43 protein-coding genes (2 of these 43 cut by a window edge) are annotated in these 57,671 nt (G+C 62.8%); 26 read left to right on the top strand and 17 right to left on the bottom strand.

The genetic code is table 11. The annotated features are described in order from the left end of the window. The 5 genes in view from Q1Y33_RS04300 to Q1Y33_RS04280 are tightly spaced (at most 20 nt apart) and all read left to right on the top strand, a layout consistent with a single transcriptional unit that may run on beyond the window. On the top strand, positions 1-387 hold the 3' portion of the coding sequence (locus tag Q1Y33_RS04300) for an SDR family NAD(P)-dependent oxidoreductase (protein ID WP_300798512.1). 372 nt of this gene lie to the left of the window's left edge; only the last 387 of its 759 coding nucleotides appear in the window; its start codon lies beyond the left edge, outside the window; the stop codon is at positions 385-387. 6 nt (positions 388-393) lie between these two features. Then, positions 394-1,161: a zinc metallopeptidase gene (locus tag Q1Y33_RS04295; protein ID WP_300798511.1), complete on the top strand. Its 768-nt coding sequence runs from the start codon at positions 394-396 to the stop codon at positions 1,159-1,161. A gap of 7 nt (positions 1,162-1,168) precedes the next feature. Further along, positions 1,169-2,770 (top strand): hypothetical protein, encoded by a 1,602-nt coding sequence (locus tag Q1Y33_RS04290; RefSeq protein WP_300798510.1) that lies wholly within the window; start codon positions 1,169-1,171, stop codon positions 2,768-2,770. Next, entirely contained in the window at positions 2,767-4,269 is a 1,503-nt protein-coding gene (locus Q1Y33_RS04285) for an MBOAT family O-acyltransferase (RefSeq protein WP_300798509.1), read from the top strand. The genes Q1Y33_RS04290 and Q1Y33_RS04285 overlap by 4 nt, the downstream gene beginning before the upstream one ends. Before the next feature lie 20 nt (positions 4,270-4,289). Beyond that, the gene (locus tag Q1Y33_RS04280) at positions 4,290-4,964 is read left to right on the top strand and encodes a phosphatase PAP2 family protein (RefSeq protein ID WP_300798508.1); all 675 of its coding nucleotides are present in this window, start codon (positions 4,290-4,292) and stop codon (positions 4,962-4,964) included. Positions 4,965-5,002: 38 nt separating this feature from the next. Here Q1Y33_RS04280 and Q1Y33_RS04275 read toward each other — a convergent pair whose 3' ends face one another. Then, complete coding sequence (locus Q1Y33_RS04275; protein ID WP_300798507.1) at positions 5,003-5,221, bottom strand: hypothetical protein; 219 nt, start codon at positions 5,219-5,221, stop codon at positions 5,003-5,005. 179 nt (positions 5,222-5,400) lie between these two features. Here Q1Y33_RS04275 and lysS point away from each other — a divergent pair, with 179 nt between their 5' ends. Together lysS and tpiA are read left to right on the top strand one after the other, a co-directional pair. Then, entirely contained in the window at positions 5,401-7,125 is a 1,725-nt protein-coding gene (lysS, locus tag Q1Y33_RS04270) for a lysine--tRNA ligase (RefSeq protein ID WP_300798506.1), read from the top strand. A gap of 367 nt (positions 7,126-7,492) precedes the next feature. Then, positions 7,493-8,251, top strand: a complete 759-nt coding sequence (gene tpiA / locus Q1Y33_RS04265) for a triose-phosphate isomerase (protein ID WP_300798526.1) — start codon at positions 7,493-7,495, stop codon at positions 8,249-8,251. A gap of 123 nt (positions 8,252-8,374) precedes the next feature. Here the strand turns inward: tpiA and Q1Y33_RS04260 are convergent, their stop codons facing one another. Beyond that, positions 8,375-8,812, bottom strand: coding sequence for a PepSY-like domain-containing protein (locus tag Q1Y33_RS04260; RefSeq protein WP_300798505.1), 438 nt, complete (start codon positions 8,810-8,812; stop codon positions 8,375-8,377). A 272-nt stretch (positions 8,813-9,084) separates the two neighbouring features. Here Q1Y33_RS04260 and Q1Y33_RS04255 point away from each other — a divergent pair, with 272 nt between their 5' ends. Continuing rightward, positions 9,085-10,395 (top strand): beta-mannosidase, encoded by a 1,311-nt coding sequence (locus Q1Y33_RS04255; RefSeq protein WP_300798504.1) that lies wholly within the window; start codon positions 9,085-9,087, stop codon positions 10,393-10,395. A gap of 177 nt (positions 10,396-10,572) precedes the next feature. Here Q1Y33_RS04255 and Q1Y33_RS04250 read toward each other — a convergent pair whose 3' ends face one another. Both Q1Y33_RS04250 and pckA read right to left on the bottom strand, forming a co-directional pair. Further along, positions 10,573-12,651: an alpha-L-fucosidase gene (locus Q1Y33_RS04250; RefSeq protein WP_300798503.1), complete on the bottom strand. Its 2,079-nt coding sequence runs from the start codon at positions 12,649-12,651 to the stop codon at positions 10,573-10,575. Between the two features lie 536 nt (positions 12,652-13,187). Continuing rightward, positions 13,188-14,792 carry a phosphoenolpyruvate carboxykinase (ATP) gene (pckA, locus tag Q1Y33_RS04245; protein WP_300798502.1) on the bottom strand — a complete coding sequence of 535 codons (1,605 nt, stop codon included), beginning with the start codon at positions 14,790-14,792 and terminating at the stop codon, positions 13,188-13,190. Positions 14,793-15,095: 303 nt separating this feature from the next. Between pckA and Q1Y33_RS04240 the strand changes: the two genes are divergently transcribed. The 7 genes from Q1Y33_RS04240 (at position 15,096) to Q1Y33_RS04210 (ending at position 27,866) form a co-directional block, all read left to right on the top strand. Next, positions 15,096-15,371, top strand: a complete 276-nt coding sequence (locus Q1Y33_RS04240; RefSeq protein WP_300798501.1) for a hypothetical protein — start codon at positions 15,096-15,098, stop codon at positions 15,369-15,371. A gap of 65 nt (positions 15,372-15,436) precedes the next feature. Next, the gene (gene hemW, locus Q1Y33_RS04235; protein WP_300798500.1) at positions 15,437-16,549 is read left to right on the top strand and encodes a radical SAM family heme chaperone HemW; all 1,113 of its coding nucleotides are present in this window, start codon (positions 15,437-15,439) and stop codon (positions 16,547-16,549) included. Positions 16,550-16,696: 147 nt separating this feature from the next. Then, the gene (gene glgP, locus Q1Y33_RS04230) at positions 16,697-20,947 is read left to right on the top strand and encodes an alpha-glucan family phosphorylase (RefSeq protein ID WP_300798499.1); all 4,251 of its coding nucleotides are present in this window, start codon (positions 16,697-16,699) and stop codon (positions 20,945-20,947) included. A gap of 122 nt (positions 20,948-21,069) precedes the next feature. Then, positions 21,070-23,106 (top strand): glycogen debranching enzyme N-terminal domain-containing protein, encoded by a 2,037-nt coding sequence (locus Q1Y33_RS04225; protein ID WP_300798498.1) that lies wholly within the window; start codon positions 21,070-21,072, stop codon positions 23,104-23,106. A gap of 169 nt (positions 23,107-23,275) precedes the next feature. Then, positions 23,276-24,595 carry a glycosyltransferase family 4 protein gene (locus Q1Y33_RS04220; protein WP_363322791.1) on the top strand — a complete coding sequence of 440 codons (1,320 nt, stop codon included), beginning with the start codon at positions 23,276-23,278 and terminating at the stop codon, positions 24,593-24,595. Between the two features lie 9 nt (positions 24,596-24,604). Next, the gene (locus Q1Y33_RS04215; protein WP_300798497.1) at positions 24,605-25,816 is read left to right on the top strand and encodes a glycoside hydrolase family 57 protein; all 1,212 of its coding nucleotides are present in this window, start codon (positions 24,605-24,607) and stop codon (positions 25,814-25,816) included. Between the two features lie 538 nt (positions 25,817-26,354). Then, positions 26,355-27,866, top strand: coding sequence for a DUF3667 domain-containing protein (locus Q1Y33_RS04210; RefSeq protein ID WP_300798496.1), 1,512 nt, complete (start codon positions 26,355-26,357; stop codon positions 27,864-27,866). A gap of 106 nt (positions 27,867-27,972) precedes the next feature. On the opposite strand, the gene Q1Y33_RS04205 is transcribed toward Q1Y33_RS04210, so the two are convergent. From Q1Y33_RS04205 to Q1Y33_RS04195, 3 genes are all read right to left on the bottom strand, one after another. After that, positions 27,973-28,893: a helix-turn-helix transcriptional regulator gene (locus tag Q1Y33_RS04205; RefSeq protein ID WP_300798495.1), complete on the bottom strand. Its 921-nt coding sequence runs from the start codon at positions 28,891-28,893 to the stop codon at positions 27,973-27,975. An 81-nt stretch (positions 28,894-28,974) separates the two neighbouring features. Continuing rightward, positions 28,975-29,844: a YegS/Rv2252/BmrU family lipid kinase gene (locus Q1Y33_RS04200; protein ID WP_300798494.1), complete on the bottom strand. Its 870-nt coding sequence runs from the start codon at positions 29,842-29,844 to the stop codon at positions 28,975-28,977. 67 nt (positions 29,845-29,911) lie between these two features. Next, positions 29,912-30,919 carry an FAD:protein FMN transferase gene (locus tag Q1Y33_RS04195; RefSeq protein WP_300798493.1) on the bottom strand — a complete coding sequence of 336 codons (1,008 nt, stop codon included), beginning with the start codon at positions 30,917-30,919 and terminating at the stop codon, positions 29,912-29,914. Positions 30,920-31,117: 198 nt separating this feature from the next. On the opposite strand from Q1Y33_RS04195, the gene rpsO reads away from it, so the two are divergent. The 5 genes from rpsO (at position 31,118) to Q1Y33_RS04170 (ending at position 38,667) form a co-directional block, all read left to right on the top strand. Then, positions 31,118-31,390, top strand: coding sequence for a 30S ribosomal protein S15 (gene rpsO / locus Q1Y33_RS04190; RefSeq protein ID WP_300798492.1), 273 nt, complete (start codon positions 31,118-31,120; stop codon positions 31,388-31,390). A 94-nt stretch (positions 31,391-31,484) separates the two neighbouring features. Next, positions 31,485-33,719 (top strand): polyribonucleotide nucleotidyltransferase, encoded by a 2,235-nt coding sequence (gene pnp, locus Q1Y33_RS04185; protein WP_300798491.1) that lies wholly within the window; start codon positions 31,485-31,487, stop codon positions 33,717-33,719. A 208-nt stretch (positions 33,720-33,927) separates the two neighbouring features. After that, on the top strand, positions 33,928-35,649 hold the full coding sequence (locus Q1Y33_RS04180) for a hypothetical protein (RefSeq protein WP_300798524.1): 1,722 nt from the start codon (positions 33,928-33,930) through the stop codon (positions 35,647-35,649). 139 nt (positions 35,650-35,788) lie between these two features. Then, the gene (deoC, locus tag Q1Y33_RS04175; protein WP_300798490.1) at positions 35,789-36,670 is read left to right on the top strand and encodes a deoxyribose-phosphate aldolase; all 882 of its coding nucleotides are present in this window, start codon (positions 35,789-35,791) and stop codon (positions 36,668-36,670) included. Between the two features lie 824 nt (positions 36,671-37,494). Further along, positions 37,495-38,667, top strand: coding sequence for a BACON domain-containing carbohydrate-binding protein (locus tag Q1Y33_RS04170; protein ID WP_300798489.1), 1,173 nt, complete (start codon positions 37,495-37,497; stop codon positions 38,665-38,667). A 231-nt stretch (positions 38,668-38,898) separates the two neighbouring features. Here Q1Y33_RS04170 and Q1Y33_RS04165 read toward each other — a convergent pair whose 3' ends face one another. The 3 genes from Q1Y33_RS04165 to Q1Y33_RS04155 are packed head-to-tail and all read right to left on the bottom strand — an operon-like array spanning position 38,899 to position 41,985. Beyond that, positions 38,899-39,171: a hypothetical protein gene (locus tag Q1Y33_RS04165; RefSeq protein WP_300798488.1), complete on the bottom strand. Its 273-nt coding sequence runs from the start codon at positions 39,169-39,171 to the stop codon at positions 38,899-38,901. Beyond that, entirely contained in the window at positions 39,164-40,798 is a 1,635-nt protein-coding gene (locus Q1Y33_RS04160) for a S41 family peptidase (RefSeq protein ID WP_300798523.1), read from the bottom strand. The genes Q1Y33_RS04165 and Q1Y33_RS04160 overlap by 8 nt, the downstream gene beginning before the upstream one ends. Next, complete coding sequence (locus tag Q1Y33_RS04155) at positions 40,798-41,985, bottom strand: DUF3078 domain-containing protein (RefSeq protein WP_300798487.1); 1,188 nt, start codon at positions 41,983-41,985, stop codon at positions 40,798-40,800. Before Q1Y33_RS04155 ends, Q1Y33_RS04160 begins: the two co-directional genes overlap by 1 nt. 104 nt (positions 41,986-42,089) lie before the next feature. Here Q1Y33_RS04155 and nfo point away from each other — a divergent pair, with 104 nt between their 5' ends. Both nfo and Q1Y33_RS04145 read left to right on the top strand, forming a co-directional pair. After that, complete coding sequence (gene nfo, locus Q1Y33_RS04150; protein WP_300798486.1) at positions 42,090-42,938, top strand: deoxyribonuclease IV; 849 nt, start codon at positions 42,090-42,092, stop codon at positions 42,936-42,938. Positions 42,939-42,947: 9 nt separating this feature from the next. Beyond that, entirely contained in the window at positions 42,948-43,586 is a 639-nt protein-coding gene (locus Q1Y33_RS04145) for an N-acetyltransferase (RefSeq protein ID WP_300798485.1), read from the top strand. 15 nt (positions 43,587-43,601) lie between these two features. Here the strand turns inward: Q1Y33_RS04145 and Q1Y33_RS04140 are convergent, their stop codons facing one another. From Q1Y33_RS04140 to Q1Y33_RS04120, 5 genes are all read right to left on the bottom strand, one after another. Then, the gene (locus Q1Y33_RS04140; protein WP_300798484.1) at positions 43,602-44,801 is read right to left on the bottom strand and encodes an aspartate aminotransferase family protein; all 1,200 of its coding nucleotides are present in this window, start codon (positions 44,799-44,801) and stop codon (positions 43,602-43,604) included. A gap of 10 nt (positions 44,802-44,811) precedes the next feature. Continuing rightward, positions 44,812-45,498: an RNA methyltransferase gene (locus Q1Y33_RS04135; protein WP_300798483.1), complete on the bottom strand. Its 687-nt coding sequence runs from the start codon at positions 45,496-45,498 to the stop codon at positions 44,812-44,814. After that, entirely contained in the window at positions 45,479-46,399 is a 921-nt protein-coding gene (gene rsgA / locus Q1Y33_RS04130; RefSeq protein WP_300798482.1) for a ribosome small subunit-dependent GTPase A, read from the bottom strand. The genes Q1Y33_RS04135 and rsgA overlap by 20 nt, the downstream gene beginning before the upstream one ends. A 3-nt stretch (positions 46,400-46,402) precedes the next feature. Continuing rightward, positions 46,403-47,011, bottom strand: a complete 609-nt coding sequence (locus tag Q1Y33_RS04125; protein ID WP_300798481.1) for a CvpA family protein — start codon at positions 47,009-47,011, stop codon at positions 46,403-46,405. A 117-nt stretch (positions 47,012-47,128) separates the two neighbouring features. Further along, positions 47,129-47,341 carry a helix-turn-helix transcriptional regulator gene (locus Q1Y33_RS04120; RefSeq protein ID WP_296115113.1) on the bottom strand — a complete coding sequence of 71 codons (213 nt, stop codon included), beginning with the start codon at positions 47,339-47,341 and terminating at the stop codon, positions 47,129-47,131. Positions 47,342-47,501: 160 nt separating this feature from the next. Between Q1Y33_RS04120 and Q1Y33_RS04115 the strand changes: the two genes are divergently transcribed. Both Q1Y33_RS04115 and Q1Y33_RS04110 read left to right on the top strand, forming a co-directional pair. Beyond that, positions 47,502-50,885, top strand: coding sequence for a hypothetical protein (locus Q1Y33_RS04115; protein ID WP_300798480.1), 3,384 nt, complete (start codon positions 47,502-47,504; stop codon positions 50,883-50,885). A gap of 189 nt (positions 50,886-51,074) precedes the next feature. Further along, complete coding sequence (locus tag Q1Y33_RS04110; RefSeq protein ID WP_300798479.1) at positions 51,075-53,105, top strand: glycoside hydrolase family 2 TIM barrel-domain containing protein; 2,031 nt, start codon at positions 51,075-51,077, stop codon at positions 53,103-53,105. Here the strand turns inward: Q1Y33_RS04110 and Q1Y33_RS04105 are convergent. Beyond that, positions 53,023-53,628 carry a WbqC family protein gene (locus Q1Y33_RS04105; RefSeq protein ID WP_295906731.1) on the bottom strand — a complete coding sequence of 202 codons (606 nt, stop codon included), beginning with the start codon at positions 53,626-53,628 and terminating at the stop codon, positions 53,023-53,025. The genes Q1Y33_RS04110 and Q1Y33_RS04105 overlap by 83 nt on opposite strands. A 12-nt stretch (positions 53,629-53,640) precedes the next feature. Beyond that, positions 53,641-55,134 carry a (E)-4-hydroxy-3-methylbut-2-enyl-diphosphate synthase gene (gene ispG / locus Q1Y33_RS04100; RefSeq protein WP_300798478.1) on the bottom strand — a complete coding sequence of 498 codons (1,494 nt, stop codon included), beginning with the start codon at positions 55,132-55,134 and terminating at the stop codon, positions 53,641-53,643. A 68-nt stretch (positions 55,135-55,202) separates the two neighbouring features. Here ispG and Q1Y33_RS04095 point away from each other — a divergent pair, with 68 nt between their 5' ends. Together Q1Y33_RS04095 and recG are read left to right on the top strand one after the other, a co-directional pair. Further along, positions 55,203-55,520, top strand: coding sequence for a radical SAM-associated putative lipoprotein (locus Q1Y33_RS04095; protein WP_300798477.1), 318 nt, complete (start codon positions 55,203-55,205; stop codon positions 55,518-55,520). A gap of 44 nt (positions 55,521-55,564) precedes the next feature. Next, a protein-coding gene (gene recG / locus Q1Y33_RS04090; RefSeq protein ID WP_300798476.1) for an ATP-dependent DNA helicase RecG crosses the window boundary here: on the top strand, positions 55,565-57,671 show its 5' portion. 2 nt of this gene lie beyond the right edge of the window; only the first 2,107 of its 2,109 coding nucleotides appear in the window; it begins with the start codon at positions 55,565-55,567; its stop codon straddles the right edge of the window (only 1 of its three bases is visible, at position 57,671).

Below are 57,671 nucleotides of genomic sequence, written 5' to 3'. Positions count from 1 at the left end.
GCAGGCGGCGGGCACATCTTCAACATCGGGTCGATCGCCGGCACGGAGCCCTACGAGAACGGCGCCGTCTACTGCGCCTCGAAGCACGCCGTGCACGCCATCTCGCAGGCCATGCGCGCCGACCTGCTCGCGGCGGGCGTCAAGGTGACCGAAATCCGCCCCGGCATGGTCGAGACGGAGTTTTCGCTCGTGCGCTTCCACGGCGACGAGCTCCGTGCCGACAAGGTCTACGAGGGGGTCGAGGCGCTGACCGGCGAGGATATTGCCGAAGCAATCGCATGGTGCGCACAATTACCGGCGCACATGAACGTTAATGATATGGTGCTGATGCCCGCGCAGCAGGCGGGGGCCTACTACACCTGTCGCAAACAAACCGAAAAAAAGTAAAAAAACATGACATTACCGCTTATCGCCCTGCTCCAGGCAGGATATTACACCACCACCCAGTCGCAGGCCGCACACTACTCCGCCGCCACGATGGGCATGTTCGTGCTGATGATCGTCATCGGCATCGCGGGATACATCGTGCAGGCCCGCCTGCAGTCGGTCTTCCGCAAATACTCGCGCGTGCAGTTCCCCGGCGGGCTCACGGGCGCCGAGGTCGCCGAGAAGATGCTGCGCGACAACAACATCCACAACGTGAAGGTCACGCACGTCTCGGGGCATCTCACCGACCACTTCAACCCGCAGACGATGACCGTCAACCTCAGCGATTCGGTCTACTCGTCAAACAGCGTCGCCGCCGCGGCCGTCGCCGCGCACGAGTGCGGCCACGCCGTGCAGCACGCCCGCGGCTACGCGCCGCTGGTGCTGCGCTCGCAGCTCGTGCCCGTCGTGCAGTTCGCCTCGACGGCCGCCACGTGGGTCATCATCCTCGGACTGGTGATCCTGGCCACGACGCGCAACGAACTGCTCTGCTGGATCGGCGTGGGGCTGATCGCCATGTCGGCGCTCTTCTCGCTGGTGACGCTGCCTGTCGAGTACAACGCCTCGGCCCGGGCCCTCGAATGGCTCCAGACCAGCCGCACGATGCAGGGCGCACAGCTCGTACAGGCACGCGAGGCCCTCTCGTGGGCGGCCCGCACCTACCTCGTCGCGGCGTTGAGCGCCATCGCGTCGGTACTCTATTACGTCTTCATGATCCTCGGACGGCGCGAGTAGACGTGCGATGAACTCCCCGGAAAAGAACTACATCCACAAAAGCTGGCAGGCGGTCGCGGCACTCATCGCAGTGCTCGCGGCCGTGAGTTTCATCCCCCCGCAGAGCATCGGGGGCGTGAAGCTGCGCCGGGCCAACATCCTCTCGGACCTGCTCGTCTTCGACGACGCGCAGGCCGCGGCGGAGGAGGCCGAGCCGCAGCTCTTCGACGAGGAGGAGTTCCGGGTCGACATCTCGGAGGTCGCCGAACGCATCGTCGCCGACACGACGGCCCGCGAGGTGCAGACCTCGTTCCTGTGGGACCTCGCACAACCCGACACGGACGGCGTGCCGCGGCACGTCGTGCCCGACACCGTGCGGTGGAGCACGGCGCTGACCCCCGTCGAGGAGGCCGATACGGTCGCCGCGCCCTCGTTCCGCAGCTTCTGCGACACGCTGCTCGCGGCGCGCCGCCCGGTGCGCATCGCCGTGCTGGGCGACTCGTTCGTCGAGGGCGACATTCTGACGGCCGACCTGCGCGAACGGCTGCAGGAGTGCTACGGAGGCGGCGGCCCCGGCTTCGCACCGATGGCCTCGCCCCTGACGGCCTTCCGCCGCACGGTCAAGACCCAGTCGAAGGGGTGGACCACCTACAACATCATGCAGCGCCGCACGGCTCCCGAGGCCCTGCGCGCCAATTTCTACGTCTCGGGCTGGGTGAGCCACCCGGCAGCCGGGGCCTCGACCCGCTGGGAGATGACCGACTACCGGCGGCACCTGGAGGAGTGCACGTCGGCCCGCGTGCTCTTCCTCTCGCCCGCCGCAAGCCGCGTCGAGGTGGCGCTCAACGACACGCTGCGCCGCGAATTCGCCATCCCGGCCGCCGCGGCCGTGCGGCAGATCGAGGTCCGCGCCCCGCGGATCCGCTCGCTCGCCTTCCGCGTCGTCTCGGGCACCGAGGGCTTCATCGGCTACGGCGCGATCTTCGAGGGCGGCGGCGTCACGGTGGACAACTACTCGGTGCGCAGCAACAACGGGCAGGCGATGTTCTGGACCAACCCGGCGGTCAACGCCCAGATCGACGCCTTCGCGCACTACGACCTGGTAATCCTCCAGTACGGGCTCAACATCATGCAGTCGGGCATCACGAACTACCGCGCCTACTCGGCACAGATCGAGAAGATGATCGCCTACGTCAGGGAGTGCTTCCCGCGCGCCGCGGTCCTCGTGCTGGGTGTCAGCGACCGCTCGGTCCGCACCGACGCGGGCTTCGAGCCCATGGACGCCATCCCCTACATGCTCGACTGGCAGCGGCAGGCGGCCCGCAACGCCGGGGCGGCCTTCTGGCCGACGTGCGACGCCATGCGCGCCGAGGGCGGCATGGAGGCCTTCGTGCAGAACGGCTGGGCCGGCAAGGACTTCACGCACATCAACTACGCCGGCGGGCAGAGCGTCGCCCGGGCGCTCTGCGACGCCGTGAATGCCGAGACGCAGCGCATCCACGCCGCACGCGAAGCCGCCGCGCTGCGCCGCCGTCAGGAGGCGCTGCTCGACTCGGCGCGCCGGGCCGAAATCGACCGGCAGCTGCTCCCCGCCGCGACCACCCAACCCCTTAACGCCCCGCTCGAATGACACTGCCCACGGCGGAGGGCCTGGCCGGCAAGCTCCAGGCCCTGCTGACATACGACGCCACGCAGCCGCTGATCTTCAGCAGCGGGCTTTTCCTGTTCCTCTTCGCGGGGTTCCTGCTCGTATACAGCGCCGTGCGCCGCGCCACGATGGCACGCATCGTCTACGTCATCCTCTTCTCGCTCTACTTCTACTACAAGTCGAGCGGCATCTACTTCCTGCTGCTTGTCTTCGCGGCGACGAGCGACTTCCTGATCGCGCAGGCGATCGCCCGCAGCAAGGGGCGCACGGCGCGCCGCTGGCTCGTGGCGTTGAGCGTCGCGGTCAACCTCGGGATGCTCGGCTACTTCAAGTACACGAACTTCCTGGTCGACATCGCCAACCAGCTCTTCGGGCAGGGATTCCTCCAGTTCCAGAACATCTTTCTGCCGGTCGGCATCTCGTTCTTCGTCTTCCAGTCGATGAGCTACACGATCGACGTCTACCGCGGGCAGCTCCAACCCCTGCGCAACTGGCTGGACTACCTCTTCTACCTCTCGTTCTTCCCGCAGCTGGTCGCCGGACCCATCGTCCGGGCCCGGGACTTCATTCCGCAGATCCGCCGCAAGCCGTTCGTCTCGCGCGAGATGTTCGGCACGGGGGTCTTCCTCATCCTCACGGGCCTGTTCAAGAAGGCCGTCATCTCGGACTACATCTCGCTGAACTTCGTGGACCGCGTCTTCGACGAGCCGCTGCTCTACACCGGATTCGAGTGTCTGGCGGGCATCTACGGCTATGCGCTGCAGATCTACTGCGACTTCTCGGGCTACTCCGACATGGCCATCGGCATCGCCCTGCTGCTCGGCTTCCGCTTCCCCAAAAACTTCGACGCCCCCTACAAGTCGGCGACGATCACCGAATTCTGGCGGCGCTGGCACATCTCGCTCTCGTCGTGGCTGCGCGACTACCTCTACATCTCGCTGGGCGGCAACCGCAAGGGGCGCCTGCGCACCTACGGGAACCTGCTGCTGACGATGCTGCTGGGCGGGCTGTGGCACGGCGCCGCCGTGCGCTTCATCCTCTGGGGCGGGCTGCACGGCGTGGCGCTGGCCCTGCACAAGCTGTGGCTCGCCTGCGTGCCGGGGGCCAGGGTCCGTGGCTGCGAGATGCACTGGTGGAGCCGCGCCGCGGGCATATTCCTCACCTTCAACCTCGTATCGCTGGGCTGGCTGATGTTCCGCGCCGAGTCGATGCAGACCGTCACGCTCATGCTGCACCAGATCGTCGAGAACTTCAACGCCCCGATGATCCCGCAGGTGCTCGCGGGCTATGCCGGGGTCTTCGCCCTGATCGGCGCGGGCTACGTGCTGCACCTGCTGCCCGGCACGGTCGACGCGCTGGCGCGGCGCATCGTCGTGAACGCCCCGCTCGTGCTGCAGGTCGTGATGGCCGCGGCGATGATCTGGTGCGTCATGCAGATCAAGTCGAGCGACATCCAGCCCTTCATCTACTTCCAGTTCTGAACACGTAAACCCGCACACAGGTGACACATTTCGACCACAGCCTCTTCCTCGCGCTCAACTTCGACGGCGGCCCCTGCTGGGACCGCGTGATGCTCACGCTCTCCGGCACGGCGGTCTGGATACCGCTCTACCTGCTGATCGCCTGGCTGGTGCTGCGCCGCACGGGCTGGCGCGGGCTGCTGCTCTTCCTCGTGCTGATGGCCGCAGCCGTGGGGCTGGCGGACATCACGGCCGGCATCTTCAAGCACAACGGACTGCTGGGCAACCTGCTGCCGGGGCTGGAGCCCCGCTGGCGGCCGATGTTCACCCCCTCGCTCGAGGGGCTCGACATCGCCCCCGACTCGCTGCGCACGCTGCGCCGCCTGACGCCCGAAGCGCTGCACGCCGCGGGATATTCCGGGCAATGGGCCGTCCACGTCCCCGTCGAGGCGGTGAGCGGCCGCTTCGGCACCGTCTCGGCGCATGCCGCGACGATCACGGCCCTTGCCGTCCTCTCGGCCGCCGTGATCCGCCGCCGGTGGTTCACCCTGCTCGTGACGCTCGCGGCCGCCGCGGTCTGCTACTCGCGCATCTACCTCGGCAAGCACTTCCCGATGGACCTCGTGTGGGGCGCACTGGTCGGCGCGGTGATCGGATACGCCGCCTGGCGGATTTTCCGCCGCTTCGCCATGAAACACAACGGGGCGCTGCAATGACGCAGCACCCCGTTTTCGTTCATCGCCGCCGTGCGGGATCAGCACCCGCTCCCGGACGGGGCGGACACGGCGTCACCGGCAAGGGAGTATCCGGAAGAGGCCGTGCCGCAGCGGCTGCCGTCCGAAGCACCGTCCGTACAGGCTATGGCGAGCACGGAGACGAGCAGCAGGACGACGACAGCCGTCAACAGCAGTGCGGCGACACGCAACGTGCCGCGTTGCGGCAGGGCGAAAGGATGGTGCAGCGTCTGTTTCATGGGCTGATTGCTTATGGTGTGCTGCAAAGGTAGGCGCACCGTCCTGCCGTCGTTTTTCAGATCGTACATATTCTTTTGCAAACGGTATATAAGCGATTCGCCGCAGCCGCGGGGACGAAAATCCCCGGAAAATTATTACCTTTGCACGGATCAATACGAAATATCAAAAAAGAGACTATATGGCTATCGAACTCAGTGAACAGGAACAGTTGCGCAGACGGTCGCTCCAGGCCCTGCGCGATCTGGGCATAAACCCCTACCCCGCAGCACGTTACGACGTAACGGCCACAGCCCGTGAAATCGCCGAAAACTACGACGAGGCGAAGGGCAACTACCAGCAGGTGCGCATCGCCGGCCGCATCATGTCGCGCCGCATCATGGGCAGCGCCTCGTTCTTCGAGCTGCAGGACCACACGGGCCGCATCCAGGTCTACGTCCGCCGCGACGACATCTGCCCCGAAGGCGACCCGACGCTCTACAACACGGTCTTCAAGAAGCTGCTCGACATCGGCGACTTCGTGGGCGTCGAGGGCTTCGCCTTCCATACGAACACCGGCGAGCTGTCGGTGCACTGCCGTGCGCTGACCGTGCTCTCGAAGTCGATCCGCCCGCTGCCCGTCGTCAAGGAGAAGGACGGACAGACCTTCGACGCCTTCACCGACCCGGAGGTGCGCTACCGCCAGCGCTACGTCGACCTGGTGGTCAACCCGCAGGTCAAGGAGGTCTTCATTAAGCGCGCCCGCATCCTCTCGACCATGCGCGAGTTCTTCAACGAGCGGGGCTACGTCGAGGTCGAGACCCCGATCCTGCAGCCCATTCCGGGCGGCGCGTCGGCGCGTCCCTTCATCACGCACCACAACGCCCTGGACATCGACTTCTACATGCGCATCGCCACGGAGCTCTACCTCAAGCGGCTGATCGTCGGCGGTTTCGAGGGCGTCTACGAGTTCGGCAAGAACTTCCGCAACGAAGGCATGGACCGCACGCACAACCCCGAGTTCACCTGCATGGAGATCTATGTCGCCTACAAGGACTACCTCTGGATGATGGAGTTCACCGAGCAGCTGCTCGAGCGCGTGGCCATAGCCGTGAACGGCACGACGGAGCTGACCATCGGCGGCCGGCAGATTTCGTTCAAGGCGCCGTTCCGCCGCCTGACGATGACCGACGCCATCCGCGAGAAGACCGGCTACGACATCACGGGCCAGAGCGAGGAGCAGCTGCGCGAGGCCTGCAAGCGGCTCAACGTCGAGACCGACGAGACGATGGGCAAGGGCAAGCTCATCGACGCCATCTTCGGGCAGTACTGCGAGGAGGAGCTCGTCCAGCCGACGTTCGTCTGCGACTACCCCATCGAGATGTCGCCGCTGTGCAAGCGCCACCGCGCGAACCCCGACCTGACGGAGCGCTTCGAGCTCTTCGTCAACGGCAAGGAGCTCTGCAACGCCTACTCGGAGCTGAACGACCCGATCGACCAGCTGGAGCGCTTCCAGGAGCAGCTGCGCCTCTCGGAAAAGGGCGACGACGAGGCGATGTTCATCGACATGGACTTCGTGCGCGCGCTCGAATACGGCATGCCTACCTGCTCGGGCATGGGCATGGGCATCGACCGGCTGACGATGTTCATGCTCGACCAGCCCTCAATCCAGGACGTGCTCTTCTTCCCGACGATGCGCCCCGAAAAGAAGGTCGTGGCCGATGCCGCGGAGAAGTACACCGCCATCGGCGTACCCGAGGAGTGGGTGCCGGTGATCCAGAAGATGGGCTACATCACCGTCGAGTCGCTGCGCAAGCTCGCGCCGGGCAAGTTCTTCAACGACCTGTGCGGCTTCAACAAGAAGAACAAGCTCGGGCTGAAGGCCCCCTCGATGGAGGAGGTCAAGGCGTGGTGCGCCGGGGAGTAAATACGGCAGGAGGATGGCACCCGGAAGAGAAGGCAAACTGCTGCATGCGGCGCTCATCGCCGCGGCCGTTGCACTGAACGTGCTGACGCTTGCGGGCGTCGTGCAGGCCCCCGTCTGGCGCTGGATCGCCGCACTGGGCTGCGGCGCGGCATGGGGCTATGTCGCCCTCGGCGTCGCGAAGCGCATGACACGGAACGCGCAGGCCGCGTTCACGGTGCTCTGTTACCTGGTCTTCCTCGCCATGCCCCTCATCGGGCGCACGGAGACGACCCGCACGGGACATCTGCTCACTACGCTGCAGGTGGTGTTTCTCTGGGCGCTGATCGTTGCAGTTTTTTATGACATCTTTTATAAAAACAAACCGAACATGAGAAAGAAAATCGTAGCCGGCAACTGGAAGATGAATACGCTTCCCGCCGAAGGAGTCGAACTCGCCAAAGGAGTCGTGGCAGGCCGTCAGGAGGTTTGCTCGTGCGTGAACTTCATCGTATGCCCGCCGTTCACCCACTTCGCCCTGGTGGCCGAGGCGCTGAAGGGCTCGGACATCGAGCTCGGAGCACAGAACTGCGCCGCCGAGGCCAAGGGTGCCTACACGGGTGAGGTCGCCGCGTCGATGATCGCCGCCCTGGGCTGCAAGTACGTGATCCTCGGCCACTCGGAGCGCCGCCAGTACTACGGCGAGACCTCCGAGACGCTCAACAAGAAGATGGAGCAGGCCTATGCCAACCACCTGACGCCGATCTACTGCGTGGGCGAGAACCTCGCCGAGCGCGAGGCCGGCAAGCACTTCGACGTGGTGAAGGCCCAGATCGAGGAGGTGGTCTACCACCTCACGGAGGAGCAGTTCAAGAACCTCGTGATCGCCTACGAGCCCGTATGGGCCATCGGTACGGGCAAGACCGCCACGGCCGACCAGGCACAGGAGATTCACGCCTACATCCGCCAGGTGCTGGCCGCCAAGTTCGGCGCCGCAGCTGCCGAGTGCCCGATCCTCTACGGCGGTTCGTGCAAGCCGTCGAACGCAGCCGAAATCTTCGCCAAGGAGGATGTCGACGGCGGTCTGATCGGCGGTGCCGCCCTCAAGGCCGAGGATTTCCTCGCCATCGGCAAGGGCTTCGCGAAGTAGTCCGCACCCGACACAGCGGTCCGGCGGGTTGTACGTGCAGCTCCGCAAAGGACCGTCCGGATACAAAAATCCCGGATTTCCACTGCTGGAAATCCGGGATTTCGTTTTGTCGGCGCCGGGGCGTCAGTCGTCGATGTCCGTCACGTTGAACTGCTTGTCGAACTCAATCTCCAGTCCGTTCGAGAGCTCGATCTCCCACGAGTAGCGCTTGCGCTCGATCTTGCAGACGGTCTGGTTCGGGAAGGTCTTGGCGACATAACCCTTGATCTGCTCCGGCACGATGTCCGCGGGCACGGCCGCATACTTGCGCTCCACGGAGGTCCAGGCCCCGTCCGAATCGAACTCCACCTCGGTGCGGTCCGTATAGGTCACCTCGTACTCCGAACCGATGAACTGCGGGTCCTCGACGGCATAGGCGAAGGTCAGCTCCGCAAAGTGGCTCTTCAGGAAGGTCTGCGCCGCGGCGGGCAGGCGGTCCAGCGAGATGGGACGGTCGTTTCCGGCAAAGGCGGTCGAAATTCCGGCAAGCAGCAGGGCTGCGGCGATAATGGTCTTTTTCATGGTCGTGTTGTTTTTTGAGTTTGTATTTGTCGTTTTCGTTCTTGTCACAGTGCAAAGGTCGGGCATAATTCTGAAAGGAATCTAAAATCCGGCATCCGGTCCGCATTTTTTTTATCCGACCGCCTTTCCGAGCCGGAAAAGAGGGACCGGAAGGGCATCCGAACCACCGGAAATGCAAAAAAGGCATGCCGGGCGGAGCGGAACGGCAAATTTTTCCTATCTTTATCGGGTCCGCGCCGCATCCGCGGACGCAGAACCCAAATCCGAATGCAATGAGACACCTGACCGCCGAACTCGCAAGCCCCCTGCTCGGGCTCTTCGCCTGCTGCGCCATGCTGACCTCCTGCGGCTCCGCCGCATCCCCCTCCCCCGCCGACTTCGTGCGGGTCGAAGAGGGGCGCTTCGTGCTCGGGAACGAGCCCTGCTACTTCGTCGGCACCAACTTCTGGTACGGACCGATCCTCGGCTCCGAAGGGCCCGGCGGCGACCGCGCCCGCCTCGGGCGCGAGCTGGACACGCTGGCTGCCTGCGGCCTGAAGAACCTGCGCGTACTGGTCGGCGCCGAGGGCCCCGGAGGCGTTCCTTCCAAAATAGCCCCGATCCTCCAGCCCGCACCCGGGGAGTACGACGACGCGCTGCTCGACGGGCTCGACTACTTCATGCAGCAGCTGGCGCTGCGCGGCATGAAGGCGGTGCTCTACCTGACCAACTCGTGGGAGTGGTCGGGCGGCTACTCGCAATACCTCGCCTGGGCCGGGGCGGGCGAGGCGGCCATCCCGGCCGTCGACGGCTACCGCGCCTACGTGGAGTATGTCTCGCAGTTCATCCCCAACGCCCGGGCCCGGGCGCTCTATGCCGACCACGTGCGTTTCATCGTGGGGCGCACGAACCGCTACACGGGTGTCCGCTACGTCGACGACCCGGCGATCTTCTCGTGGCAGATCTGCAACGAGCCGCGCCCCTTCGGGGAAGAGAACCACGAAGCCTTCGCCGAGTGGATCGGGGAAACGGCCCGGCTGATCCGTTCGCTCGACCCCAACCACCTGATCTCCACGGGATCGGAGGGCATCGTCGGCTGCGAGGGCAACGAAGCACTCACCGAGCGCATCCACGCCTTCCCGGAGATCGGCTACCTCAACCTCCACATCTGGCCGAGCAACTGGCAGTGGGTCGACAAGGAGCATCTGGCCGAGGGGATGGACAACGCCCTCGCGGAGACCGACCGTTACATCGACCGGCACCTGGCCATCGCCGAACGGCTCCGCAAGCCCGTGGTGATCGAGGAGTTCGGCTTCCCGCGCGACGACTGCCGCTTCGGGCGGGGCACGCCGACGACGCTGCGCGACCGCTACTACGCCGCCCTGCTCGACCGGCTGCAGGCCTCGGCGACGGAGGGCGGGCTGCTGGCCGGTGTCAACTGCTGGGCCTGGGGCGGCGAGGCGCAGCCCGCACACCGCGACTGGCAGCCGGGCGATCCCTGCTGCGGCGACCCGGCGCAGGAGCCGCAGGGGCTCTACTCGGTCTTCAACGACGACACGACGGTCGCCTTGCTGCGCGACGCCGCACGGCGCCTGCCGCACTGATCCGCCGACCCGAACGGCATACGCAAACGGGAGCCTGCCGGTTTCGGCAGGCTCCCGTCACAAAAAACGCAGGGAACCTGAAAGGGAGGCGGCGCAACCGATTCCATCGGTTCTGCACCTTCACAACCCCCATCGGAGAAGGTCCGGCCGCAATCCGGGCAGACGGCCAACGCGGCATCACTCTTCCGCCGAGACGTAAGGGATGCGGCTGCGGTCGGTCAGCACGCCGAACTCACCCACGCCATATTCCTCGCCGGACTGCGTGCGGCGAGGCACAAGCCGCACGTAGCGTGCCCCGACCGTCCGGCCGAATCCGACGGTGCGGCGGATCGGATTGTTGACGATGTTGTCGAAGGAGGCGTTCTCCCGCAGCGTCGTCCAATGTTTCGCATCGGTGCTGACGGCCAGATCATAGGCAATCAGGCAGCCGCCACGCCCCGCGAGCAGGGGTTCGTAGAAGAATCCCGTGAGCGGCAGCGTGCGGCCCAGGTCGACCGTGAGCGTCTCGCCCCCGGCGAGCCGGGCGCCGCGGCTGCAGGTCTCGTCGCCGTTGTCCGGAAGGCCGTCGACTGCTCCGGCGGCCGAAGCGGGCTCCACGACACGGAAGCCGCGCGGTGCAAGGTCCCAGTCCCAGCGTGCCGGGGCGCTCGTGCGCCCTTCGGAGACGACGATGGCGGCCAGGCGGCACGGGCCCGTCACGGTGAAGGGCTCCGCGTAGCGTGCCGAGGCGGTCGTGGGCTGCGAGCCGTCGAGCGTATAATAGATCTCACCGGGCTCCGCGGCCGTGAGGGTCACGCGCCCCTGCTTGTCGCGCAGCGCCGCGGGGGCTTCGATGAAGACGCGGTCGTCATAAAGCGCCAGGCGGTTGAGCACGGGTGCCGCCAGCGAGCGGTCGATCACCACGCGCAGGCCGCAGGTCGTCACGCGGTCGATGCGCACGATGCGCTTGTAGCCGACGGTCGTCTCGCGGGCCGCCTCGCGCCACGCGCCGTCATCATCGAGCGTCTCGATGCGGAAGGCGGCGATGCGCTGCCCGAGCGGGATGTACTCCTGCAGCATCACGCGGTTGAAGGTCCGCTCCTCGGGGAAGTGCAGCGTAAACGTCGCGTTCAGCACGTCGTCCGCCGTCGCCCAACAGCTGTCGTAATCGTCGTCGAGCAGATTTTCGGCTCCGTAGCCGCGGCCGCGCACGTCGGACGCCTCGATGCGGGCGCCCTGCGCGAGGTCCGTGGCGAAGATTTCATCCAGCGCGGCGCGGAATTCCATCAGGCGCGCCGAGTCGACCGCGCAGATCAGGCCCCGCTTGTCGGCCGGCACGTTGAGCAGCAGCAGCGAGTTGCGTCCCACGCTGTTGTAGTAGATCGTCAGCAGCTCGGCAAGCGACTTGACCTGCCCGTCCTCGGAGGCGCGGTAGAACCATCCCGGACGGATCGAGACATCGGTTTCGGAAGGAACCCACGCCTCGCCGAGCATGTTGCCGCAGTTGAGCGTATCGAGTGCGGGCGACTTGCCGGGAGCAAAGCCCGTCGTGTCGAGACGCGACCAGCAGGTGCGGCCTGCAAATCCCGCCTCGTTGCCGACCCAGCGGCAGCCGGGGCCCACGTCGCTGAAGATCACCGCACCGGGCTGGCAGGCGTAGACGGTCTCGTGGTAGCGTTTCCAGTCGTAGACCTGCCGCTTGCCGTTGGGGCCTTCACCGCAGGCGCCGTCGAACCACTGTTCGAAGACCTCGCCATAGCTGCCCAACGCACTGCGGAGCGTCGCGACGAAGGCCTCGTTGTAGTCGGGCGTGCCGTAGGTCGGGTCGTTGCGGTCCCAGGGCGAGATGTAAACGCCGAACTTCAGGCCCTCCTCGCGGCACGCCTCCGAGAGTTCGCGCAGCACGTCGCCCTTGCCGTCGCGCCAGGAGCTCTGGGCCACGGTGTGGCTGCTGGCCGGATTGGGCCAGAGGCAGAAGCCGTCGTGGTGCTTCGCCGTGAGGATGATGCCCTTCATGCCGGCAGCCGAGGCGATGGCGGCCCACTGGCGGCAGTCGAGTGCCGTCGGCTGGAAAAGGTCGACGCTCTCGGTGCCCTTGCCCCACTCCGATTCGGTGTAGGTGTTGGGGCCGAAATGGACGAACAGGTTGGTCTCCATGCGCTGCCAGGCGACTTGCTCGGGCGTAGGCACGGGGCCGAACGCCGCGGGAGGCGGGGTCTGGCAGGCCGTCACGACGGCCGCGCAGCAGAGCGTTGTCAGGATGTCGGAAAGTTTCATATCAATTCGTTTCTTCGGGTTTCGCAGCCAGTGGAATCGTTACACAAGCCCGAACCGGAACCGACAGCGATTGGTTCATCTGGATGGACATGGTTGCGGTTTCAGGTTACGTTTGTAAAATTACGCATATACCCCCGAAAAACCAAACTTGCCGTATTTTTAACGCGAACCCTCTTTCCGTATCACCCGCTCCACCGCGCTTACGCCGCGATTATGAGCGTTCTCCAAACAATTTCTTTTTACGCTAACAGGCTCCGGAGGCAAAAACCAATTCCTACACACGTGTATTCCAGCCGGGCGCATCCGCTTTCCGGCACCGGCCGCCCTGCCGCCGCAGTGGCCCGCAAAAAAACAGTGCGGAAACCACGGGACGGAGATCACGGGACGGGAACCACGGGGCGGAAACCACGGGGCGGAAACCACGGGGCGGAGACAAAAACAAAAAACGGAGCCGCGACCCGATGGGTCACGGCTCCGTCGATCAAAACGGCAGGAGCGGCGCATCCGATGGACGGCGCCCCGCCGTCATGCGGATATTACAGCTTCGGGCCGGCAGCCACGAGGCTCTTGCCCTCCTCGTTGCCGGTGAACTTCGCGAAGTTCTTGATGAAGCGGCCGGCGAGGTCCCTGGCCTTTACATCCCAGTCTGCGGGGTTCTGGTACGTGTCGCGCGGATCGAGGATCGCGGGATCGACACCCGGCAGAGCGGTCGGCACCTTGAAGTCGAAGATCGGCATCATCTTCGTCGGCGCCGTGTCGATCGAACCGTCGAGGATGGCGTCGATGATACCGCGCGTATCCTTGATCGAGATACGCTTGCCCGTGCCGTTCCAGCCCGTGTTCACGAGGTAGGCCGTAGCGCCCGACTGCTGCATGCGCTTTACGAGCTCCTCACCGTACTTGGTGGGGTGCAGCGACAGGAAGGCGGCGCCGAAGCAGGCCGAGAAGGTCGGCGTGGGCTCCGTGATACCGCGCTCCGTGCCGGCGAGCTTGGCCGTGAAACCGGAGAGGAAGTAGTACTTCGTCTGCTCGGGGGTCAGGATCGAAACCGGGGGCAGCACGCCGAATGCGTCGGCCGAGAGGAAGATCACCTTCTTGGCGGCCGGAGCCTTCGATACGGGCTTCACGATGTTCTTGATGTGGAAGATCGGGTACGACACGCGCGTGTTCTCCGTCACGGACTTGTCGGCGAAGTCGATCGCACCCTTCGCACCTACCGTCACGTTCTCCAGCAGGGCATTGCGGCGGATGGCGTTCCAGATGTCGGGCTCGTTCTCCTTCGAGAGGTTGATCACCTTGGCGTAGCAGCCGCCCTCGAAGTTGAAGACGCCGTCGTCGTCCCAGCCGTGCTCGTCGTCACCGATGAGCTGACGCTTCGGGTCGGTCGACAGCGTGGTCTTGCCCGTACCCGAGAGGCCGAAGAAGATGGCCGTCTCGCCCTTCTCGTTGGTGTTGGCCGAGCAGTGCATCGAAGCAATGCCCTTGAGCGGCAGCAGGTAGTTCATGTAGGAGAACATGCCCTTCTTCATCTCGCCGCCGTACCAGGTGTTGATGATCACCTGCATCTTCTCCGTCAGGTTGAAGACGACGGCCGTCTCCGAGTTCAGGCCGAGCTTCTTGTAGTTCTTGACCTTGGCCTTCGAGGCGTTCAGCACCACGAAGTCGGGCTCGCCGTACTCCTCGAGCTCGGCGTCCGTCGGACGGATAAACATGTTCTTCACGAAGTGTGCCTGCCAGGCCACCTCCATGATGAAGCGGATCTTCAGACGCGAGTTCTCGTTGGCGCCGCAGAAGGTATCCACCACGTAGAGCTTCTTGCCCGAGAGCTCCTGGGCTGCGATCTTCTTCAGCTCCTTCCAGGCAGCCTTCGTTACGGGCTTGTTGTCGTTCTTGTACTCGTCGGAGGTCCACCAGATCGTATCCTTGGTGGTCTCGTCCATGACGAAGAACTTGTCCTTGGGCGAACGACCCGTGTAGACGCCCGTCATGACGTTCACGGCACCCATGTCGGTCAGCTGACCCTTCTCGTAGCCGCGCAGGCCCTTCTTGGTCTCCTCACGAAAGAGCTCGTCGTAGGAGGGATTGTACACGATCTCGGTCACACCCGTGATCCCATACTTTCTCAAATCCATTTTGTCCATAGTCGTTTGTTATTTTTAATAAAACCTCTTGTTCCGTACATCCGGCCGGAAGGCATCTCCCGCACCGGGCAGGTTCCGCATGCGCAGGCGCCCCTTCGGACGCCCTCTTCCGCCGACCCCGCCACGCGGGGCTTTCCGGTTCGATCCGCCGCCTCGGGAAATGTGTCCCGTATGAACGCTCCCGACCCGCGGATTTTCTGTTTCCCATTAACGGCCCGCCGCCGACGGCATGCGGGTCAACCCAACGTCCGGGCCCCGAATCCGGGGCTCCGACGGCACAAAGGTAGAAAAAGTTTCAGAATTGTGAAAAAATTAACAGTGAAAATTACAAAAAAAATTTATTATTTTTTTCTTCCACCGCAACAAGCTCATTCACAACACTGTAACAACGTCAAAAAACCTCCGTGCAAACGCCGGCGCCGGGATAAAACCACCCCGTCGCGAAACCCGCTCCGGCACGGCGGCGCACCGGAAGCGGAGCGGCCGCTCGCATCGTCCGAAGGCAGCGTCCGGATCGTCGGACCGGCATCCGGGATCGCACTCCGGGCCGATACCCTCCGTAACCTGCAACTTTTATGACAGAACGTCCTCTTTTCGGGGAAAATTGCACCGGGGACCGATTTTTTTTGCTACATTTGATAATTATGGCCGGACTTTATTTCCACATCCCCTTCTGCAAACGCATCTGCGCCTACTGCGACTTCTACAAGAGCGTCGAAACGGCACGGCTCGGAGAGACCCTGCAGGCGATGCACCGCGAGCTGGAGAGCCGCCGCGAATACCTCGGCGGCGAGGCGGTCCGCACGCGCTACTTCGGCGGCGGCACGCCGTCGCTCTGCCCGCCGGAGCAGTTGCGCGCCCTGCTCGACCATGCGGCCGGACTGTTCGACTGCTCGGCCGCGGAGGAGACCACGCTCGAGGCCAACCCCGACGACCTCACGCCCCGCTACCTCGCCGCCCTGCGCGAGGCGGGCATCGACCGGCTCTCGATCGGCATCCAGTCGCTCGACGACGACTGCCTGCGGCTGATGAACCGCCGCCACACGGCCCGGCAAGCCGTCGAGGCGGTCCGCGCAGCCCGCGACGCGGGATTCGGCAACATCACCGTCGACCTGATCTTCGGCGTCCCGGGCTTCGGCGGCGACGCGCTGCGCCGCACGCTCGACGGTATCCTGGCGCTGGAGGCGGAACACGTCTCGGCCTACCACCTCACCATCGAACCCGACACCGCCTTCGGGCGGCGCGCAGCGCGCGGGAGCTTCGCTCCGGTGGAGGAGCAGGTGAGCGAAGAGGAGTTCCTCACCGTGCACCGCACACTGACCGAAGCCGGATACGAGCACTACGAAATCTCGAACTTCGCCCGCCCGGGCTACCGCGCCCGCCACAACGCCGCCTACTGGCACGGGGAAAAATACCTCGGCATCGGTCCTGCGGCCCACTCGTTCGACGGCGCGGAGCGCCACTGGAACGCCGCCTCCGTCGCACGCTACATCGCCGGCGAAGAGGCCGAAGCGGAGCGGCTCACCGAACGCGACCGCTACAACGAGTACCTGCTCACGCGGCTGCGCACGGCCGAGGGGATCGACCTCGAAGAGCTCCGGCAGCGCTTCGGCGCGGAGCGTCTCGCACGCCTCCGCTCGGAGGCCGAAGCGTGGACCGGGAGCGGTACGGTGCACATTTCGTCCGGACGCATGGCCATTCCGCCCGAACGCTTCCTCGTCTCGGATGCCGTTATCGAATCGCTGTTCGAAACGTGACGCAGGGGCCAAAATCGTGAGCCTGAAATGTTAAGTTATTCTTAAATAATTTTATTAATTGATTTTCGGGTTGTTTTATATAATTATAAGTATTACCTTTGCGACCGGAAATCAATCCGGATTGTCACGGAAAAATTACAAAAGTATATGAGCAATGCAAAATTGTCGCCCGACTTCCTCTTCGAAGTAAGTTGGGAGGTATGCAACAAAGTCGGCGGAATCCATACCGTCATCTCTACCAAGGCACAGACCGCGATCCGCAAATTCGGTGAGCGTTACATCCTGCTCGGACCCGACCTCTCGCACGAGGGGCAGAACCCCGAATTCCAGGAGGACCCCAACCTGCTGAAGGCCTGGCGGCAGACCGTCTACAACGAAGGCATCCGCATCCGCGTGGGCCGCTGGAAGATCAAGGGTGAGCCGATGGTCATCCTCGTGGACTTCTCGTCGCTCATCCCGCGCAAGGACGAAATACTCAAGAGCCTCTGGGAGACCTACCACGTGGATTCGATCTCGGGACAGTGGGACTACGTCGAGCCGGTGCTCTTCGGCTGGGCCGCAGGCAAGGTCATCGCCTCCTACGTCGACACTTTCTGCACCGCCACCGAAAAGGTCGCCGCACACTTCCACGAATGGATGACCGCCGCCGGCGGCCTCTGCCTGCGCATGCAGGCCCCCTACGTGGCCACGGTCTTCACGACCCACGCCACCGTCATGGGCCGCTGCATCGCCGGCAACCGTCTGCCGCTCTACAACGACCTCTCGAAGTTCAACGCCGACGAGCTGGCCCGCCAGTTCAACGTCACGGCCAAGCACTCGATCGAGAAGATGGCCGCCACGTACCACGACGAGTTCCTCACCGTGAGCGACATCACCGCCTCGGAGTGCAAGTACCTGCTCGGCCGCGAGGTCGACGGCGTGACGCCCAACGGCTTTGAGAACGACTTCGTATGGAGCGGCGACGAGTACGTCGCCAAGCGCGCCGAGGCCCGCCGGGCGATGATCTCCGTGGCCGAGGCCTGCCTGGGCCGCAAGTTCGCCACCGATCCGCTCATCATCGGCACGAGCGGCCGCTACGAGTTCCACAACAAGGGGCTCGACGTCTTCATCGAGTCGCTCAAGCAGCTGGCCGCTTCGGACCGTCTCCAGCGCGAGGTGCTCGCCTACATCACCGTGCCGGCCGGCAACCGCGGCCCGCGCGTCGACCTGCAGGCCCATCTGGCCGACCCGTCGAAGCCCATCGACGACAGCCAGTACAAATATTCGACCCACTACCTCGAGAACCAGACCTGGGACCCGATTGTCAACGCCCTGGCCGGCTCGGTGCTCACGACGGCCGACTCGAAGGTCAAGGTGATCTTCGTGCCCACCTACCTGAACAAGAGCGACGGCATCTTCAACAAGGATTACTACGAACTGCTCGTCGGCATGGACGTCACGGTCTTCCCCTCCTACTACGAGCCGTGGGGCTACACGCCGCTGGAGTCGGTGGCCTTCTCCGTCCCGACGATCACCACGACGCTCGCCGGATTCGGCCTCTGGGTCGAGAAGCAGCGCGTGCACACCGGCGTGGAGGTCATCCGCCGCGACGACTACAACGACAAGGAGGCCGAGCAGCAGATCGCCGACGCCCTGCTGCGTTTCAGCCTGCTCGACGAGAAGCATGTGAACGAGGCCCGCGTCTCGGCCTATGAGATCGCCGAAACGGCTCTCTGGGAGCACCTCTACGAGAAGTACGAGGAGGCCTATTCCGAGGCCATCGAGAGCTCGATCGTCCGCACGAACCGCGCGGTGCTCGAGGACGGCGGCGCCAAGACCGAGCAGATCAACTTCGTGCGCCAGCAGCTCTTCGTCGAGAAGCCCAACTGGAGCCGCATGATGGTCGACAAGACCCTGCCCAAACGTCTGCACGCCCTCGAGGAGCTCTCGCGCAACCTCTGGTGGTGCTGGAACCCCGGCGCCCGCGACCTGTTCGAGAACATCGACCCAGCGCTCTGGACCGAGTGCGAGCGCAACCCGATCGTCTTCCTCGACAAGCTGAGCGTCGAGCGCCTCAAGGAGCTCGAGCACGACAGCGCCTTCCTCGGCCAGCTCGACGCCGTCTACGCACAGTTCCGCAACTACATGAACGAAAAGCCCGACCCGAAGGCCACGACGATCACCTACTTCTCGATGGAGTACGGCCTGCACTCGTCGCTGAAGATCTACTCGGGCGGTCTGGGCATCCTCGCCGGCGACTACCTCAAGGAGGCGTCGGACAAGAACGTCCCGATGACGGCCGTGGGCCTGCTCTACCGCTACGGCTACTTCACGCAGCGTCTCTCGGCACAGGGTGCCCAGGAGGCGACCTACGAGGCGCAAAACTTCTTCAAGCTGCCCATCTCGCCCGTGCGTGACGAGGCCGGCCGCTGGGTCACGGTGACCATCGCCTTCCCGGGCCGCACGCTCTCGGCGCGCGTCTGGAAGTGCCAGGTCGGCCGCACGGACCTCTACCTGCTCGACGCCGACTACGAGGACAACCTCGAGGAGGACCGTCAGATCACCCACTACCTCTACGGAGGCGACTGGGAGAACCGCCTCAAGCAGGAGATCCTGCTCGGCATCGGCGGTATCCGCGCCCTGCGCAAGCTCGGCATCAAGCACGACGTATACCACTGCAACGAGGGCCACGCCGCCTTCATCGGCATCGAACGCATCCGCGAGCTCGTCAACCACAAGAAGCTCTCCTTCTCGGAGGCGCTGGAGGTGATCCGCTCGTCGTCGCTCTTCACCACGCACACGCCCGTGCCGGCCGGCCACGACGCCTTCCCCGAGTCGATGATCCGCCAGTACATGTCGCACTACCCCGACGTGCTGGGCATCACCTGGGAGCAGTACATCAACCTCGGCAAGACCAACCCCAACGACCCGAACGAAAAGTTCTCGATGTCGGTGCTGGCCTGCAACCTCTCGCAGGAGGTCAACGGCGTATCGTGGCTCCACGGCGAGGTGTCGAAGGAGATTCTGGGCAACATGTGGCCGGGCTACTTCAAGAACGAGCTCCACATCGGCTACGTCACCAACGGCGTGCACTTCCCGACGTGGATCGCCACGTCGCTGCGCCGCCTCTACGCCCGCTACTTCCCCGAAGGGTTCGAGGGCCACGTCTACAACATCCCGGCCTGGCAGAAGGTGCACAACATTCCCGACGAGGAGCTCTGGGGCGAGCGCATGAAGCTCAAGAACCGCCTCATCAAGCATATCCGCAAGCGCTACAGCGATCCCAAGCAGGTGCGTCTCGACTCGCCGCGCCAGATGCTGCAGATCATCGAGGGCATCAAGCCCGAGGTGCTGACCATCGGTTTCGCCCGCCGCTTCGCCACCTACAAGCGCGCCTACCTGCTCTTCACGAACCTCGACCGGCTCTCGGCCATCGTCAACAACAAGGAGCGCCCCGTGCAGTTCATCTTCGCGGGCAAGGCACACCCGAACGACAAACCGGGCCAAGACCTCATCAAGCGCATCGTCGAGGTGGCCGCCATGCCGCAGTTCGTGGGCAAGATCATCTTCCTGCAGAACTATGACATGGAGCTCGCACGCCGCATGGTACAGGGCGTGGACGTATGGCTCAACACGCCGACGCGCCCGCTCGAGGCCTCGGGTACGTCGGGCGAAAAGTGCGTCATGAACGGAGTGATGCAGTTCTCGGTGCTCGACGGCTGGTGGGTCGAGGGCTACAAGGAGGGTGCCGGCTGGGCCCTGCCCATGGAGCGCACCTTCACCGACCAGCGCTTCCAGGACGAGCTCGACGCCGAGATGATCTACAACACCATCGAGGAGCAGATCGCACCGCTCTACTACCGCCGCGGCGTCGACGGCATTCCGCACGAGTGGGTCGCTTCGGTGAAGAAGTGCGTGGCCGACATCGCCTCGAACTTCACGATGAACCGCCAGCTGATCGACTACGAGGAGCGCTTCTACAACAAGCTCGCCGCACGCAAGCACGCGATCGTCGAGGGCGGCTACAAGCTCGCACGCGAAATCGCCGCCTGGAAACGCAAGGTCTCGGCCGCATGGGACCAGGTGCGCGTCGTCGACGTACAGCGCGTGAAGATCAACAAGGAGGCCGTCTACGTGGGCGAAAAGTACCACTTCGAGGTGAAGCTCGACGTGGCCAACCTGCGGCCCGAGGACCTCGGGGTTGAGATGGTCGTCGCACAGCAGATCATCGGCGGACAGAGCATCAACGTCACGCGCACGATCCAGCTCGAACGTGTCGCCACGGAGGGCAGTCTGGTGACCTACGCACTCGACTACACACCCGACGAGACCGGTACGTTCGACGTGGCGCTGCGCGTCTACCCGAGCAACCCGAACCTGCCGCACCGCATGGACTTCGCGCTGGTAAAGTGGGCATAACGGCAACCGGCATTGAAAAAACAACAAGGGACGACAAAAAAGGTGTTATTTTTCAAATATTCCGTTCCCGGAAAGAGAAATTTTCAATATCTTTATAGAGCGAACCGTAATTATAAAAAAATATGTCAGCACTAACTTTCGAGAAAAGCGAATTGAGTAACCTCGAGTATTCGCTCCAGCGGGAGATGCTTGCCACGGACCGCATCGGCGGTTACATGAGCAGCACGATCGTCTGCTGCAATACGCGACGCTACCACGGACTGATCGTCTCCCCGATCGACGAAACGGACAATACCTACGTCCTGCTTTCGTCGCTCGATGAGACCATCATCCAGCACGACCAGTCGTTCAACCTGGCCCTGCACCGTTTCCAGGGTGTCTACGAACCTCGCGGACACAAGTACATCACCGACTTCGAATACACGCCAACCCCGACGATCACCTACCGCGTCGGCGGCGTCATCCTCCGCAAGGAGCTGCTCTGGATTCACAAGCGCACGCAGCTGATGATCCGCTACACACTCGTGGATGCCCACTCGGAGACGAAGCTGCGTCTGCGTCCGTTCCTCGCTTTCCGCGACAAGCACACGCTGACGCACGCCAACATGGAGGCCGACGGCCACTCCTACCCCGCCGTCAACGGCGTGAAGTGCCGTCTCTACGAATCGTTCCCGTGGCTCTATCTGCAGACGAACAAGCCCGAGGCCGAATTTGTCCCCGCGCCCGACTGGTACTACAACTTCGAGTACCTGCAGGACATCGCCCGCGGCTACGAGGGCCACGAGGATCTCATGACCACGGGTTACTTCGAGACCGAGCTCAAGAAGGGTGAGAGCATCATCTTCTCTGCCTCGCTCGACGAGATGGGCTCGACGAAGACCATCGAGGAGATGTTCAACGCCTCGATCGCCCGCCGCACCCACAAGGTCGACTTCCACAGCTGCCTGGAGCACTCGGCACGCCAGTTCCTGATCCGCCGCCCGGGCAACCGCACGGAGGTGATCTCGGGCTACCCGTGGCACGGCGTCACGGCCCGCCAGACCTTCGTCGCCCTGCCGGGCATCACGATCCGCCAGGGACACAAGGAGGACTGCATCGACGCGCTCGACACGCTCGTGCGCGACATGAAGGAGGGCATGTTTGCGGGTGACGGCTCGGCAGCCGAGGCTGCGGATGCTCCGCTGTGGTTCTTCTGGACGCTCCAGGAACTCGAAAAGGAGATCGGCGGCAAGGCCGTCTGGGAGCGCTACGGCGAGGCCATGAAGGGCATTCTGGAGAACTACCGCAAGGGGGTTGCCGGCCGCGTGATCCTCAACGACAACGGACTCGTATGGGCTTCGGCCGACCAGCCGCTCACGTGGATGAACTCGGTGATCGACGGCGTGGCCGTCACGCCCCGCAACGGCTATCAGGTCGAGGTCAACGCCCTTTGGTACAACGCCGTATGCTACGCGCTCGAACTGGCCGAAGCCAACGGCGACAAGGCCTTCGTCAAGGCATGGAAAGCCCTGCCCGAGCGCACGAAGGCCTCGTTCAACGAGCTCTTCCGCCTGCCGGAGGGCTATCTGGCCGACTACGTGGGTGAAAACGGACCCGACAAGTCGATCCGCCCGAACATGATCATCGCCTGCGGCCTGAAGTACAAGATGCTCGACACGGAGGCACAGCTCGACGTGATCCGCACGGTGCGCCAGCACCTGCTCACGCCGCGCGGCCTGCGCACGCTCTCGCCGCGCAACCCGCTCTACCGGGGCACGCAGATCGGCACGCCCGCCGAGCGCGACTTCGCCGGCAAGAACGGATCGGTATGGCCCTGGCTGCTGATGTTCTACGTCCGCGCCTGCTTCGACATCGACGGCGCACGCTTCTGCCCGCAGGCCGAGGAGATGCTCGAGAACTTCAACGAGGACATCCAGAGCTACGGCATCGGCTCGATCGCCGAACTCTTCGACGCCGATCCCCCGTTCTCGCCCCGCGGCGCCATTTCGCAGGCCTGGAGCGTAGCCGCCGTGCTGGACATCTGCCACCTGGTTCACGCCTACAAGCCCGCGGAGAAGCCTGCCAGGGCCCCGAGAAAGGCTGCAGCCAAGAAGACGGCCGAGGCCGCCGAGACGAAACCGGCAGCAAAACGGACCGCAAAGAAGACGACAAAGAAATAACAGACAAACGAAAGATTCCGACGTCCGCACGCAAAGACAGTGAGAGAATCGGCGAAACTCCCCGCGGGGTGTTTCCGAGCGGGTGGTACGGGACGCGAAGACGGCATGAAACCGGCGGAAACGCCCCACAGCGTACAGGCGAAAAACATTTAATAACAGGAGATAAATTATGAGAGTTTTAATGTTCGGTTGGGAGTTTCCGCCCCATATCGCGGGAGGTCTGGGCACGGCATGCTACGGCATGACGCGCGGTCTGGCCCGCAACGGCGTCGACGTGACGTTCGTGGTGCCGCATGCCTACGGTGACGAGGACCAGCGTTTCATCCACGTGGTCAACGCCAGTGACGTGGAGGCGCTTTACGGCTCGACCGGCAGCGGAGCCGACGACGTCCTCGAAAAGATGTCGTTCATCCACATCGATTCCAACATGGTACCCTACATCTCGCCCGAAGAGTACGAGAGCTACCATGAGCAGTATGTCAAGACCGGCCAGAAGACGTGGTCCACGACCGACGCCTGGAAGCAGCGCTACACCTTCTCGGGCAAATACGGTGCCAACCTCATGGAGGAGGTGGCCCGCTACGCCGTGGTCGCAGCCCAGGTGGCCCGCGACCTGGAGGGACAGTTCGACGTGATCCACGCCCACGACTGGCTCACCTACTACGCCGGCATCGCCGCCAAGCGCGTATCGGGCAAACCGCTCGTCGTACACATGCACGCCACGGAGTACGACCGCAGCGGCGAGAACGTCAACACGCAGGTATACGCCATCGAGCGGGCCGGCATGGCGGCCGCCGACCGCGTGATCGCCGTGTCGAACCTCACGCGCAACATCGTCATCAACCGCTACGGCATCCCGGCCGACAGGGTCGTCACGGTGCACAACGCCGTGCGCTTCGCCGAGAACTCGACCGAGGCTCCCGAACGCGGCGTGGAGGACAAGATCGTCACCTTCCTGGGCCGCATCACCTACCAGAAGGGTCCCGACTACTTCGTCGAGGCGGCCGCCAAGGTGCTCAAGCGCGTTCCGAACGTGCGTTTCGTGATGGCCGGCTCGGGCGACATGATGAACCACGTCATCCGCCGTGTGGCACGCCTCGGCATCGCCGACCGTTTCCACTTCACGGGCTTCCTCCGCGGCGAGGACGTGCACAAGATGTTCCAGTTGTCGGATGTCTACGTCATGCCGTCGGTCTCGGAGCCGTTCGGCATCTCGCCCCTCGAGGCGATGCGTTCGAACGTCCCGGTCATCATCTCCAAGCAGAGCGGCGTGGCCGAGGTGCTCGATTACGCCGTGAAGGTGGACTACTGGGATGTGGATGCCCTCGCGGACTCGATCTACGCCCTGATCCAGTACCCCGCCCTGGCGCAGATGTTCGCTTCCAAGGGCCTCGAGGAGGTCACCAACCTCAAGTGGAACGACGCCGCAGCCAAGATCAAGAGCGTCTACGAAGCCGCGATCGAAGAAAACAAGAAACAACTAAAATAAATAGACCTTATGAAAACCGTCTGCTTATATTTTCAGGTTCACCAGCCCTGGCGTCTGAAGAAATACCGCTTCTTCAACATGGGCAAGGACCACAACTACCTGGACGACCTGCTGAACCGCTCGATCATGCAAAAGGTCGCCCGGCAGTGCTACCTTCCGATGAACGCCCTGCTGCTGAAGCTCATCAAGGAGAACAAGGGCAAGTTCCGCTGCACGTTCTCGATCACGGGCACGGCCGTCGAGCAGTTCCGCGCGTTCGCTCCCGAGGTGCTCGAGTCGTTCAAGGAGCTCGCCGCCACGGGATGCGTGGAGTTCCTGGCCGAGACCTATTCGCACTCGCTGGCTTCGCTCGCCTCGAAGGAGGACTTCACCGAGCAGGTGAAGCTCCACACGGCGATGCTGAAAAAGGAGTTCGGCGTGAAGCCCACGGCTTTCCGCAACACGGAGCTCATCTACTCGGACGAGATCGGCGAGATGGTCGCCGGCATGGGCTTCCGCACGATGCTGGCCGAGGGTGCCAAGCACGTGCTGGGCTGGAAGTCGCCCAACTACGTCTACGCCAACGCCAACGACCAGAAGCTGCGCCTGCTGCTGCGCAACTACAAGCTCTCGGACGACATCGCGTTCCGCTTCTCGGACAAGAACTGGGACCAGTGGCCGCTGACCGCCGACAAGTACGTGTCGTGGCTCTCTTCGGAGGAGACGCCGGGCGAGGTCATCAACCTCTTCATGGACTACGAGACCTTCGGTGAGCACCAGGGTGCCGATTCGGGCATCTTCGAGTTCATGCGCGCGCTGCCGAAGGCCGTGCTGGCCAAGAAGAGCGGCCTGGAGTTCGCCACGGTGAGCGAGACCGCCAAGAAGTACCAGCCCGTCTCGGTGCTGCACTGCCCGCACGTGATGTCGTGGGCCGACGAGGAGCGCGACGTGACGGCATGGCTCGGCAACGAACTCCAGAACGAGGCATTCGCCAAGCTCTATGCCCAGAAGGAGAAGGTCAAGGCTCTCAAGAGCGCCGATTTCGACTACGTATGGAGCTTCATGCAGACCTCGGACCACTTCTACTACATGGCGACGAAGTGGCTCTCGGACGGCGACGTACACTCCTACTTCAACCCCTACGATTCGGCCTACGACGCCTTCATCAACTACATGAACGTCCTCTCGGACTTCATCATCGAGCTGGACAAGGCCGTAGCCGCCAAGGCCGCCCGCAAATAGGACGGACTGACGGTACGAATCCGAAAACCGGGTCCCGCAACGGCGGGGTCCGGTTTTTTCTTTTGCCGCCGCAGAAAAGACGCCAGCCTCCACAGAACAAGCTGGGGGGGGCGAGTCAGGCAAACGGTGACACAGAACAGGCAGGCGGCGCTACAGGAAGGCAGGGAGGGAAGGGTGGGTGAAAGAAGAGGGCGAAAGGAGTGCGGGAAAACAGGGCGGAAACTTCGGGCGGCGGAAAGCCGGAAACTGCCGAAAAAATACTATCTTTGTACGCAAAACAGACAAAAGGATGAAAGGAGCGAACCGAACGTCCGCAACCGGCGGCAGAGACCTGACGGAGGCGAACGCCAACAAAGCCCCGGCGGGCGGGCCGGATGCAGAAGCACCGGCCGGAACGGCCGGAGGCGCATGCAATACCCCGGAAGAGCCGGGGAGGCAGGCCCCGCAGGGAAACCCGGACCGGCAAGGCAGGCAGGAGATTGAGAAACGGCCGAAAAGGCAGGACGGTGCAGGGGAAACCGTGGATTCGGAGAACCTTATGGAGCCGGAAGCTCCGGCCGGAGCGGAGCTGTCGGCAAAACCGGGACAGTCGACAGAAACAGGACAGTCGGACGGTCCGGCACAGTTGGGCGCCGCACCGAGTCCCGATGCAGCGCCGAATCCCGATGCAACCGGCCGTCCGGATAAAAAAAGCAGCAGCCGGGCCGACGAAGGCGAGGGGCTGCGGACGCGGCTCAAGGCCCGCAGGCAGGCCCTGCTGCGCCGCATCGAATACAGGCGGCTCAAGCGCATCCGCAAACGCACCGTGCCGGCCTACACCCACTGCAAGAACTGCGGCGAGAAGCTGCAGGGCATGTATTGCAGCCGCTGCGGACAATACGCACTCGACATCGAACAGCCCTTCTGGAAATACATCAAGCAGTATTTCGAAAACGTCTACCAGTTCGACAGCAAGGTATGGCAGACGCTCTGGCTGCTCTTCCGCCGCCCGGGCCTGCTGACCTGCGAGTTCAACGCCGGAAAGATCAACTCCTACGTCCACCCCTTCCGGCTCTACATGTTCATCTCGGTGATCTTCTTCACGCTCTTCTTCATGTTCGCGTCGGACATTGCCCAACGCAGCGTCCGGGAGTTCGCACTCCGACCGCAGCACCTGCCCGACACGGTCGTCGTACAGCTGCGCAGCGGAGCGCTGCACCCCGACACCTGCGTCTATCTCTACGACGGGGCGGGCTTCGCCGAGATGCTCGAACTGAAGGAGGTCCCGACGGAGGAGCTGCTGCAGGTCCAATCGCCGTTCGGCGGCCGGCACGGACTGACGCTGACACGCCTGCCGCAGCTGCTGCTCGACTCGTGCCTCTACCGCACGACGCTCAAACAGCGCGACCTGGAGAACCTCACGGTCGCCCGGCAGACAATCGCCCGCTACAACCCCGCCGCAGGATTGCAGGAGATCGACGGCCTCGACGCCGAAGAGGCCGACCGACTGGAAGCGCTCGATCTAGAGGAGTACGACGAGGAGCTGCTGGCGCTGCTGCGCACGTTCGACCCGCAGCGCACGCCGGTCTACGACTGGCGGCAAAAGCAGAGCGACCCGGACCAGCTGGAACAGCAGTGGCAGCAGGAGAGCTTCGTCAACAACCTGCTGGCCGACCTCTCGAAGTGGACGCCCCTCTACATGATGTTCCTGCTGCCGCTCTTCGCCCTGCTGCTCAAGTGGGCCTACCACAAGCGGCGGATGAACTTCATGCAGCACTTCGTCCACGCCATCCACATCAACTCCTTCTTCCTGCTGCTGGTCGCCGTACCCGCCGCCATCCTGATCTACTACGCCGAGGCACAGGAGAACAACGACGCAATCCTCATCAGCTTCGAGCTCTTCTTCGCGCTGGTCTTCCTCTACATGCTCCTCTCCTCGCACACGGTCTACCGCGAGGGGTGGTTCAAGACCCTCGTGAAGAGCCTGCTCGTCTTCGGATCGTTCACGTTCGTGGCGCTGTGCATCGCCTTCGTGCTCATCATCCGGCTGATCTACACCTACTGGGAGTAAGGCCCCGCACGGCCGGAGCAACACGGCGGGGGGGGCAACGAAAAAGAGTCCGGGCTGCGTCGTTCGCAACCCGGACCCGGTGTTTTCCGACACCCGGAGCCGGCCGTCAGCCGCGGCGCTTGTAGCGCGAGGGCGACGTGCCGGTATGCTGCTTGAAGTACTTGCCGAAGAAGGACTGCGTCGAAAAGTTCAGGTGGTAGGCGATCTCCTGGATGCTCATGCCCGAGTACTTGAGCAGCGCCTTCGCCTCGAGGATCACCGACTCGTCGATCCACCGCGCCGCCGTCTTGCCGCTCACCTCCTTGACCACCGACGAGAGGTACTTGGGCGTGATGTTGAGCTGCTTGGCGTAGAAGCTCACGTTGCGCTCACGCTTGCTGTACTGCTGCAGCAGCGACATGAACTCGTCGAAGAGCACCTCGCAGCGCCCCTGCTTCATCTGGCTCGGCTGCTCGCGCTGGTTGATCTCGGTGATGATGTAGAAGGCCGTGGTGAAGAGCGTGCGGATAATCTCGTGGCGGTAGCGCTCCTTGTCGCTGCGCAGCATCGTCTTGATGAGCTGGAACAGCTGACGTATCTCGTCGACATCCTCCTGCCGCACCTCCAGCACGGGGGCCTTGCCGAAGCGCATGTAGACCGGCAGCGACGTCGAGAGGTCGATCTGAATCTCGTTGACGAACGACTTGGAGAAGGCCAGCAGGTAGGCCGCGGCATTCGACGAGCACTTGACCGTGCGGATGATCGAGTCGGGATTGAAGAAGACGATCATGTTGGGCCGCACGTTGTAGTTCTGCATGTCGATCGACACGGTCGCCTCACCCGCCATCATGATGATGGCCGTAAAGCCGTCGACCGTCGTCGGATAGTTCGCCGTGGTGTTCTTGTCGGCCGTCAGGGTCGTGATGACCAAATCGTCCGAGAGGTAGGAAACATCGCTCATCTCCTTCTTGATGCGGGAGATGGATACTTTGTGCAGGCCCTCGCGGGAACCGTCCCGGCCCTTGCGTATCGTGCTGCTGTCGGCCATAGAGTCGTTGTTTTTCGGACAAATGTAAAAAATTCATTCGGGGAACGCAAGCACCTCACGGATTTTTCATCGCATGGGCGCTCAATCGCGCTGCATCTCGCACATCACGCGCAGCGCTCCCGGCAGGCATTCGATGTGGAGCGGGAACTCCGCTCCGGGCTGCCCGTCGACATCGGTCGGCTCGTTGCGCGTCGAGCAGATGTCGAGTTGCCGCACCTGCAACTGCCGGACGATTTTCGGGTTGCCGCCCAGCAGGTAGCTGCCCATGGCCAGCGTCGAGGTAAAGAGGTCCTTCTTCTCGAGCAGCAGGCAGTCGAACAACCCGTCCTTGATCGACGAACGGCGCGCCAGGCGGAACCCGCCGGCCGTCTCGCCGTTGAAGACCAGCACCATGAGCGACTGCAGGTCGAAATGCTCGCCGTCGGCCACGATCTCAAGCGGCATGGCGTGCATCGAGCAGAACTCCTTGACCCCCTCGACGAGGTAGGCCAGCTTGCCAATGCGGTGCTTGCGCTCGTCGGGCGTGCGCTGCGACGTGGTCGTGAAGACCCCGAACGAGAAGACATTGACAAAGTAGAGGTCGTTGACGCGGCCGCAGTCCACCCGTTCCTCCGTCCCGGAGGCGATTTGTCGCGCCGCCTCAAGCGGGTCCGACGACATGCCGAGCGCCCCGGCGAAGTCGTTGGCCGTACCGGCCGGAATCACGCCCAGCGGGATGTCGAGCCCCTTGCGCTTCATGGCGTTGACGGCGAAGTTCACCGTGCCGTCGCCGCCGGCGACGACCATCAGGTCGATCTGCTCGTTGCCGTCGAAAGGGTTGGCATCGAAATCAATCAGCTGCGGCGTCACGTCGTATCCGTAGGCCTGGAAGATGGTGCAGATGTTCTCGACGTTGCGGTCGATATGCCCCCGGCCGGACTGGGTATTATAAAGAAAAACAGCGGTTTTCATCAGGTTTCCATATTGGGTGCCGGCTGACGGAAGGGTGCAACGGACAGCTGCCGCCCCGGCACGGGTTCTACTGCATGATCAGGGGTTCCATCGCGGGCGAGACGTACTCTTCATAGTCGCCGTCCTCGCCTGCGAGGATGAAATAGGCCTGCAACTCCGGCAGGCGCTGCACGGCCGCAAGGGCATCGTCGGCCCCCATGGCCAGCAGCATCGTACCCAGCGCGTCGGCCTCGGCGCACGTCGGCGCCGCAACGGTCACCGACAGCAGGCGCGACACGACGCTGCGCCCCGTGCGCGGGTCGATCGTATGGGCCACCTTGCGGCCCGCCTCGTCGAGGTAGAAGCGGCGGTAGTTGCCCGACGTGGCCAGCCCGCCCGCGCTCATGCGGATGCGCCGCTGGAGGTAGGCCCCGTCGCTCATGTTGCCGTCGAAGGGGGTCTCGATGCCGATGCGCCAGGGCTGCCCCGCGGGGTTGACGCCGCGGCAGCGCACCTCGCCGCCGATGTCGACGATGTAGTTCCCGGCGCCGAAGCGCTCGACGAGCGCCGCCAGCAGGTCCACCGTGTAGCCCTTGGCCACGGAGTTGAAGTCCAGCTGCACGCGCGGGTCCTCCTTCACGAGGCGTCCCTGCTCGATGCGGACCTTCCCGCGCCCGACAAAGCACAGGATCGAGTCGATGTTCGGGTCCTTCGTGCGCTCCCGGCCGGCGAAGCCCCACGCCTCGACCAGCGGCTTGACCGTCACGTCGTAGCGGCCGTCGCTCAAGGCGCCGATGCTGTCCGCCAGACGGAGGTTGAAGGCGATGTGGCGGTCGACCGAATCGGTCTCGTTGCGGTTCAGGCGGCTCAGAAGCGACGTCGGGTCGAAGATCGACATCGACGCCTTGGCCTCACGGTCCAGCTCCATCGCGGCGGCATAGAGTTCCTGCGCCGTTGCTCCCCGCACATCGGCCACGACGTGCATCGTCGTGCCCAGCATCGCGCCGTCGACCGTCACATATTCCCCGCGCTGCGCGCAACTCCCCGCCACAAGGCACAAAACCCCTGCGGCCAGGCCGCGCAAAAGCCTTTTCATTTCCATCGTTTTCACTTGTTTAGTCGCAAAAATACGATTTTTCCTTCGCATCCGGTACTTTTCGCTGCAAAATGCAAATAATTTTTTCGTTTTTCATGCTTCATATCAATTATATTCGTACCTTTGCGGAACGCTCTGGCGTTATTCACGGTAAGGGGAATGCGTCGTAGAGTGGAACTTAAATAAACATACTACACAATGGCTTATTTAACAGCAGAGAAAAAGCAGGAGCTTTTCGGTACTTACGGCAAGTCTAACACGGATACGGGTTCTCCCGAGAGCCAGATTGCCCTGTTTACCTACCGTATCAACCACCTTACTGAACACCTCAAGAGCAACAAGCACGACTTCGGAACCCAGCGCGCCCTGCTGCGCCTGGTAGGTAAGCGCCGCCAGTTGCTGGAGTACCTCAAGGAGGTCGACATCGAGCGCTACCGCGCGATCATCAAGACGCTGAACCTCCGCAAGTAATCCACGAGGAAGAGATGAGGGCAATTCCCGCGAGGGATTGCCTTCATTTTCTAAAAAGATCACGATTCGAACACACTATAGGTTTAAGATTTTTATGGAAGAAAAGAAGCTGTACAACGCAGTCCGCAAGATCATCACGCTGGCCGACGGCCGCCAGATCGAGATCGAAACGGGCAAACTGGCCAAGCAGGCCGACGGCTCGGTCGTCGTCAAGATGGGCGATACGATGCTGCTCGGTACCGTCGTGGCCGCCAAGGACGCAAAACCCGAAACCGATTTCATGCCCCTCCAGGTGGAGTACAAGGAGAAGTACGCCGCCTGCGGCCGCTACCCCGGAGGCTTCATGAAGCGCGAAGGCAAGGCCAACGACTCGGAAATCCTCGTCGCACGCCTGATCGACCGCGCCCTGCGCCCCCTGTTCCCCGCAGACTACCACGCCGAAGTCTACGTCACCGTGACGCTCATCTCGGCAGACAAGGATATTCAGCCCGACGCCCTGGCCGGCCTGGCCGCCTCGGCAGCCCTCGCCGTATCGGACATCCCCTTCGGCGGCCCGATCTCGGAGGTGCGCGTCGCACGCCGCAACGGCGAATACGTCATCAACCCCACCTTCTCGGAGATGGCCGAGTGCGACCTGGACATCATGGTCGGCGGTACGATCGACAACATCCTCATGGTCGAGGGTGAGATGAAGGAGGTATCCGAGGAGGTGATGCTCGGCGCCATCAAGTTCGCACACGAGGAGATCAAGAAGCACTGCGCCGTACAGATCGAGCTCTCGAAGGAGCTGGGCAAGGATGTCAAGCGCACCTACTGCCACGAGGTCAACGACGAGGAGCTGCGCCAGACGATCATCCGCGAGCTCTACGACAAGGCCTACGCCATCGCCACGAGCGGCACGATGAAGCACGAGCGCGAGGACCTCTTCAACGCCCTCGAGGCCGAGTTCGCCGCCCGCTACACGGAGGAGGAGCTCGTCGAGAAGGCCCCGCTCATCCACAAGTATTTCCACGACGACGTGCAGAAGAAGGCCATGCGCCGCATGATCCTCGACGAGGGCAAGCGCCTCGACGGCCGCCGCACGGACGAAATCCGCCCGATCTGGTGCGAGGTGGGCTACCTGCCCGCGGCCCACGGCTCGGCCATCTTCACCCGCGGCGAGACGCAGTCGCTCACGACCGTAACCCTCGGCACGAAGCTCGACGAGAAGGTCAAGGACGAGGTGCTCGTACAGGGCACCGAGCAGTTCGTGCTCCACTACAACTTCCCGCCCTTCTCGACGGGCGAGGCCAAGGCGTCGCGCGGCCTCTCGCGCCGCGAAATCGGCCACGGCCACCTCGCATGGCGCGCCCTGAAGCCGATGATCCCGCTGGGCGAGGAGAACCCCTACGCCGTGCGCGTCGTGTCGGACATCCTCGAGTCGAACGGCTCGTCGTCGATGGCCACGGTCTGCGCCGGAACCCTCGCGCTGATGGACGCCGGCGTGAAGATCAAGAAGCCCGTGTCGGGCATCGCCATGGGTCTGATCTCCGACTCCGAGAGCGGCAAGTGGGCCGTGCTGTCGGACATCCTCGGCGATGAGGACCACCTCGGCGACATGGACTTCAAGGTGACGGGTACGCGCGACGGCATCACCGCCACGCAGATGGACATCAAGGTCGACGGCCTCTCCTACGAGGTGCTGGCCGCAGCCCTCGAGCAGGCCCGCAAGGGACGTCTCTACATCCTCGACAAGATCACCGAGTGCATCGCCGAGCCGCGCGCCGACTACAAGCCGTGCGTACCGCGCATCGTCCAGATCACCATCCCGCAGGACATGATCGGCGCCGTGATCGGCCCGGGCGGCAAGGTCATCCAGGATATCCAGAAGACCACCAACACGACGATCACCATCACCGAGGAGGACAACAAGGGCATCGTCGACATCTTTGGCGTAGACAAGGCCGCGCTCGACGGTGCGTTGAGCCGCATCAAGGCCATCGTCGCCATCCCGGAGGTCGGGGAGACCTACCACGGCAAGATCCGCTCGATCGTCGCCTTCGGCGCCTTCGTGGAGATCATGCCCGGCAAGGACGCCCTGCTCCACATCTCGGAGATCGACTACAAGCGCTTCGAGACCATGGAGGAGACCGGCCTGAAGGAGGGTGACGAGATCGACGTCAAGCTCATCGGCGTCGACCCCAAGACCAACAAGCTCAAGCTGTCGCGCAAGGCCCTGCTACCCAAGCCCGAAGGCTATGTGGAGCGGGAGCGCCGTCCGCGTCCCGAGCGCGGTGAGCGCCGCGAACGGGGCGAGCGTCGCGAGCGCCACGATCACAAGGAGGAGTAATTAAGGCTGTCTTCGTGCAGATTTCGGACGGAACCGACAGCGAAAATCCGTCCGGAATATTGCACAATTAGCAAGAGTTTTCTATATTTGCGACGTTCCGGAACCGGGTGCCCCGGTCACGGCCGGAACGGAACAGACACGAGGCGTTTAGGAGACAAAGGCAAACAAAAAAAATAAACACATTAAATTCAAACCTATGAAAAAATTAATGAAATTGAGCATGGTGCTCGCAGTTGCCGCGCTGGCATTCTCGAGCTGCAATTGCTTCAAGAAGATGGCCAAGGAGCGTGAGGATGTGAAACTGAACGTTACTCCGGAGATTCTGACGCTGAACAACGGCATCGTTGCCGCCGACATCAACGTCACCTTCCCCGTCGAGTACTTCAATGCAAAGGCCGTCATCAAGGTGACGCCCGTCATCGTATTCGAGGGCGGCGAGGTTGCCGGTACGACCAAATACTACCAGGGTTCGAAAGTCGACGAGAACTACACGGTCGTTGACGCCAAGAACGGCGGCAATTTCACGCAGCATGTCGAGTTCCCCTACGATCCGCGCATGGACAAGAGCGAGCTGCAGCTGCGCGCCGAGATCAAGTGCCCGTCGGGCAAGTGCAAGGAGTTCACGCTCGTGAACCTCAATACGGGTGCCGTTCCGACCAAGGAGGAGGCTGCCGTGCTGGCCGGCAACGATGCCGAGGCCAAGGCTGCCCTCATGCGCGAGTTCGGGCTGACGATCGCCTACGGCGTGAACACGCTCCAGAAGGACATCAAGTACGGCGACCTGATGGAGACGATGGCCAACAACTACAAGAAGGTGACCACCGAAGTCGACAAGACCGAGCTGCTCTATGCGATCAACTCGTCGCGCGTGACGAAGAAGAACCAGAAGAACGCCAACCTCGACGCCTTCAAGCAGAACGTCGACGCCAACCTCTCGAACGAGCGCGCCACGCAGAACATCACCGTGAAGGGCTATGCTTCGCCCGACGGCCCGGAGAAGTTCAACGACAAGCTCTCGAAGGCCCGCAGCGAGTCGAGCCAGAAGGTCGTTGCCAAGCTGCTCAAGGAGGCCGGTCTGGAGATCGACGCCGCAGCCTACGGTGAGGACTGGGACGGTTTCAAGGAACTGGTCGAGAAGTCCGACATCCAGAACAAGAACATCATTCTCCAGGTGCTGAGCCGCTACAACTCGCCCGCCGAGCGCGAGAAGGAGATCAAGAACATGGCTTCGGTATTCGAGGAGCTGAAGGAGGATATCCTGCCCGCCCTGCGCCGCGCACAGATCATCAACACGACCGACATCCAGGGCAAGACCGACGAGGAGATCATGGCCGCATTCCGCAACGGCGGTGAGCTGACCGTCGAGGAGTACCTCTACGCCGCCGAGACGCTGGCAAACGGTACCGAGGAGCAGGTTGCCATCCTGACGGCCGCTTCGAAGCAGTACAACGACGCCCGCGTATGGAACAACCTCGGCGTGGCACAGACCAAGGCCGGCGACAAGGCTGCCGCGCTGAAGTCGTTTGAGAAGGCCGCCAAGAGCGACTCGTCGAAGGAGCTGAACAAGAACCTGATTCTCTCGAACCTCGCCAACGGAAACACCGCCGAGGCCAAGAAGTACGCTCAGGCTGCTAATGCCGAGGCCAAGGCCGCCATGGCTGCCGCCGAGGGCAACTACAAGGCTGCCGCAAACGGTCTGGAGGGCTACAACGCCGCCATCGTCGACGTGATGAACAACGACCTGGCCGCTGCCAAGAAGGCCATCGCCAAGGACAACTCGGCCGAGGCCGACTACCTGCGCGCCGTGATCGCCGCCAAGGAGGGTGACCTGAAGACCGCCAACGCCCAGCTCAAGAGCGCCGTGTCGAAGAACCCCGCACTGGCAGAGAAGGCTGCCAAGGACGTCAACCTGAAGGCCCTGCAGAAGTAATCCGCTTCAAGCAGAAAAAAAGAGCCCGGACGCAGGTTCGGGCTCTTTTTTTGCACACCCTGCCACAAATAAAGTGTCCTCAAAGAGCCGAGCATACGAATATTTTTCCTACTTTTGTAAAAACAGCCTTTTAGAAGCTATGGAATACGCCAACCATCTGAACGAATACGCTCCGGCATGGAGCGAGAGCCGCGTCGACGAAGAGGTCGCCCGCATCCGGCAGGTTGCCCAGGAGCGCAACCACAATACGGAGGTCTACAAATTCTGCTATTCGGCCATCGACCTCACGACCCTGTCGTGCAACGATTCCGTCACCTCCGTGACGGAGTTCGCCCGCAAGGCCGCGGAGTTCTACACGAAATACCCACATGTTCCCAACGTGGCGTCGATCTGCGTCTATCCGGCCTTTGTCGAGACCGTGGGACTGGCCGTCGACGGCACGCCCATGCGCATCACCTCGGTCGGGGGCGGATTCCCCGCCGCACAGACCTACCTCGAGGTCAAGGCGCTCGAAGTGGCCATGGCCGTGGAGAACGGAGCCGACGAGGTGGACATCGTCCTCAACGTGGGCCGTATGCTTACGGGCGAATACGACGAGGCGGCCAACGAGGTCGAGGTGATCCGTTCGGAGATGGACGAGGACGTGGTGCTGAAGGTCATCATCGAGTCGGGCGCCCTGAAGACGCCGGAACTGATCCGCAAGGCCTCGCTGCTCTCGATGTTCGCCGGTGCGGACTTCGTGAAGACCTCGACGGGCAAGATCGACGTCGCCGCCACGCCCGAAGCGGCCGTGGTGATGTGCCAGGCGATCCGCGACTTCTACGAAAAGACGGGGCGCAAGGTGGGATTCAAGGCTGCGGGCGGAGTCCGCACAGCCGAGGATGCCGCACTCTACTACACGATCGTCGAGGAGATTCTCGGCAAGGAGTGGCTTACGACGGACCTCTTCCGCATCGGGGCCTCGTCGGCCGCCAACAACATCCTCTCGGCCATCGAAGGTTCGCCGGTCAAGTACTATTGATCGCGCAAGCCCGGGCCGGGAGCAACCGACCGAAGGCAACCGACCGAAGGCAACCAACTGAAGGCAACCAACTGAAGGCAACCAACTGAAGGCAACCGACTGAAAACAACCGACTGAAAACAAACGACTGAAAACAAACGACCGAAAACAAACGACCGAAAACAATCAATCGGAGACAACCGGCGGTCGAAGGCAAAGCGAAGCGCCCTCCTTACGGAGGGCGCTTTTTCAGGCAGCAATGCAAACAACCGGACCATTCGGCTGACAATTATTTCCGATTCCAATACCGTGGGCACCGCCCGTAACGAATACGCGTCGTTTCATCTCTTTTCGGATTTTTCCACAAAGATAGCACATGTCGGGCAGTCTGCTCCCATGTTTCATTGATGCAGGTCCGAACAGGCAGACAACAGCCATTTGATTTGGCACCCTTGAGAAGCATACGGGATATAGAGCGTCATATTTATTGGCTTTTAGAAACTTTTTGCAAGAATTTTCATTACAATGTCCCATGGACGCTTGCCATTCAAGAAACATTTTCTATCTTTGTCTTGACTGCCATACGGCAGGAGATAATATTTTGATGAAAGTGTTTCGCTTTTATCCTTGGCGAGGAATCTGGTAAATTTCAAGAAAACAAGGAAAACGACACACTCACATTACTCGTATCGGCATGAAAGACGTTCTGCTTTCATGCTGTACGCGTGTGGGGATTGTTTATTTGTTTTCGGGATTGCCAAACCTCCCGTCAGATAAACGAACGGCTCCACACTTTCTTTTTACGACCTGCATCGCAGGAGCCGGGATGCACAACACATCCTATCATGAAAAGACTCTCCATTTGGCTGCTTACCCTCACAGCATTTGCCTTCGCGGCATGCTCGAACGATCCGGGAGGCGATGACAAAAACGCCATCCATCTGACACCGGGAACACCGACCAGTTACCGGCTCTATGCCGACGAGACCTCGCTTTCGGCAAACATCTCCTTCTCGACCGAAAGTGCATGGCACGCCACGGTGAGCGAGACACGTGCATCGGAGGTTAACTGGATTACCCTTTCGCCCGACCACGGCGATGCCGCGGGCGACTACACTGTTTCAATCACGCTCGCAGTGAATACTTCGGGCGCGAACCGCAAAGCGACCGTCACGTTCGAATCGGGCGGCACGAAGGTGAAGATCACCATCGAGCAGCAGGCGACGACCGCCGAAGGCGATATTCCTGGGGAGGGGACCGGTCCCGCCACGCCGAAGAAACTCATCTCGCAAATTGTATACAGCTACGCAGATGACTTCTATCCCGAGAAAGAGACGATAACTTTCACTTACGACGATCAGAGCCGGATTACGAAGATCGAAGATATCTACAACTTTTATAACTATACGGAGGATGTGGATGAGACCTATAGCCGAGAGTTTCTTTATGAGTACGGCGAGGGGGTTATACACGTCAAGACAGTCTATTCTCCTTCGAGCGAGGACATCTTCAAGGATGAACCGGAGGAGTACACGGCCTATCTGAACAAGGCGGGATATGTAATCCGCACAGCGTGGGAAGATGGCAGCAAAATCACCTACACTTATGACGACGAAAATCATTTGATACTCACTGCCAAAGTTGGTGGAAGCCAGGAAACATACGTCTGGGAGAACGGGAATATAGTGGAGACATGCACGACCTATCCCGACTATCCCAACGAGGAACCTTATGTCAACCGTTACGCATACTACGGAGAGCATCCGAACAAGGAGAATTTCGAACTTTACTACTACTATTTCGCACGGGATGAGGAACTGGGCATCGCGGGACGCCTCGGCGTTTTGAACCGCAACCTGCTGAAGCAGGTCCGGAGCCAGGGAAGTCAGGCCGGGAAAAATGACCGCGATATCACTTACGAATTCGACGACGAAGGGTTCGTCACGAAGTTCTTGGATCGATATTCGGAGACCTCGACTCCACAGGTCTACACCGTCACGTACATTGAAGCGAAGTAGGGTTTCAAGATGTCCGAGGTACCTTTTTGAACAGCAACAACAGAAAAACCCCGAAAGCCAATGGTCCGGATAAGATGAGCCCCCTGGCAAAGTCCGGACACCACCTCTGTTGGCATCATTACCCGTCGTTGCAAAGCGAAGCGCCCTCCTTGCGGAGGGCGCTTTTTCATGCGGTAGAAGCGACGGTAGACGGGATCAGACAGAGCAAACAGGCAAAAGACACGTCCGCGGCTACTCCTTCACCTGAAGCGAGTCGGCCGCAGGCTCCCCGGCAACGGCCTGCCCGGCCGGTTCGACGGCGGGGCTTTCCGCAGGCTGCGCCGGAGCGGAGACAGGCTGCCGGGCAGGGGTATGAGCGGCTGCGGACGGTGCGGCAGGCTGTGCCGGACGGACCGGATCGCCGTCCCACACCATCGAACGGTAACTGTCATGATGGAGCACCGTGACGACAAGCAGACCGAGGATCGCCGCGGCAAGGAGAAAACCGATGTATTTCTTAATCATTTTCCGAAGCGTTTAACAATTCGATGGAACGGGTAATCACATTGTCGATCGGGTAGATGTTCGCATAGAACCCGTCGTCCTCGAGCACCGTATTGCGGCCGATGTAGGCGCGGAGCTGCGCCTCGATGAGCTTGCGCGACCGGGCAATGTCGCCGTAGCGCGGCGCCACCCCCTTGCGGGCCGCGTAGCGCACGAAATCGTCGACAAGCGTGCGGTCGGCGTCGAGCAGCCGCTGCAGGTCGTCGATTGTCCGCACGGCATTCAGCGCGTCGCGGTGCGCATCGGCATACTCGATCGTGTAGCGGTAGAGGATGTTGCGGCCCGCGACCTCGATGAAGTAGCGCGTCACGTCGGTCGTATCGGCCGGCACGAAGACATCGGGCATGATGCCGCCCCCGCCGTAGACCACCTTGCCGCCCGGCGTCACGCGCTTGAGCGAGTCGGCGAAATGGATGCTGTCGGCCGAGAACCACTCGTTGTTCTCGTAGCGGTGCCACAGGTCCTCCTCGTAGCTCTCGTCATCGCCGATCGTATAGGGTTTCTGGATCGAGCGGCCCGTCGGCGTATAGTAGCGCGCCGTCGTCAGCCGCAGCGCCGAACCGTCGCTGTAGGGAATCTGCTGCTGCACGAGGCCCTTGCCGAAGGAGCGGCGCCCGACGATCGTGCCGCGGTCGTTGTCCTGCAGGGCACCGGCCAGGATTTCGCTCGACGAGGCGCTGCCCTCGTCGATCAGCACCGCCACGTCCATCTCCTGGGCCGTACCGCGCCCGTCGGCGTATTCGCGCACCTGCTTGTGGTGCCGGTCCTCGGTATAGACGATCAGCTGCCCTTCGTGCAGGAATTCGTTGGCCACGAGGATCGCCTGGTCGAGGTATCCGCCCGAATTGCCGCGCAGGTCGAAGATCAGCCGGTCGACCCCCTCGGCGCGCAGCTTCGCAAGGGCCTGCACCAGCTCGGCGTGGGTTGTCCGCGCGAACTGCCCCAGCTTGATGTAGCCCGTCGTGCCGCTGATGCGGAAGGCCGACTCGATGCTCCGGATCGGAATGACGTCGCGCACGACCTCCACCTCGACCAGGTCGGGGATGTGCTGCCGCTCGAGCCCCAGCCGCACGGTCGAGCCGCGCGGTCCGCGCAACCGCCTGACAATCTCGTTCTGCGGGATGCGGCGGCCCGCCACGAGCGAGTCGTCGATCTCGATGATGCGGTCCCCGGCCTTGATGCCGGCCTTGTCGCTCGGGCCCTGCGGGATGACGTTGAGCACGATGACCGTATCGGTGGCCATGTTGAAGACCACGCCGATGCCGTCGAACTCCCCTTCGAGGGGTTCGTTCAGCGCCTGCATCTCCGAGGCGGGGATGTAGACCGAATGGGGGTCGAGCTCCTTGACCAGCAGCGGAATGACATGCTCGGCAAGCGAATCCATCGACACGGAGTCGACATACTGGTTTTCGATGAGCGAAAGCGTATAGGTCAGTTTGTTCGTCGGCAGCGTCATGCGGCTGAGCATGCTCTTGAGCTGCGACGTCGTGGAGTTGCGGCCCATGTACTGTCCGAGCAGCAGCCCCGCGACCACTCCCACGGCCAACAGCAGCGGGAAGAGGACGGTATGTTTCGAATTTCTGTACATCACTTGTTCTTGAAGGTATACGAAAGCCCGACGCTGAGCAGCGTGCGGGTCTGCACGTCGACGTTCTGCGCCCGGTTGTAGTAGAGTTCGAAGCTCAAGGTCGTCGAGATGTATTTCGTGGCCTTGATGTCGATCGTATTCGACCAGCGGACCGTCGGGTGCACCGGAAGGTTCGGCTTCGCAGGACGCTCCGTGCCGGAATCGGCCGTCCAGTTGTTGTAGGCGTCGAGCCGCTTCTTGTATTCCGAATAGTCGTTGACCTTGTTCTTGAGCCCGATGTTCGTGATCCAGCCGAGGAACGAGTAGAGGCTCGTGCGGTAGCGCAGGAACCCGTCCTTGCCGAACGTGCGGTCGAAGTCGATCTGCACGGAGGAACCGCCCTCGTATTTCGAGGTCTCGTCCTCCGACGCCAGGCCGTAGGCCTGCCAGCCGGGCTTGTCGTCCCAGACGTTCTCGCGCACGAGGCGGTCCTCGACGAAGACGGCGCTCAAAGCGATCGGCGAGAGGTTGACCGACAGCGGCAGCTTCTCCTTCGGGCACTTGTAGGTGATACCGAACGACGCGTCGAGATAACCCGGCGCCATGAAGGAGCTCTTGCGGTCGGTTTCGGTCTGCTGCGTGCGCGAGATGTAGCCGTTGACGAACTGGCTGCGGAAGTTGATGATCGAACCGTAGGACCAGTTCTTCGACATCTTGAACGACGGGGCCACCGAGAAGACGAATTCGTCCTGGTTCTTGAACCACACGCCGTTGCTCTCGGTATGCGTCTTGCCCTCCTCGTCGGTCGTCGTGGTCTCGACCTTCATGCGGTTGTAGCCGAACGAGGCGCTGACCTTGGTCTCGATCGAAAAGAGGTTCTTCGTGAAGACGTGCCGCACGTTGACGGTCGCCAGCAGCGCAATGGCATTGTCACCGCCCGAGACCTTGATCCACGGATCGTTGTGCGAGGAGAGCGAGCCCTGAAGCTTGCCGCCGATCTCGAGGTAGTTGCGCTCCTTGCGGATGGCGGCCCGCTCGGCACGGTAGCGTGCCAGGCTGAAGTAGTCGACATCCACCGCCGTGGATTTCATCCGGTCACGGAATCGGATGCTCTCCTGCGGCGCCTCCACCTCGTCGATGGAGATCTGCGCAGCGGCAGGCAGAGCGGTGGCCAGGGCCAGCAGGAAGATCGCATAAAAACGTTTCATCGGGAAGGACTTGCGGTTGATTTTGAATTGCGGTCAAGCGCAAATTTATGAATTTATTTACAAAATCGTTAACTTTGTCCATAGATAAATCCTTTTAGACCCGTATGAAGTATTTTGGAGCACACGTAAGTGCCGCGGGCGGCACGGAGAACGCCCCCGCCAATGCACACCGGATAGGAGCCACGGCCTTCGCGCTCTTCACGAAGAACCAGCGGCAGTGGGTCGCCAAGCCCCTCACGGCGGCCGAGATCGACGCCTTCCGCCGCGCCTGCGACGAGTACGGCTACACGCCGGCGCAGATCCTGCCCCACGACTCGTACCTGATCAACCTCGGGCATCCCGACGCCGAAGGGCTGGCCAAGTCGCGCGAGGCCTTCATCGAGGAGATGAAGCGCTGCGAGCAGCTGGGGCTCGACCGCCTCAACTTCCACCCCGGGAGCCACCTGAAGCAGATCACCGAGGAGGAGAGCCTCGACCGCATCGCCGCGTCGATCAACCTCGCACTCGAAGCCACGCACGGCGTGACGGCCGTCATCGAGAACACCGCGGGGCAGGGTTCGAACCTCGGCTTCCGCTTCGAGCACCTCGCCTACCTGATCAACCGCGTGGAGGACAAGTCGCGCGTGGGGGTCTGCATCGACACCTGCCACGCCTTTGCCGCGGGGTACGACCTGCGCACGGCCGAGGCATGCGCGGAGACCTTCGCCGAGCTGGAGCGCGTCGTGGGCTTCCGCTACCTGAAGGGCATGCACCTGAACGACGCGCTGAAGATTCTCGGCAGCCGCGTCGACCGCCACACGCCGCTGGGCGACGGGATGATCGGCATGGAGTGTTTCCGCTACATCGCGCGCGATGCGCGCTTCGACGGCATTCCGCTGATCCTCGAAACGCCCGACGAGAGCCGCTGGGCCGAGGAGATCGCCCGCCTGAAGGCCTTTGCCGAGGAAGCCTGACATCCGGATATGGAAATTCTGTTGAGACCCGGGACAGAACAAGAACGGAGACGCACCGAAGAGATCACACGCGAAGCGTTCTGGAATGTCTATGAACCGGGATGCAGCGAACATCTGCTCCTGCATCGGCTGCGCAATTCGCCGCAATACATATCCGAACTCGATTTCGTAGCACTGCACGAAGAAGAGATCGTCGGATGCATCGCCTATGCCCGGACCGGCATCATCCGTCCGGACGGGAAAGTGCTTTCTGTCATCACATTCGGACCGGTGGGTGTGCTGCCCACCTACCGCCGTCGGGGAATCGGGAGCAAACTGATCGTACATACAATGGAAAAGGCTGCAGCACAAGGGCATGCCGCCATACTCATCTGCGGGGACCCGGCGTATTACGCACGTTTCGGATTCGTTGCATCAAAACACTACGGCATCACGGATCGCGAGGGGCGCTACCCGGCGGCGTTGCTGGCCCGGGAACTGCGTCCCGGAGCCCTGCACGATGCGGCGGGCCGATACGACGAGGGAGCAGCCTATGCCGCGGCCTCATCAGATAATCTCGAAACATTCGACCGGACCTTTCCTCCGAAGGAGAAGGCAGTCACGGAATCCCAACGGCTCTTCCGGAAACTGGCCGGAAGTTTTCTCTGAAACACCTTTCAGCGGTTACAGCCGGTCGAGGCACTTGCGGACGAGCGCGGCGCTCTCGCGCACCTCCTCCTCGGAGATCGTCAGCGGCGGCGAGATACGGAAGGCCGTGTCGCAGTAGAGGAACCAGTCGCTCAAGATGCCCGCCTCCTTGAAGAGCTCCATGATCCGGTAGAGCTTCGCCGGGTCGCCCAGTTCGACGGCCAGCAGCAGCCCCGCGCGGCGGATCTCCCGCACGGCGGGATGGTCCGCGAGCAGCTCCTCGTAGAGGGCGCCCTTCGACTCGACGCTCTCGACGATGCGGTTTTCTAACAGGTAGTTCAGCGCCGCAAGCCCCGCGGCGCAGCAGACCGGATGGCCGCCGAAGGTGGTGATGTGGCCCAGCGCCGGGTCGTGCTGCAGCGTATCCATAATCTCGTGCCGCGAGACGAAGGCCCCGAGGGGCATGCCCCCGCCGAAGGCCTTGGCCAGGCAGACGATGTCGGGCGTAACGCCGTAGCGCAGCGAGGCGAACATCGCGCCGGTGCGTCCCAGGCCGGTCTGTATCTCGTCGAAGATGAGCAGCGCCCCCACCTTGTCGCAGCGGCGCCGCAGCGCCTCCAGATAGCCCGGCTTCGGCGGCCGCACGCCCGCCTCGCCCTGCACGGGCTCGGCCAGCACGCAGGCCGTGCGGCGGGTGATGCGCTGCAGGGCCTCAAAGTCGTTGAACTCGATAGCCTGCACGTCGGGCAGCAGCGGGCGGAAGGGCTCCTTCCACTCCTCGCCCTCGGGCGCCCCCATCATGCTCATCGCGCCGTGCGTCGAACCGTGGTAGGCCCGCCGCATGGAGATCATCTCGGTGCGTCCCGTGAAGCGCTTGGCCAGCTTCAACGCCCCCTCGACCGCCTCGGCGCCCGAGTTGACGAAGTAGACGCTTTCGAGCGCCCCGGGCAGCAGCGACGCGATGCGCGCGGCATACTCCACCTGCGGCGACTCGACCAGCTCGCCGTAGACCATCACGTGCATGTAGCGCGCAGCCTGCTCCTGCACGGCGCGCACGACGGCTGGATTCGCATGGCCGACGTTGCTCACCGAGACACCGGCCACCAGGTCGTAATAGCGTTTGCCCTCGGGCGTATAGAAGAACGAACCTTCGGCGCGCGCCACCTCGACGAGCATCGGCGAGGGCGACGTCTGGGCTACATGGATGAGAAACTGTTTGCGCAGGATCGTATTCATGGCGTTTGTCTTACTTTTCGGGAAACTGTTTTTCGAGGATCGCCGCCGCGTCGCGCACGCTCGTCGTCATCCAGCGGTAGAGCACCTCGGCCTGTGCGGCGTCGTCCATGCGCCAGTTGGGAACCGTCAGCCGCACCCGCTCGGAGAGCATGTAGATGAGGATCGCGGCCGAAGCCGAGACATTGAGGCTCTCGACCATGCCGCACATCGGGATGCGCAGGAACTCGTCGGCTGCGGCGATCACCTCGTCCGAAATACCCGCATGCTCCGTGCCGAAGACCAGGGCGAAGGGGCCTGCCGCCACGTCGAACGTCTCGGGCGTATGGTCCCCGCGGTGGGGCGTCGTCGCCACGATGCGGTACCCCTCGGCCTTCAGCGCCGCCAGGGCATCGGCCGTCGAGGGGTGTCGCACGACATCGACCCACTGCTCCGTGCCGCGCGCGATGGCCGCATTGGGCTCGAAGCGGCAGAGCGTCTCGACGGTGTGCATGCGCTGCACGCCGAAGGCCTCGCAGTGGCGGATCAGCGCCGCGGCATTCTGCCCGTGGTACATGTTCTCGGCCAGCACGGTCAGATAACGCGTGCGGCTCGCCACCGTGCGGCGGAAGAGGTCGTAGCGCTCTTCGGTCATGAACTCCCGAAGGCAGGCGATGCGCGCGGCATACCATGCCGGTTCCCTATTTGCGGTACTTGTCATCTTCGTCGAGGATTTTCAGGTAACTTTCGTAGCGGGCCAGCGAGATGTCGCCGCTCCGCACCGCCCCGATGACGGCGCAGCCCGGTTCGTGCGTGTGCGTGCAGTTGTAGAAGCGGCACCCGGGCGCCGTGCGCATCATCTCGGGGAAGTAGTGCCACAGTTCGGCATCGTCGATGTCGATCAGCCCGAAGCCCTTGATGCCGGGCGTGTCGATTACTGCCCCGCCCCCGGCCAGCGGATACATCGTCGAGAAGGTCGTCGTGTGGCGCCCCTTGTGGTGGCTCTCGGAGATTTCGCCCGTGCGGATGTCGAGCGTCGGGTCGATCGTCCGGATGAGCGTCGACTTGCCCACGCCCGAGTTGCCCGAGACGAGCGTGCGGCACCCTGCCAGCAGCTCCCGGACGCGCTCCACCCCTTTGCCGTCCGTCGCCGAGACCTCCAGCACCTCGTACCCGGCCCCTTCGTAGACGGCACGGAACGCCGCAACGGCCTCCGCATCCTGCAGGTCCATCTTCGAGAGCAGGATCACGACCGGAATCTTGTAGGCCTCGCACGTCACGAGGAAGCGGTCGACGAACTCGGGCGGCGTCTCGGGCTGGCGCAGCGTCACCATGAGCAGCGCGCGGTCGATGTTCGCCGCGATGATGTGCGACTCCTTCGAGAGGTTCGATGCCCGGCGGATGACGTAGTTGCGCCGCGGCACGATGTCCACGATGACGTGGTCGCCGTTTTCATCCGCCTCGCAGCGCACCTCGTCGCCCACGACCACCGGGTTGGTCGACCGCACCCCCTTCAGGCGCAGGCGGCCCCGGATGCGGCAGCGCACCGGCGCCCCGTCGTGCAGGACGTCGTACCAGCTGCCGGTCGCACGAACCACCGTTCCTGTAAAATTCTTCTCCATCGCTCAACAGGTTTCAAGGTCCGGCGCCTGTTCCGACCCGGACACCGGTTTTCCGGAGTGCTCCTTCGCGGCACCCGTCCCGCGCTCCTTGTCCGGCACGAGCTCCTCGAGGCGCGGCAGGTCGGGCATCGTGACCTCCGTCCCGGCCTGCTTGAGGCGGGGCAGCATCCACTGCGAAATCCGCAGCACGGGGCCGTAGCTCTTCGAGCGGGCGATCGTCCGGCGGTCCACAAGCGAGTAGTCGGCATTCAGGGTGTCGAACGCCGAGAAGAGCACGCTCACGACCAGCAGGTATTTGGCGACCGAGACGACGATGCCCAGCGCCACGTCCGGGACGCCGAACCCGGCAAAATGGAAAAGTTTGCGCAGCAGCCGCCCCAGGAGCGCGACGGCAAGGATCACGACGACCAGCACCGTGATGAAGCCGCCCGCGGCGGCAAAACGCTCCTCGAGGTGCAGCAGCGCCCCGACCTCGGCGCCGTAGCGCGCCGCCAGCCAGATACCGAGCACGATGCCCGCAAGCGAGCAGACCTGCAGGATGAATCCCCGCCGGAAGCCGCACCATACGGCGACGACGAGTACCAGGCAGACTATCAGATCAATCGTATTCAAAGGAAAGCAGTTTCAATTCGTTCGGTAAAGATACGAATTTTGCCGAAAAGCGACAAACAGTCTCCCGGCGGAGTCCCGGCGGGAAACCGTTTTCATAATATATATAAGGTATGAACGTCAACGGATCACGTCGCGCAAGGTGACGTTCAGGGCATTGCAGATCGCGCAAAGCGTCTTCAGCGTCAGATTCGTCCGCCCGGCCTCGATGCGGCTCAGGTTCGACCGTTCCATGTCGCAACGGTAGGCAAGTTCCTGTACAGTCAATTTGTTTTCCAGCCGTAATTCTTTGATACGCCGCGAGATATACGCGACCTCCTCACGATAATCCATTCCCATTTCAAAAAAATTGCCGAAAAAATTTGTTACGCAAATTTTTATATATATCTTTGCAATGCGCGTATCATATATGATACTAACAAATAACTGACAAGGCGCTAACACATTGATAATAACTGCATACAAACACTTCTATCATCCAAATTATTTATCTATGAAACACAACTTATTAAGGAATTTCCTGGCATTGGTTCTTTCGGGAATCATGCTTGCCGGTGTCGGTTGTAAGAATTACGACGACGACATCGACAAAATCAACAACCGCCTCGACGAGCTGTACGTGACGGTTGCCGACCTTGACGAGCAGATCGAGAGCGTCCGGAACGCGATTCCGAGTCTCGACGCCCTGAACGAGGAGGTAGCCGCCCTGCGCAGCGAACTCGATGGCGTGAAGACCGACGTCGCCTCGATCGATCAGAAGCTGGAGGCCATCGGCGACGTGCAGGCCAAGCTCAACGAGCTGTCGCAGGAGCTGAAGGAGTACGTCGACGGCGCAATCCAGTCGTCGGAGGAGACGCTCCGCAACGAACTGGCCACGAAGGGTGCCGTCAGCGAGCTGGAGGCGCTCATCGAGGGCATTCAGGAGGACTACAAGGCCGAGCTTGAGGAGATCAACAACAAGCTCACGGCACTCGAGGGTACGGTCGGCGAGCTGCCCGCCGTGGATTTCTCGGGCGACATTCAGGAGCTGAAAGAGCGTCTCGCCGCACTCGAGGGCTCGGCTGCCGATGTCGAGGCGCTGGCCAAGCGCGTCGAAGCCTTGGAGGGAATCGAGGTTCTGACCGAGAGCGATGTCAACACGCTGATCGAGTCGCAGATCAGCGAAATGCTCGATGGCGAGCCCTGGCTGGGCGACAGCCTGAACGAGGCCATCGCCGCCTACCTGACGAACAACGGCTACATCACCAACGCCGCTCTGAACGACTATGCCACCTACAACGAGACGCTGGCCAAACTTATTGCCGAGATGGAGAACGAGCAGAGCGACTACGCCGCCGCCCTGATCGCCTTTATCCAGGCCAACCAGACGCAGATTGACGCCAACGAGCTGCAGATTCTGGTAGACGGCAACCAGAAAAAGATGAGCGAACTCATGAACGAGTTCAGCGAGCGCCTGTTTGCGCTGGAGAACCGCATCCAGTCGCTGGTTTATGTTCCCTCGTCGCTGAGCGAGACCTCGAACCGCATCCCCGTAACGCCCGCGCCCTACATCGACTTCGGTAAGGACGGCAAGGAATACCTCGGCAACCAGACGCTCGAGATGACCTTCCGCGTATCGCCCGCTTCGCTGGCCAAGAATATTGCGGACAAGAAGAAGGCGACCGTTTCGATCATCACGCGCAAGGTTTCGATGAGCAGCACGAACAGCCCCGCCTTCACGGTGGAGAGCGTCACCGCAAGCGAGGAGAACGAGGGTGAGTTCACCGTCAAGGCCACGACCGCCTACAAGTTCGGTTCAGACAACGACGAGACGCTTGCCATCGCGCTGAACATCAAGATCGCAGGTGTCACGACCGGCTCGGAGGATGAGCAGACCACGCACACGGGCATCGACTACACCACGTCGTTCCTCGGCCTGTACCCCACCGGATGGGCTGCACGCATCAACGACAACCTGCGGATCGTCAAGGTCGATGACGAAGGAAAACTCGTTGCCGGCCTGTCGAACGGCCTGTACAGCAGCAGCCTCAAGTACAACGACTACTCGGTAGTCAACTTCCTCGAGGGCTTCGATGTCTACTACTTCGACGGCAAGAAGTACATGCCGCTGTCGGAGATGTGGGAAGGCGTACTGGAAAGCAGCCGCAGCGCATTCGACGCCAAAAAGATCACGATCAATTCCGCTAACGAAAAGAGTTACAAGGTAACGGCCGAGTCGGTGCAGATCGACGAAGCGAACCTGCCGACCACCGACACCGACCTGATCGGCGATAACATTACATCGAGCAAGGTAACCTTCACGGTAGCTCTCGGCGAAAAGTCCCTGGAGATCGGCGAGGCCCAGCACAAGGTAACGGTCGTATCCAACGGTGTGGAGACCAGTGTTCCGCAAACCGCAATCGCATGGAACCACACGAAGGCCCTCAGCAAGATCTACACGGGTAACCCCGTAGATATGGAGCCGAAGGTAACGGTTGAGCATTACAAGGAGATGAAACCCGCCTACACCTATCAAATGGGCAGCATCGAAGATTTCAACAAATTTGCTCTCGCAAACCAATGGGCTTCTTATATCGCCGATAACGCAGGTGAGATCGTAGATGGAGCCTATGTCACGCTGGTAATGAACTCGACCCCGACGGCCGAAAACGATGTACAGCGTATCACACCGACGTTCTACGGCATGACCTTCGCCGAGGGCGGAGAGTACATTGCATACGCCAAGTTTGTACACAGCGACAAGACCACGACGACGATCACGATCCCCGTAACGGCGTCCGGTGCTCCGGAGATCAGCTACGAAATCAGCAAGGAAGTGATGTATGTCGGCACGTCGACCTACACCGTAGCCGAGAACTTCGCCGAGGCTCTCTGGAACGACAACTACAAGGAGGCATTCGGCAGCAAGGAAACCTTCCTCGGAGTCGTAGCCGCCATGTCGGCCACAACGGGCGATGACGAGGCCAAACTCGCCGTAGCAGGCAATAACATCAACGTCACCTTCCCCGCCGAGTACGAGTTCAAGACCTACCGTTCGACCCTGACGCTCGCTGACAAGAGTGGTCTGGAGATCGTCATCCCGGCCGAAATCACGCTGAAGGAGGCTAGCGCCGAGCTGACGCCCAACCCGCTCTTCGTAACGGACGGCCGCGTCAACGCCATCGCCGAATTCAACGCAGACGGTTCGCGCTACGACGTGGTCGCACAGCCGCTGGGCAACGCCTACACCTATCAGGTTGGCGAGGGCGAGCAGGCTCTCCCGGGCGTGAAGGTTGTCTACGAGATCAACAAGGAGCTGCAGGGCGACAAGCTCGACGAGATGGCAGAGAACGGTCAGACCGTTCCGGAGATCGACGCCGACAACAAGCTGATCTGGAACGACTGGGGCGCTCTGGAGCTCAAGGTAGACGCCTACCTCGTATTCACCAACAGCAATGAGGAGGTCAAGGATTCGCGCGTAACCTTCACCGTGGCCATCGACAGCCCGTATGCCGACAAGGAGATTACGGTAGCAACCAAGGGCAACGAGTTCGAACTTTCGCAGGGCGCATCGTTCAAGGTAGCCCAGCTGCTGACGCTCAACTCGACCTACCAGAGCGGCGAGGCCGGCAAGGAGACCAACACCAACGTCTTCGACGCATCGACGGAGAGCGGTCTGCACGCAAACCTCGCCACGGCATTGGGCGGTAAAGTGAAGTACGAGACGACGTTCAGCAACGTGAACTTCGCATTCGACGAAGCTACCGGCGTCATCACCTACACGGGTGAAGACAGCAGCCTGAAGCCCGTATCGCAGACGATCGAAGTCAAGGTGACCTACACCAACAACTTCGGTGTCGAGTTCGCACCCGTCACGGTCCAGATCAAGACCAAATAGACGGCAACATTCCGCAGGGAAGGTGGGAATAGGCTAACATCTGAATGACACCCTGCGTGCCGAGGAGGAGATCGGAAACGGTCTCCTCCCTTTTTGTGTTCAGACGGGGAGATGGCGGCACAAAAATTTTGTGTTCCGCACGCTTTGCGCTATCTTTGCCTCCGGTGCTACATATCCATCCGCCCTGCCATGAAACGATACATGCTGCTTCTGCTGCTCGCGGCCGCAAGCTCGATGGCCGCCGCGCGCGAGGTCATCCCCCTGAACGAGGGGTGGCGGTTCTTCTTCAAATCGGAAAACACCAGCGACAACGCCCGCCACGTCACCCTGCCCCACACCTGGGACACCGACCCCCTCGCCGAAGGATCGCTGCTCGAAACCACGGGAAACTACCAGAACGACATCTACATCCCGGTGGAATGGGCCTCGCGCCGCCTCTTCGTCCGCTTCTACGGCGTGCAGACGGTCGCCGACCTGTTCGTCAACGGCTCACACGCCGGGACGCACTGCGGCGCCGGCACGGCCTTCGTGTTCGAGATCACGGACAAGGTGCGCTTCGGCACCGACAACGCCCTGCGCATGGTCGTGAGCAACAGCTACCGCAACGACGTGCTGCCCACGTCGACGGACATGAACCTCTACGGCGGCATCTTCCGCCCGGCGGAGCTCATCGTCACCGACCGCACGGCCGTCTCGCCCCTCTATTTCGGATCGGAAGGGGTGCTCGTACACCCCACCGTCGTGAACGGCGACCGCACCGAAGGGCAGGTGGAGGTACACCTCACCTCGAAGGGCGAGAGCAGCTGCACGCTGACGCTCGGCATCACGGCCCCCGACGGGGAGTCCGTCTTCTCGAAACGGCAGCGCGTGCGGCTCGACGGCAAGCCCCTCTTCGTCCCCTTTGCCATCGAGCACCCGGCGCTGTGGAGCCCCGATTCGCCGTCGCTCTACACCGTGTCGGTCTCGCTCGGCGAGGAGCAGACGACCGACAGCGTCGCCGTCCGCACGGGATTCCGCTCGATCGCCGTCACCCCCGGCGGGGGCCTCGCGATCAACGGCGTGCGCACGCCCGTGCACGGCGTCGACCTCTACCACGACAACACCGTTGCGGGCGGACTGTTCACGCGGCAGGACTGCGACGCCGACCTGGCCCGCCTGCTCGACCTCGGGGCCAACGCCCTGCGGTCGGCCGTCATGCCCCATGCCGGGTATCTGTACGACCGCTGCGACGAACTCGGCCTGCTCGTCTGGATCGACCTGCCGCTGCACCGCGCCCCCTTCCTCGGGGATGTGGCCTACTACGCCACGCCGCAGTTCGAGCAGAACGGACTGCAGCAGCTGCAGGAGATCATCGCCCAGCACATGAACCACCCCTCGGTGGTGATGTGGGGGCTCTTCTCGAGGCTCTGGAACCGCGGCGACAGCGCCGTGCCCTACGTGCGGAGGCTCCACGACACGGCCCGCGCGATGGACCCCTCGCGGCCGACGGTGGCGTGCAGCGACCAGGACGGCAAGATCAACTTCATCACCGACCTGATCGTCTGGCGGCAGACCGTGGGCTGGGAGCGCGGCTCAACCGACGACGTGAAGGTCTGGCGCGACCTGCTGCAGAAGAACTGGTCGCACCTGCGCTCGGGCGTCGCCTACGGCGGCAGCGGGTTCATCGGCCACAGAAGCTACACGGCCCACGCGGCGCCGCGCGAGAACTGGATGCCCGAGGAGAACCAGACGCGCTTCCACGAGGAGTATGCCCGCAACCTGCAGAACGATTCGCTCTTCTGGGGCACGTGGATCGCCACGCTGTTCGATTACGGCTCGGCGCGCCGCCCCTACGGCATCAACGGCGAGGGGCTCGTGACCATCGACCGCCGCACGTGCAAGGATGCCTACTACCTCTACCGGGCGATGTGGAACAGACGGGAGCCGACGCTCCACCTGGTCGACAAGCGGCGGCGTCTGCGCGACCAGACGCGGCAGGCCTTCCGCGTCTATTCGTCCGCGGGGCTGCCCACGCTCGTCGTCGGGCGCGATACGGTCGCCATGACGGAGTATGCGCCGTGCCAGTACCGCTCGGACAGCGTTTCGGTCACGGGGAGCGTTCCGGTACGGGTATATGCCGGCGGGCTTGCGGACAGCGTCACGCTCCGTATCGGCAACGTTCTAAAACCGCGATGGATGCAGGCCCCTCTGCAAATAAAAGGTCTGCAAAAGACAAATTAGGCTGAAAGGGCAGGCGGTCGGAAAAGACCTGCACGTAGGGCTCGGCGACGAACGCCGGGCCCTCCCTGCGTTTGGGCCGCAGGTCGCGGTCGCCGGGCGCCGCCTCGATGTAGCGCTCCGATACGGCAGGCATCGCGATGCCCGCCAGCGAGCACAGCAGCTCGGTGAGCTGCAGGTCGTAGTCGCAGAGAAACTCCCACCGCCCGCGGTAGAAGGGCTCGAACCGCCCGGCATAGAAATCGAAGTAGGGCGACCCCCTGTAGGAGGACACAAGGGCGCCCCAGTGCTGGTGCTGCCAGCGCTTGGAGTAGTCGAGGCGCATGTCGCGCATCGGCTGGCGGGGCCGGTCGGCATGGCGCACCTGCACGGTGAGCTCCATGACGCCGTCGGTGGCCAGGATCCGCGCGCGGTTGCGCTCCGAGCGCTTGATGAAGTGCTCGCCGAGGTCGATCAGGCAGTCGCCGCGGAGCAGCTCCGCGAAGTAGGCGACCGAAGGGAGGTAAGCGGCGGGGAGGATCGTCATGGCCGGAGCGGATCAGACTTCGGGATCGACCCAGTCGCCGTGGGCGCGGATCAGTTCGACGAGGTGGTCGAGCGCCTCCTCCTGCGGAATGTTGCGCGCGACGACCTCGCGTCCCCTGTAGAGGGTGATGCGGCCCGGGCCCGCCCCCACGTAGCCGTAGTCGGCATCGGCCATCTCGCCCGGGCCGTTGACGATGCAACCCATGACGCCGATCTTCAGGTTCTTCAGGTGCGACGTGCGGGACTTGATCGCCGCCAAGGTCCGCTCGATGTCGTAGAGCGTGCGGCCGCACGACGGGCAGGCGATGTATTCCGTATGCGAGAAGCGCACGCGCGCCGCCTGGAGGATCATCAGCTCCACGTCGCGGATCGCCGCGGCGTCGTGGCCCGGGGCGTCGATCCAGATGCCGTCGGCCAGTCCGTCGAGGAAGAGCACGCCCAGGTCGGCGGCCGCCTTCACGGCCAGCCGCTCGAGCGACGCCTCCTCGTAGCGGCGCTTCACGACGACGGGCTCGTCCGCCCGGTCGAGGTTCAGAATCGCGGCCCGCAGTTCGGCCGTCGGGTTGCCCGAGAGGGCCTCGATGACGCGGAAGCCCTCGTGCGGCTCGTCGTGCGTGACGGGCACGGCGACCTGCGTGCGGCGGCGGAAGACGTAGGGCGAGTAGCGCTCGGGATGCCGCACGGGGAACTCGCCCGGGCGGTCGGCGAAGTGCTCGACGAGCAGCCGCGCGACGGGGATCTCGTTTTCGGGCGCCTCGGTCAGCGAGACGCGGATCGTGTCACCGATGCCGTCGCAGAGCAGCGCCCCGATGCCCACGGCGCTCTTGATGCGCCCCTCGAGTCCGTTTCCGGCCTCGGTGACCCCGAGGTGGATCGGGTAGTTCATCCCCTCGGCCTCCATCGCCGCCACGAGCTGCCGGTAGGCCGAGACCATCACGCGCGTGTTGCTCGACTTCATCGAGACGACCACCTGGTCGAATGCCCGCTCGCGGCAAACCCGCAGGAACTCCATGGCCGAGACGACCATCCCCTCGGGCGTGTCGCCGTAGCGGTCGAAGACCCGCCGGGCGAGCGACCCGTGGTTGACGCCGATGCGCAGCGCCACGCCGCGCTCGCGGCACTGCTCGATGAGCGCCTCCAGCTCGCCGTGCTCCGTGCGGTAGTTGCCCGGGTTGATGCGCACCTTGTCGACGTACTTCGCCGCGATGGCCGCAACCTCCGGAACGAAGTGGATGTCGGCCACGACGGCCGTGCGGAAGCCGTCGCTGCGCAGCTGCCGCACGATGTTGGCAAGATTCTCGCCCTCGCGGCGCCCCTGCGCCGTGAGGCGCACGATCGGGCCGCCCGCGCGGTCGATGCGCTCGATCTGCGCGACGCTCGCCGCCGTATCGTTCGTGTCGGTATTGGTCATCGACTGCACGGCCACGGGGTTTCCCGCGCCGATGCACACGCATCCGATGCGCACCTCGCACGTCGGACGCCGCTGGAATTTCGTCAGGTCTGTCATGTCGTCTCCGGGTTTCGGGGCCCGCCGGGGCTCCGTACCGCAAAGATAGCCCGAATTCCGCGAAAAAATTGCAGACCGGGATATTTTTCAGTAGATTTACACACGCAACCGCCCAAAAATCCGACCCTTATGAAACGCAGATTCATGCTGTTCCTGCTCTCGGCTTCACGACCGCCTGCGAAAACGAAGACAAGGGCACCGTCTGCATGTACGGCACCCCGCTGATCGACTTTGAACTTCAGGGTTCCGTCACCGACCAGAAGGGCAGCCCGATCCCGGGCATCGAGGACCGCACGGGCGAGGCTTCGGGCAGCTGGAACCGGGGATCGTTCGCCCGTTCGGGCGTCGATGCGTCGCTTCCGGCAAAGACAGAAGAAGAGCAATAGAGAGCCGGTGATACGGATTGCCCGTTTTTTCGTATATTTGCTCTGTGGATAACCTCAAGAGCGATATCAAGTACGTGACGGGCGTCGGCGAGGCGCGCGCCCGGCTTCTGGACAAGGAGCTGGGCATCCGCACCGTGGGCGACCTGCTCGACCACTTCCCCTTCCGCTACATCGACCGCACGCGCATCTACCGCATCTCCGAAATCACGGACGACGCCCCCACGCTCGTGCAGCTGCGCGCCCGCGTGACCGGCACAGCCTACGCCGGGACGGGGCGCAAGCGCCGCTTCACGGCCTTCGTGCAGGATGCGACGGGACAGGCCGAACTGGTGTGGTTCCAGGGCATCAAGTGGATCGAGAAGCGCGTGGAGGTCGGACGCGAATACCTCGTCTTCGGGCGTCCGTCGTTCTACCGCGGCCAGCTCTCGATGGCCCACCCCGAGCTGGAGACCATGGAGCAGTACCTCTCGCGCCGCGCCGAGAGCGGCATGCAGGGCATCTACCCCTCGACCGAGCGCATCTCGACGATGTTCGGCACGAAGGGCATGTACCAGCTCGTCTGCAACGCCTGGGCGCTGGTCCGCGGGCACATCCCCGACCCGCTGCCCGCCGATGTACGCACCCGCTACGGGCTCATCGCGCGCCACGACGCCTACTACAACATCCACTTCCCGCAGTCGCCCGAACTGCTGCGGCAGGCACAGTACCGGCTGAAGTTCGACGAACTGCTCGGCGTGCAGCTCAACGTGCAGTCGCGCCGCACGGCACGCCTGGCGAAGGCCGACGGATTCCGTTTCACGCGCGTCGACGACGCCTTCAACACCTTCTACAACGAGAAGCTCCCCTTCCCGCTCACGGGGGCGCAGAAGCGCGTGATCCGCGAAATCCGGCAGGACACCGCTACGGGATACCAGATGAACCGCCTGCTGCAGGGCGACGTCGGCAGCGGCAAGACCCTCGTGGCGCTGATGTCGATGCTGCTGGCCGTCGACAACGGGTTCCAGGCCTGCATGATGGCCCCGACGGAGATTCTCGCCCGCCAGCACTTCGCTACCATCAGCCGCCTGCTCGACGGCATGCCGGTGCGCGTGGCCGTCCTGACCGGCGCCTCGAAGGCGCGCGAACGCCGCGAAGCGCTCGAAGGGATCGCCTCGGGCGAGGTCCACATCCTCATCGGCACCCACGCGCTGATCGAGGAGCGCGTGCGCTTCGCGAACCTCGGCTTCGTGGTCATCGACGAGCAGCACCGCTTCGGCGTCGAGCAGCGCGCCCGCCTGTGGACCAAGAACGAGCAGCCGCCCCACATCCTCGTGATGACCGCCACGCCGATCCCCCGCACGCTCGCCATGACCCTCTACGGCGACCTAGACGTCTCGGTCATCGACGAGCTGCCGCCGGGCCGCCGTCCGATCAAGACCTACCACTACACCGACGCTGCACGGCTCAAGCTCTTCGGCTTCATGCGGCAGCAGATCGCCCAGGGCCGCCAGGTCTACGTCGTCTACCCGCTCATCAAGGAGTCCGAGGCGATGGACTACAAGGACCTCACGGACGGCTATGAGGCCATCTCGCGCGACTTCCCGCTGCCCGACTACATCACGGCCATCTGCCACGGCAAGATGAAACCCGCCGACAAGGAGGAGTCGATGCGCCAGTTCAAGGAGGGCGAGGCGCAGATTCTCGTCGCTACGTCGGTCATCGAGGTGGGCGTCGACGTACCGAACGCCACGGTCATGGTCATCGAGTCGGCCGAGCGCTTCGGCCTCTCGCAGCTCCACCAGCTGCGCGGCCGCGTGGGACGCGGCGGGGCCCAGTCCTACTGCATCCTCATGTCCGGCGAGAAGCTCTCGCGCGAGTCGCGCGCACGCCTCGAGGCGATGTGCGAGACGAACGACGGGTTCCGCCTCGCGGAGCTCGACCTCAAGCTGCGGGGCGCGGGCGACATCAACGGCACGCTGCAGAGCGGCATGGCATTTGATCTGAAGATCGCCAATCCGACGGCCGACGTGCAGATTCTCACCCTGACGCGCGAGGCCGCCGCGGAGATCCTCGCCGCGGACCCCGCACTCGCGCAACCCGCACACGAAGGGCTGCGCGAACTCCGCCGCCGCTATTCGGGCCGCGAAGAGATCGATTTTTCCCGCATATCGT

Source organism: uncultured Alistipes sp. (assembly GCF_949296715.1).
GTDB lineage: Bacteria > Bacteroidota > Bacteroidia > Bacteroidales > Rikenellaceae > Alistipes.
Note: the sequence above shows the minus strand (reverse complement) of the source record. Positions and strands in the feature narration are given on the sequence as shown.

Coding starts and splice junctions, on each gene's coding strand:
- Q1Y33_RS04295 (WP_300798511.1), top strand. CDS start 394: ATGACATTACCGCTTATCGCCCTGCTCCAGGCAGGATATTACACCACC.
- Q1Y33_RS04290 (WP_300798510.1), top strand. CDS start 1,169: ATGAACTCCCCGGAAAAGAACTACATCCACAAAAGCTGGCAGGCGGTC.
- Q1Y33_RS04285 (WP_300798509.1), top strand. CDS start 2,767: ATGACACTGCCCACGGCGGAGGGCCTGGCCGGCAAGCTCCAGGCCCTG.
- Q1Y33_RS04275 (WP_300798507.1), bottom strand. CDS start 5,221: ATGAAACAGACGCTGCACCATCCTTTCGCCCTGCCGCAACGCGGCACG.
- lysS (WP_300798506.1), top strand. CDS start 5,401: ATGGCTATCGAACTCAGTGAACAGGAACAGTTGCGCAGACGGTCGCTC.
- tpiA (WP_300798526.1), top strand. CDS start 7,493: ATGAGAAAGAAAATCGTAGCCGGCAACTGGAAGATGAATACGCTTCCC.
- Q1Y33_RS04260 (WP_300798505.1), bottom strand. CDS start 8,812: ATGAAAAAGACCATTATCGCCGCAGCCCTGCTGCTTGCCGGAATTTCG.
- Q1Y33_RS04255 (WP_300798504.1), top strand. CDS start 9,085: ATGAGACACCTGACCGCCGAACTCGCAAGCCCCCTGCTCGGGCTCTTC.
- Q1Y33_RS04250 (WP_300798503.1), bottom strand. CDS start 12,651: ATGAAACTTTCCGACATCCTGACAACGCTCTGCTGCGCGGCCGTCGTG.
- pckA (WP_300798502.1), bottom strand. CDS start 14,792: ATGGACAAAATGGATTTGAGAAAGTATGGGATCACGGGTGTGACCGAG.
- hemW (WP_300798500.1), top strand. CDS start 15,437: ATGGCCGGACTTTATTTCCACATCCCCTTCTGCAAACGCATCTGCGCC.
- glgP (WP_300798499.1), top strand. CDS start 16,697: ATGAGCAATGCAAAATTGTCGCCCGACTTCCTCTTCGAAGTAAGTTGG.
- Q1Y33_RS04225 (WP_300798498.1), top strand. CDS start 21,070: ATGTCAGCACTAACTTTCGAGAAAAGCGAATTGAGTAACCTCGAGTAT.
- Q1Y33_RS04220 (WP_363322791.1), top strand. CDS start 23,276: ATGAGAGTTTTAATGTTCGGTTGGGAGTTTCCGCCCCATATCGCGGGA.
- Q1Y33_RS04215 (WP_300798497.1), top strand. CDS start 24,605: ATGAAAACCGTCTGCTTATATTTTCAGGTTCACCAGCCCTGGCGTCTG.
- Q1Y33_RS04210 (WP_300798496.1), top strand. CDS start 26,355: ATGGAGCCGGAAGCTCCGGCCGGAGCGGAGCTGTCGGCAAAACCGGGA.
- Q1Y33_RS04205 (WP_300798495.1), bottom strand. CDS start 28,893: ATGGCCGACAGCAGCACGATACGCAAGGGCCGGGACGGTTCCCGCGAG.
- Q1Y33_RS04200 (WP_300798494.1), bottom strand. CDS start 29,844: ATGAAAACCGCTGTTTTTCTTTATAATACCCAGTCCGGCCGGGGGCAT.
- Q1Y33_RS04195 (WP_300798493.1), bottom strand. CDS start 30,919: ATGAAAAGGCTTTTGCGCGGCCTGGCCGCAGGGGTTTTGTGCCTTGTG.
- rpsO (WP_300798492.1), top strand. CDS start 31,118: ATGGCTTATTTAACAGCAGAGAAAAAGCAGGAGCTTTTCGGTACTTAC.
- pnp (WP_300798491.1), top strand. CDS start 31,485: ATGGAAGAAAAGAAGCTGTACAACGCAGTCCGCAAGATCATCACGCTG.
- Q1Y33_RS04180 (WP_300798524.1), top strand. CDS start 33,928: ATGAAATTGAGCATGGTGCTCGCAGTTGCCGCGCTGGCATTCTCGAGC.
- deoC (WP_300798490.1), top strand. CDS start 35,789: ATGGAATACGCCAACCATCTGAACGAATACGCTCCGGCATGGAGCGAG.
- Q1Y33_RS04170 (WP_300798489.1), top strand. CDS start 37,495: ATGAAAAGACTCTCCATTTGGCTGCTTACCCTCACAGCATTTGCCTTC.
- Q1Y33_RS04165 (WP_300798488.1), bottom strand. CDS start 39,171: ATGATTAAGAAATACATCGGTTTTCTCCTTGCCGCGGCGATCCTCGGT.
- Q1Y33_RS04160 (WP_300798523.1), bottom strand. CDS start 40,798: ATGTACAGAAATTCGAAACATACCGTCCTCTTCCCGCTGCTGTTGGCC.
- Q1Y33_RS04155 (WP_300798487.1), bottom strand. CDS start 41,985: ATGAAACGTTTTTATGCGATCTTCCTGCTGGCCCTGGCCACCGCTCTG.
- nfo (WP_300798486.1), top strand. CDS start 42,090: ATGAAGTATTTTGGAGCACACGTAAGTGCCGCGGGCGGCACGGAGAAC.
- Q1Y33_RS04145 (WP_300798485.1), top strand. CDS start 42,948: ATGGAAATTCTGTTGAGACCCGGGACAGAACAAGAACGGAGACGCACC.
- Q1Y33_RS04140 (WP_300798484.1), bottom strand. CDS start 44,801: ATGAATACGATCCTGCGCAAACAGTTTCTCATCCATGTAGCCCAGACG.
- Q1Y33_RS04135 (WP_300798483.1), bottom strand. CDS start 45,498: ATGACAAGTACCGCAAATAGGGAACCGGCATGGTATGCCGCGCGCATC.
- rsgA (WP_300798482.1), bottom strand. CDS start 46,399: ATGGAGAAGAATTTTACAGGAACGGTGGTTCGTGCGACCGGCAGCTGG.
- Q1Y33_RS04120 (WP_296115113.1), bottom strand. CDS start 47,341: ATGGATTATCGTGAGGAGGTCGCGTATATCTCGCGGCGTATCAAAGAA.
- Q1Y33_RS04115 (WP_300798480.1), top strand. CDS start 47,502: ATGAAACACAACTTATTAAGGAATTTCCTGGCATTGGTTCTTTCGGGA.
- Q1Y33_RS04110 (WP_300798479.1), top strand. CDS start 51,075: ATGAAACGATACATGCTGCTTCTGCTGCTCGCGGCCGCAAGCTCGATG.
- Q1Y33_RS04105 (WP_295906731.1), bottom strand. CDS start 53,628: ATGACGATCCTCCCCGCCGCTTACCTCCCTTCGGTCGCCTACTTCGCG.
- ispG (WP_300798478.1), bottom strand. CDS start 55,134: ATGACAGACCTGACGAAATTCCAGCGGCGTCCGACGTGCGAGGTGCGC.